Origin of the sequence: Cronobacter malonaticus LMG 23826 (genome assembly GCF_001277215.2) — a bacterium.
In the GTDB taxonomy this organism is placed as follows: Bacteria; Pseudomonadota; Gammaproteobacteria; order Enterobacterales; family Enterobacteriaceae; genus Cronobacter; species Cronobacter malonaticus.
Window position 1 is genome coordinate 57,672 of sequence record NZ_CP013940.1, and the last position, 56,559, is coordinate 114,230.

The 56,559-nt window shown below is 58.8% G+C and carries 53 protein-coding genes and 1 pseudogene (2 of these 54 running past the window's edge); 32 read left to right on the top strand and 22 right to left on the bottom strand.

The features are described 5' to 3' along the window. Positions 1-1,957: the 3' portion of an AsmA family protein gene (locus AFK66_RS00240; protein WP_023897808.1), read on the top strand. The gene continues 101 nt to the left of window position 1, outside the view; the window shows 1,957 of its 2,058 coding nt (coding positions 102-2,058); the start codon falls outside the window, past its left edge; it ends in the stop codon at positions 1,955-1,957. Positions 1,958-2,153: 196 nt separating this feature from the next. On the opposite strand, the gene AFK66_RS00245 is transcribed toward AFK66_RS00240, so the two are convergent. From AFK66_RS00245 to AFK66_RS00255, 3 genes are all read right to left on the bottom strand, one after another. Continuing rightward, on the bottom strand, positions 2,154-3,482 hold the full coding sequence (locus AFK66_RS00245) for an MFS transporter (protein WP_007779108.1): 1,329 nt from the start codon (positions 3,480-3,482) through the stop codon (positions 2,154-2,156). Positions 3,483-3,756: 274 nt separating this feature from the next. Further along, the gene (gene yhjD, locus AFK66_RS00250; RefSeq protein ID WP_007779105.1) at positions 3,757-4,791 is read right to left on the bottom strand and encodes an inner membrane protein YhjD; all 1,035 of its coding nucleotides are present in this window, start codon (positions 4,789-4,791) and stop codon (positions 3,757-3,759) included. A gap of 52 nt (positions 4,792-4,843) precedes the next feature. Beyond that, entirely contained in the window at positions 4,844-5,743 is a 900-nt protein-coding gene (locus AFK66_RS00255) for a LysR family transcriptional regulator (RefSeq protein ID WP_032968478.1), read from the bottom strand. Positions 5,744-5,861: 118 nt separating this feature from the next. Between AFK66_RS00255 and AFK66_RS00260 the strand changes: the two genes are divergently transcribed. Beyond that, complete coding sequence (locus AFK66_RS00260) at positions 5,862-6,620, top strand: SDR family NAD(P)-dependent oxidoreductase (RefSeq protein WP_023897812.1); 759 nt, start codon at positions 5,862-5,864, stop codon at positions 6,618-6,620. A gap of 44 nt (positions 6,621-6,664) precedes the next feature. Here AFK66_RS00260 and AFK66_RS00265 read toward each other — a convergent pair whose 3' ends face one another. Both AFK66_RS00265 and AFK66_RS00270 read right to left on the bottom strand, forming a co-directional pair. Then, complete coding sequence (locus tag AFK66_RS00265; protein ID WP_007797247.1) at positions 6,665-7,063, bottom strand: YdeI family stress tolerance OB fold protein; 399 nt, start codon at positions 7,061-7,063, stop codon at positions 6,665-6,667. A 254-nt stretch (positions 7,064-7,317) separates the two neighbouring features. Next, complete coding sequence (locus AFK66_RS00270; RefSeq protein ID WP_007779098.1) at positions 7,318-7,884, bottom strand: GNAT family N-acetyltransferase; 567 nt, start codon at positions 7,882-7,884, stop codon at positions 7,318-7,320. A gap of 30 nt (positions 7,885-7,914) precedes the next feature. On the opposite strand from AFK66_RS00270, the gene AFK66_RS23170 reads away from it, so the two are divergent. Together AFK66_RS23170 and AFK66_RS00275 are read left to right on the top strand one after the other, a co-directional pair. Further along, on the top strand, positions 7,915-8,097 hold the full coding sequence (locus AFK66_RS23170; protein WP_007779094.1) for a hypothetical protein: 183 nt from the start codon (positions 7,915-7,917) through the stop codon (positions 8,095-8,097). Between the two features lie 58 nt (positions 8,098-8,155). Next, entirely contained in the window at positions 8,156-9,757 is a 1,602-nt protein-coding gene (locus AFK66_RS00275) for an STY4199 family HEPN domain-containing protein (protein WP_023897814.1), read from the top strand. A gap of 77 nt (positions 9,758-9,834) precedes the next feature. Here the strand turns inward: AFK66_RS00275 and gorA are convergent, their stop codons facing one another. After that, positions 9,835-11,187: a glutathione-disulfide reductase gene (gorA, locus tag AFK66_RS00280; RefSeq protein WP_007779091.1), complete on the bottom strand. Its 1,353-nt coding sequence runs from the start codon at positions 11,185-11,187 to the stop codon at positions 9,835-9,837. A gap of 74 nt (positions 11,188-11,261) precedes the next feature. Beyond that, positions 11,262-12,104 carry a 23S rRNA (adenine(2030)-N(6))-methyltransferase RlmJ gene (locus AFK66_RS00285; RefSeq protein WP_007779090.1) on the bottom strand — a complete coding sequence of 281 codons (843 nt, stop codon included), beginning with the start codon at positions 12,102-12,104 and terminating at the stop codon, positions 11,262-11,264. Between the two features lie 192 nt (positions 12,105-12,296). Here AFK66_RS00285 and prlC point away from each other — a divergent pair, with 192 nt between their 5' ends. Both prlC and rsmJ read left to right on the top strand, forming a co-directional pair. Beyond that, positions 12,297-14,339 (top strand): oligopeptidase A, encoded by a 2,043-nt coding sequence (prlC, locus tag AFK66_RS00290; protein WP_007779088.1) that lies wholly within the window; start codon positions 12,297-12,299, stop codon positions 14,337-14,339. 8 nt (positions 14,340-14,347) lie between these two features. After that, entirely contained in the window at positions 14,348-15,100 is a 753-nt protein-coding gene (gene rsmJ, locus AFK66_RS00295) for a 16S rRNA (guanine(1516)-N(2))-methyltransferase RsmJ (protein WP_023897816.1), read from the top strand. Positions 15,101-15,162: 62 nt separating this feature from the next. On the opposite strand, the pseudogene AFK66_RS00300 reads toward rsmJ, so the two are convergent. From AFK66_RS00300 to uspA, 3 genes and pseudogenes are all read right to left on the bottom strand, one after another. Next, positions 15,163-15,438 (bottom strand): annotated as a pseudogene (locus AFK66_RS00300) (type II toxin-antitoxin system RelE/ParE family toxin). Beyond that, on the bottom strand, positions 15,438-15,629 hold the full coding sequence (gene relB, locus AFK66_RS00305; RefSeq protein ID WP_007779079.1) for a type II toxin-antitoxin system RelB family antitoxin: 192 nt from the start codon (positions 15,627-15,629) through the stop codon (positions 15,438-15,440). The pseudogene AFK66_RS00300 and the gene relB overlap by 1 nt, the downstream one beginning before the upstream one ends. Positions 15,630-15,800: 171 nt before the next feature. Next, positions 15,801-16,238, bottom strand: a complete 438-nt coding sequence (gene uspA, locus AFK66_RS00310; protein ID WP_007779077.1) for a universal stress protein UspA — start codon at positions 16,236-16,238, stop codon at positions 15,801-15,803. A 394-nt stretch (positions 16,239-16,632) separates the two neighbouring features. On the opposite strand from uspA, the gene uspB reads away from it, so the two are divergent. Then, a complete protein-coding gene (gene uspB / locus AFK66_RS00315; RefSeq protein ID WP_004388311.1) occupies positions 16,633-16,968 on the top strand; it encodes a universal stress protein UspB in 336 nt (111 codons plus the stop codon). 50 nt (positions 16,969-17,018) lie between these two features. Here uspB and pitA read toward each other — a convergent pair whose 3' ends face one another. Continuing rightward, on the bottom strand, positions 17,019-18,521 hold the full coding sequence (pitA, locus tag AFK66_RS00320; protein WP_007779073.1) for an inorganic phosphate transporter PitA: 1,503 nt from the start codon (positions 18,519-18,521) through the stop codon (positions 17,019-17,021). A gap of 229 nt (positions 18,522-18,750) precedes the next feature. Here pitA and AFK66_RS00325 point away from each other — a divergent pair, with 229 nt between their 5' ends. Further along, the gene (locus AFK66_RS00325; RefSeq protein WP_023897818.1) at positions 18,751-19,941 is read left to right on the top strand and encodes a BaiN/RdsA family NAD(P)/FAD-dependent oxidoreductase; all 1,191 of its coding nucleotides are present in this window, start codon (positions 18,751-18,753) and stop codon (positions 19,939-19,941) included. A gap of 4 nt (positions 19,942-19,945) precedes the next feature. Here AFK66_RS00325 and AFK66_RS20865 read toward each other — a convergent pair whose 3' ends face one another. Further along, on the bottom strand, positions 19,946-21,346 hold the full coding sequence (locus AFK66_RS20865) for an alpha,alpha-trehalose-phosphate synthase (UDP-forming) (RefSeq protein WP_032983071.1): 1,401 nt from the start codon (positions 21,344-21,346) through the stop codon (positions 19,946-19,948). Positions 21,347-21,371: 25 nt separating this feature from the next. Further along, complete coding sequence (locus AFK66_RS00335; RefSeq protein ID WP_023897820.1) at positions 21,372-22,787, bottom strand: glutamine synthetase family protein; 1,416 nt, start codon at positions 22,785-22,787, stop codon at positions 21,372-21,374. A 294-nt stretch (positions 22,788-23,081) separates the two neighbouring features. On the opposite strand from AFK66_RS00335, the gene AFK66_RS00340 reads away from it, so the two are divergent. Continuing rightward, a complete protein-coding gene (locus AFK66_RS00340; RefSeq protein ID WP_023897821.1) occupies positions 23,082-23,591 on the top strand; it encodes an NlpC/P60 family protein in 510 nt (169 codons plus the stop codon). A gap of 4 nt (positions 23,592-23,595) precedes the next feature. On the opposite strand, the gene AFK66_RS00345 is transcribed toward AFK66_RS00340, so the two are convergent. Next, positions 23,596-24,660, bottom strand: coding sequence for an AI-2E family transporter (locus AFK66_RS00345; protein ID WP_032968459.1), 1,065 nt, complete (start codon positions 24,658-24,660; stop codon positions 23,596-23,598). 147 nt (positions 24,661-24,807) lie between these two features. Here AFK66_RS00345 and AFK66_RS00350 point away from each other — a divergent pair, with 147 nt between their 5' ends. Beyond that, positions 24,808-25,998 carry an MFS transporter gene (locus tag AFK66_RS00350; protein WP_032983074.1) on the top strand — a complete coding sequence of 397 codons (1,191 nt, stop codon included), beginning with the start codon at positions 24,808-24,810 and terminating at the stop codon, positions 25,996-25,998. 39 nt (positions 25,999-26,037) lie between these two features. Here the strand turns inward: AFK66_RS00350 and AFK66_RS00355 are convergent, their stop codons facing one another. Continuing rightward, the gene (locus AFK66_RS00355; RefSeq protein WP_007765151.1) at positions 26,038-26,595 is read right to left on the bottom strand and encodes a DcrB family lipoprotein; all 558 of its coding nucleotides are present in this window, start codon (positions 26,593-26,595) and stop codon (positions 26,038-26,040) included. Between the two features lie 73 nt (positions 26,596-26,668). Next, positions 26,669-27,334, bottom strand: a complete 666-nt coding sequence (locus tag AFK66_RS00360) for a 7-cyano-7-deazaguanine/7-aminomethyl-7-deazaguanine transporter (protein ID WP_007778962.1) — start codon at positions 27,332-27,334, stop codon at positions 26,669-26,671. A 206-nt stretch (positions 27,335-27,540) separates the two neighbouring features. On the opposite strand from AFK66_RS00360, the gene tusA reads away from it, so the two are divergent. The 4 genes from tusA (at position 27,541) to AFK66_RS00380 (ending at position 30,813) form a co-directional block, all read left to right on the top strand. Next, positions 27,541-27,786, top strand: coding sequence for a sulfurtransferase TusA (gene tusA, locus AFK66_RS00365; RefSeq protein WP_004386827.1), 246 nt, complete (start codon positions 27,541-27,543; stop codon positions 27,784-27,786). Positions 27,787-27,973: 187 nt separating this feature from the next. After that, complete coding sequence (locus AFK66_RS00370) at positions 27,974-28,957, top strand: TRAP transporter substrate-binding protein (protein WP_007778960.1); 984 nt, start codon at positions 27,974-27,976, stop codon at positions 28,955-28,957. A gap of 48 nt (positions 28,958-29,005) precedes the next feature. Continuing rightward, on the top strand, positions 29,006-29,515 hold the full coding sequence (locus AFK66_RS00375; RefSeq protein WP_007778959.1) for a TRAP transporter small permease: 510 nt from the start codon (positions 29,006-29,008) through the stop codon (positions 29,513-29,515). An 11-nt stretch (positions 29,516-29,526) separates the two neighbouring features. Further along, positions 29,527-30,813: a TRAP transporter large permease gene (locus tag AFK66_RS00380; protein WP_023897825.1), complete on the top strand. Its 1,287-nt coding sequence runs from the start codon at positions 29,527-29,529 to the stop codon at positions 30,811-30,813. 195 nt (positions 30,814-31,008) lie between these two features. On the opposite strand, the gene zntA is transcribed toward AFK66_RS00380, so the two are convergent. Continuing rightward, on the bottom strand, positions 31,009-33,225 hold the full coding sequence (zntA, locus tag AFK66_RS00385) for a Zn(II)/Cd(II)/Pb(II) translocating P-type ATPase ZntA (RefSeq protein WP_023897826.1): 2,217 nt from the start codon (positions 33,223-33,225) through the stop codon (positions 31,009-31,011). A 107-nt stretch (positions 33,226-33,332) separates the two neighbouring features. Continuing rightward, a complete protein-coding gene (locus AFK66_RS00390) occupies positions 33,333-33,959 on the bottom strand; it encodes a lysoplasmalogenase (RefSeq protein WP_007778941.1) in 627 nt (208 codons plus the stop codon). Positions 33,960-34,099: 140 nt separating this feature from the next. Between AFK66_RS00390 and AFK66_RS00395 the strand changes: the two genes are divergently transcribed. Beyond that, complete coding sequence (locus tag AFK66_RS00395; RefSeq protein WP_007778938.1) at positions 34,100-34,465, top strand: DUF2500 domain-containing protein; 366 nt, start codon at positions 34,100-34,102, stop codon at positions 34,463-34,465. Between the two features lie 240 nt (positions 34,466-34,705). Here the strand turns inward: AFK66_RS00395 and AFK66_RS00400 are convergent, their stop codons facing one another. Then, positions 34,706-34,975 (bottom strand): DUF1145 family protein, encoded by a 270-nt coding sequence (locus AFK66_RS00400; RefSeq protein ID WP_004384839.1) that lies wholly within the window; start codon positions 34,973-34,975, stop codon positions 34,706-34,708. Then, complete coding sequence (gene rsmD / locus AFK66_RS00405) at positions 34,965-35,561, bottom strand: 16S rRNA (guanine(966)-N(2))-methyltransferase (protein ID WP_007778937.1); 597 nt, start codon at positions 35,559-35,561, stop codon at positions 34,965-34,967. The genes AFK66_RS00400 and rsmD overlap by 11 nt, the downstream gene beginning before the upstream one ends. A 189-nt stretch (positions 35,562-35,750) precedes the next feature. On the opposite strand from rsmD, the gene ftsY reads away from it, so the two are divergent. The 4 genes from ftsY to rpoH all read left to right on the top strand — a co-directional run bounded on the left by ftsY (position 35,751) and on the right by rpoH (position 40,166). Beyond that, positions 35,751-37,328 carry a signal recognition particle-docking protein FtsY gene (gene ftsY / locus AFK66_RS00410; protein ID WP_023897827.1) on the top strand — a complete coding sequence of 526 codons (1,578 nt, stop codon included), beginning with the start codon at positions 35,751-35,753 and terminating at the stop codon, positions 37,326-37,328. A 2-nt stretch (positions 37,329-37,330) separates the two neighbouring features. Next, positions 37,331-37,999 carry a cell division ATP-binding protein FtsE gene (ftsE, locus tag AFK66_RS00415; RefSeq protein ID WP_004384842.1) on the top strand — a complete coding sequence of 223 codons (669 nt, stop codon included), beginning with the start codon at positions 37,331-37,333 and terminating at the stop codon, positions 37,997-37,999. Beyond that, on the top strand, positions 37,992-39,047 hold the full coding sequence (ftsX, locus tag AFK66_RS00420; protein ID WP_222705944.1) for a permease-like cell division protein FtsX: 1,056 nt from the start codon (positions 37,992-37,994) through the stop codon (positions 39,045-39,047). The genes ftsE and ftsX overlap by 8 nt, the downstream gene beginning before the upstream one ends. Positions 39,048-39,308: 261 nt before the next feature. Then, a complete protein-coding gene (rpoH, locus tag AFK66_RS00425; RefSeq protein ID WP_004384844.1) occupies positions 39,309-40,166 on the top strand; it encodes an RNA polymerase sigma factor RpoH in 858 nt (285 codons plus the stop codon). A gap of 48 nt (positions 40,167-40,214) precedes the next feature. On the opposite strand, the gene pdxR is transcribed toward rpoH, so the two are convergent. After that, positions 40,215-41,708 (bottom strand): MocR-like pyridoxine biosynthesis transcription factor PdxR, encoded by a 1,494-nt coding sequence (pdxR, locus tag AFK66_RS00430; protein WP_179944220.1) that lies wholly within the window; start codon positions 41,706-41,708, stop codon positions 40,215-40,217. A 118-nt stretch (positions 41,709-41,826) separates the two neighbouring features. Here pdxR and AFK66_RS00435 point away from each other — a divergent pair, with 118 nt between their 5' ends. From AFK66_RS00435 to livJ, 3 genes are all read left to right on the top strand, one after another. Beyond that, entirely contained in the window at positions 41,827-43,092 is a 1,266-nt protein-coding gene (locus tag AFK66_RS00435) for a 4-aminobutyrate--2-oxoglutarate transaminase (protein WP_015387162.1), read from the top strand. A 380-nt stretch (positions 43,093-43,472) separates the two neighbouring features. Next, complete coding sequence (locus AFK66_RS00440; protein WP_012126351.1) at positions 43,473-44,714, top strand: aromatic amino acid transport family protein; 1,242 nt, start codon at positions 43,473-43,475, stop codon at positions 44,712-44,714. A gap of 250 nt (positions 44,715-44,964) precedes the next feature. Then, the gene (gene livJ / locus AFK66_RS00445) at positions 44,965-46,068 is read left to right on the top strand and encodes a branched chain amino acid ABC transporter substrate-binding protein LivJ (protein WP_004384848.1); all 1,104 of its coding nucleotides are present in this window, start codon (positions 44,965-44,967) and stop codon (positions 46,066-46,068) included. Between the two features lie 392 nt (positions 46,069-46,460). Here the strand turns inward: livJ and panM are convergent, their stop codons facing one another. Further along, a complete protein-coding gene (panM, locus tag AFK66_RS00450; protein WP_004384849.1) occupies positions 46,461-46,853 on the bottom strand; it encodes an aspartate 1-decarboxylase autocleavage activator PanM in 393 nt (130 codons plus the stop codon). Positions 46,854-47,275: 422 nt separating this feature from the next. On the opposite strand from panM, the gene AFK66_RS00455 reads away from it, so the two are divergent. The 10 genes from AFK66_RS00455 to ugpQ all read left to right on the top strand — a co-directional run. Beyond that, the gene (locus tag AFK66_RS00455) at positions 47,276-47,515 is read left to right on the top strand and encodes a hypothetical protein (protein ID WP_007778914.1); all 240 of its coding nucleotides are present in this window, start codon (positions 47,276-47,278) and stop codon (positions 47,513-47,515) included. A gap of 67 nt (positions 47,516-47,582) precedes the next feature. After that, positions 47,583-48,509, top strand: a complete 927-nt coding sequence (gene livH, locus AFK66_RS00460; protein ID WP_004384851.1) for a high-affinity branched-chain amino acid ABC transporter permease LivH — start codon at positions 47,583-47,585, stop codon at positions 48,507-48,509. Next, positions 48,506-49,786 carry a high-affinity branched-chain amino acid ABC transporter permease LivM gene (locus AFK66_RS00465; protein WP_007797171.1) on the top strand — a complete coding sequence of 427 codons (1,281 nt, stop codon included), beginning with the start codon at positions 48,506-48,508 and terminating at the stop codon, positions 49,784-49,786. Before livH ends, AFK66_RS00465 begins: the two co-directional genes overlap by 4 nt. Further along, positions 49,783-50,550, top strand: coding sequence for a high-affinity branched-chain amino acid ABC transporter ATP-binding protein LivG (gene livG, locus AFK66_RS00470; RefSeq protein ID WP_007778908.1), 768 nt, complete (start codon positions 49,783-49,785; stop codon positions 50,548-50,550). Before AFK66_RS00465 ends, livG begins: the two co-directional genes overlap by 4 nt. A gap of 1 nt (position 50,551) precedes the next feature. After that, positions 50,552-51,265, top strand: coding sequence for a high-affinity branched-chain amino acid ABC transporter ATP-binding protein LivF (livF, locus tag AFK66_RS00475; protein WP_007778906.1), 714 nt, complete (start codon positions 50,552-50,554; stop codon positions 51,263-51,265). A 258-nt stretch (positions 51,266-51,523) separates the two neighbouring features. Continuing rightward, positions 51,524-52,843, top strand: coding sequence for a sn-glycerol-3-phosphate ABC transporter substrate-binding protein UgpB (gene ugpB, locus AFK66_RS00480; protein ID WP_029464278.1), 1,320 nt, complete (start codon positions 51,524-51,526; stop codon positions 52,841-52,843). 310 nt (positions 52,844-53,153) lie between these two features. After that, positions 53,154-54,041 carry a sn-glycerol-3-phosphate ABC transporter permease UgpA gene (gene ugpA, locus AFK66_RS00485; protein ID WP_023897835.1) on the top strand — a complete coding sequence of 296 codons (888 nt, stop codon included), beginning with the start codon at positions 53,154-53,156 and terminating at the stop codon, positions 54,039-54,041. Next, positions 54,038-54,883 (top strand): sn-glycerol-3-phosphate ABC transporter permease UgpE, encoded by an 846-nt coding sequence (ugpE, locus tag AFK66_RS00490; protein WP_007778900.1) that lies wholly within the window; start codon positions 54,038-54,040, stop codon positions 54,881-54,883. The genes ugpA and ugpE overlap by 4 nt, the downstream gene beginning before the upstream one ends. A 1-nt stretch (position 54,884) precedes the next feature. Beyond that, complete coding sequence (locus tag AFK66_RS00495; RefSeq protein ID WP_007778898.1) at positions 54,885-55,958, top strand: sn-glycerol-3-phosphate import ATP-binding protein UgpC; 1,074 nt, start codon at positions 54,885-54,887, stop codon at positions 55,956-55,958. Continuing rightward, on the top strand, positions 55,955-56,559 hold the 5' portion of the coding sequence (gene ugpQ / locus AFK66_RS00500) for a glycerophosphodiester phosphodiesterase (protein ID WP_007778896.1). 136 nt of this gene lie beyond the right edge of the window; the window shows 605 of its 741 coding nt (coding positions 1-605); it begins with the start codon at positions 55,955-55,957; its stop codon lies off the right edge, out of view. Before AFK66_RS00495 ends, ugpQ begins: the two co-directional genes overlap by 4 nt.

Here is a 56,559-nt window from a genome sequence, read left to right on the forward strand (position 1 = left end):
TAAGCCGACCATCAACCAGAAGGTCTCCACGGAGCTAAACCGCCCCTTTGCCATACGTGGCGATCTGGGCGTGGTGTGGGAGCGTAACAAAGACGAACCCGGCTGGCGAAGCTGGGTGCCCTGGCCGCACGTACACGCTGAAGATGTTGTGCTCGGCAACCCGCCGGATATTCCGCAAGTCACCATGATCCACCTGCCTCGCGTCGAGGCGACGCTCGCTCCGCTGGCGCTGCTCACCAAAACCGTCTATTTGCCGTGGATTAAATTCCAGAAGCCGGACGCGCAGCTGATTCGTTTGTCGGAAAAGACCAATAACTGGACGTTCGACATGAAGCAGAGCGAAGGCGAGGAGGCGCAGCAGCCATCTTCCTGGTCTTTCCGGCTCGACAATATTCTCTTCGATCAGGGCCGCGTGCGGGTGGACGATAAAGTCAGCCGCGCTGATGTGGAGATCCTCATCGATCCGCTCGGCAAACCGCTACCGTTTAACGAAGTGACGGGTGACAAAGATAAAAAAGGAAATGATAAGGTCGGCGACTATGTCTTCGGCCTGAAGGCGCGCGGCACCTATAACGACCAGCCGCTGCGCGGCAGCGGGAAAATCGGCGGGATGCTGGCGCTGAAAAGCGAAGGTACGCCGTTCCCGGTGCAGGCCGATCTGCGCTCCGGCGATACCCGCGTGGCGTTTGTCGGGACGGTCAACGATCCGATGAACATGGGCGGCGTCGATTTACAGCTGAAATTCGCGGGTAATTCGCTGGGCGATCTCTATGAGCTGACCGGCGTGCTGCTGCCCGATACGCCGCCGTTTGAAACCGACGGCCGGCTGGTGGCGAAAATCAACAGCGATAAAGGCTCGGTATATGACTATCGCGGCTTTAACGGACGCATTGGCGAGAGTGATATTCACGGCTCGCTGACCTACAGCCAGGGCAAACCGCGCCCGAAACTGGAAGGGGATCTGGAGTCGCGCCAGCTGCGGCTTGCCGACCTCGGCCCGCTGATTGGTGTTGATTCGGGTGCCGGGGCGGAGAAGAGTAAAAATTCCGAGCAGAAAAAAGGCGAAAAACCGGCGCAGCCGGGCGACAAAGTATTGCCGCACGACACTTTTGAAACCAACAAATGGGACGTGATGGATGCTGACGTGCGCTTTAAAGGCCGCCGTATTGAACACAGCACGCGCCTGCCGATTAGCGATCTCACCACCCATATTCTGCTCAACAATGGCGATTTGCGCCTTAAGCCGCTGAAATTCGGCATGGCGGGCGGCACGATCGACGCCAATATTCATCTCGACGGCGACAAGCAACCGATGCAGGGCGCGGCGGAGATTCAGGCGCGACGCCTGAAGCTCAAAGAGCTGATGCCGGACGTCGAACTGATGCAGCGTACGCTTGGCGAGCTGAACGGCGATGCGAAACTGCGCGGCACCGGGAACTCGGTCGCCTCGCTGCTCGGCACCAGCGACGGCAACCTGAAGCTGCTGATGAATGACGGGGTTATCAGCCGCAACCTGATGGAAATTCTGGGGCTGAACGTGGGTAACTTTATCGTCGGGCAGATTTTTGGCGACGACGAAGTGCGGGTCAACTGTGCGGCGGCGAACCTGAACCTGACCAACGGCGTGGCGCGCCCGGAGATTTTCGCGTTTGATACCGAAAACGCGCTGATTAACATCACCGGCACCACCAGTTTCGCCGACGAGCGGCTGGATCTGACCATTAATCCGGAAAGCAAAGGGGTGCGTATCGTGACGCTGCGCTCGCCGCTGTACGTGCGCGGCACCTTTAAAGACCCGGATTATGGCGTGAAGCCTGGGCCGCTGATTGCCCGCGGCGCGGTCGCGGCGGCGCTCGCGACGCTGGTCACGCCCGCCGCGGCGCTGCTGGCGCTGATTTCGCCGTCGGAAGGCAACGAGAACCAGTGCGGCGCGATTCTCGGGCAGATGAAGAAGTAACAGGGTTTCAGGGGGAAGGTGGGTGCGCTGCGCTTACCCACCCTACTCAAGAAGATATACGTCTCAGTTTGTAGGGCGGGTAAGCATAGCGCACCCGCCATCAGGCCGAGGCTCTCAAATCACCCGCCATTTTCACCCCTCGACTTCAAAAACAAAAAAGGCCGCCCGCGGGCAGCCTTTTCGTTAACGCGCCCAGTTACAGCGACTGGTGACGCGTCTCTTTGGTGGCAATCAGCGCGATAAGCGTCAGTGCCGCCATTGCCGCCAGATAAATCCCCACGTAGAACAGCCCGTAATTCGCCTGCAACCAGGTGGCGATATACGGTGCCACCGACGCGCCGAGAATCGACGACACGTTGTAGGAGAACGAGGCACCAGTGTAGCGCACTTCGGTCGGGAACAGCTCCGGCAGCAGCGCGCCCATCGGGCCGAACGTCAGCCCCATCAGGCTCAGGCCGATCAACAGATACGCCATCACCATCGTCTGGCTGCCTGAACCGAGCAGCGGCGGGAACACAAACAGCGCGAACAGCAGAATCAGCGTGGTTATCGTAATCATACTCTTACGACGCCCGAAACGGTCCGCCAGCAGGCCCGCCACTGGCACCATCAGGCCAAAGCCAATCACTGCCATCATCAGCATCCACAGCACATCGTTACGCGGGAATCCGAGACCGCCCTGCGCCGCTGGTGTGGTGCTGAAAGTCATCGAATAGACCGTCATGATGTAAAACAGCGTATAGGTGGCGAGCATAATGAACGTGCCGAGTACGGTCACGCGCACATGTTTGGTCAGCAGCGTGCCGAGCGGCACTTTCACCTGTTTCTTCGCTTTGGCGATTTTGGCGAACACCGGCGTTTCATGCAGCGATACGCGTACATAAAGGCCAATCAGCACCAGCACGGCGGAGAAGATAAACGGCACGCGCCAGCCCCAGCTCATAAACTGTTCGTCGGTGAGCAGCCACGACAGCAGCAGGAACGTGCCATTAGCGAAGAAGAAGCCAATAGGCGCGCCGAGCTGCGGGAAGGAGCCATACAGCGCGCGTTTATGCGCCGGGGCGTTTTCCGTCGCGAGCAGCGCCGCGCCGCCCCATTCACCGCCAAGGCCCAGACCCTGGCCGAAGCGCGCCAGCGCCAGCAGCAGCGGGGCCATAATGCCTATCGATTCATAGCCTGGCAGCAGGCCAATCAGCACCGTCGAAATACCCATCGTCAGCAGCGACGCCACGAGCGTCACCTTACGGCCCACACGGTCGCCGAAATGGCCAAACACGGCAGAGCCGATAGGGCGCGCCACGAAAGCGATAGCAAACGTTGCCAGCGACTGTAGCGTGGCGGCGGTTGGGTCGCCCTGCGGGAAGAAAATGTGCGGGAACACAATCACCGCCGCGGTGGCGTAAATGTAAAAATCGAAGAACTCAATGGCGGTGCCGATGAGCGAGGCGATGACGACCTTACTGCGCGAGTTGACGGGCGCGGCGTCCTGTTCGTTGTCGATGCTGGTGGCGATGGTTGCTTGCATAGAATTTTCTTATTGTAGTTACGTCGAAACCCCATATTAGCCACAGCAAAAACGACATTTCAATTCAGCGGGCGTTGCGAAAGTGCGTAAAAAACACGCAAAAAGCGGATAGTTTTAGCGCCAGCTTATTCTCTTCTATGAAATGCTTCACAGAATTTCATATTCAGTCGATAACACTGGTTTTAGGTTAAATAAAAGTTACACCCTGGATTTTTATACTGAAAGGGAGTCGGCGGGCTGAAAAAATGCGTTTTTCTCAGCCCACGCGGAGGGATTACGCGGGGTTTTTACCCGGCATTTGAGGATCGTCTTTGTACTGCGCTGTTGCAATCCAGGCGGAGCAGAACAGCGTCAGGCGCGCGAAGAAATAGAAGAACGCCATCAGGCCCAGCACCGAGCCGAATGCCGCGCCGGAGGGCGATTTCACGAGCGACGGCAGCGTATAGGTCATAATGATTTTGATAACCTCAAAGCCAATCGCCGCAATCACGGTGCCGCGCAGCAGCGCTTTTTTACGGGGGCGATGGCGCGGGAGTCGCCAGAAAATCCAGAAGAACAGCAGATAGTTGGCGCAGAAGGAGACGGCAAGGCCAATCAGATGCCAGACCGGCTTCAGCCAGCCGATGGCGTCCAGATGCAGCAGCCGGATAATCGTCTCCTGGGCGGAGCCTGCGACGGACGTAATCGACATCGTGATGACCAGCGCCACCAGCAGCCCAATCAGGGAGATAAAATCGCGCAGGTATTTCACCCAGAACTTTTCTTTATCATCCTCCGCGCCGCGTTCCCAGTCGTCGCGGAACTGCGCCCGGATCGCCTCGCGCAGATACCCCATCCAGTTCACGCCGGAGTAGAGCGCCACGGCAAAGCCCACAATTCCAACCGTGGTGCGCTGCTCCACCGCAGCGTTAATGCTGCTGCTGAGCGTTTTGGCGAGCGTCGGATCGCTGACGCTTTGCAGAATTTTATTAAAAATGTCCTGAAGCAGCGTCGGGTGCGAGGCGAGCACAAAGCCTGCGACCGCAAACGACACCATCAGTACCGGGATCATCGATAAAAACGAGAAATAGGTGATCGCGGCGCCGAACTGGTTGCCCATACGCTCGTTAAACCGCTCAAAGGCGCGGAGTAAATGAGCGACCGCCGGACGGCGCTCCACTTTCTCGACTTTCTGTTTCACGTTACCGATGACGCCCCCGGCGGGTTTATCGTCGGTTTTCTTCTCCTCAGGGCGCGTATCCAGCTGCGGGACAGGCTGGTATTTCAGATCTTCGGTCGGGCGTTTAGCAGGCTGCTCCGGCGTGGTCATTAGCGTTGATTCCTTTTATTTTTTACAACTTGCTTCCAAGTATAGCCCGCTGCTAGTCAACGTAACCTTTCATCACCGACGCCAGCCACTCCATAAACAGATGGACGCGCCGTGAAAGGTGCCGACGGTGCGGGTAAATCAGCGACACCGGCATTGGCGCGGCGCGGTATTGCGGCAGTACCTCCACGAGTTTGCCGCTGCGCAGCGCTTCCCGCACGCCGATGCGCGGCACCTGAATAATCCCCAGCCCGGCGAAGCAGGCGGCCTGGTAGGTTTCGGTGCTGTTGACCGTCAATACGCCACCGGTTTGTATCCACTCACTACCGCTCTCACGCCCGATTTCAAAGCCCGCCGGACGCGTGCCAAGCGTCGGGGTGTAATGCACCAGCGCGTGCGAGGCGAGATCGTCGAGCGTTTCAGGCGTGCCGAAGCGCGCCAGATAATCCGGGCTGGCACAGTTGACCTGGCTTAATTTGCCAAGCGGGCGCGCCACCAGCCCGGAATCTTTCAACTGGCCGACGCGTACCACGCAGTCGAAACCCTCGCGCACCACATCCACCAGCCGGTCGCTGCTGCTCAGCTCAAGCGCAATGCCAGGGTAGTGGTGAAGAAATTCCGGAAGACGCGGGATCACCACGTTTTGCGCCACCGCCACCGGCATATCGACACGTAAACGCCCGCTGACGCTCGCCGGATCGTGCAGAAACAAGCCGTCCAGTTCATCGAGATTCGCGAGCAGATCGCGCGCGCGCTCGTAATAGACCTGGCCGTCCTGGGTGAGATGTACCCGTCGCGTCGTGCGGTGCAGCAGGCGCGTGCCGAGCGCGCTCTCCAACGCCTGCACCTGCCGCGACACGCTGCCTTTCGGCAGGCTCAGCGTCTCGGCGGCGCGAGTAAAGCTCTCCAGCTCCGCCACTCGCACGAATAAACGCATTGCGTGAATTTTATCCATCGCTGCCCCTCATTGTTGCTTTTAATGAAACAGTAAAGCGTATTGTGCGCTCTTTATCGTTCTGCTGTCAGCTAATAAGCTCTTTTTTAATCATCAACCAGACCCTGACGAGGTATTTATGACGCAACGTATCGCAATCATCACCGGTGGCAGCCGCGGACTTGGTAAAAACGCGGCGCTGAAGCTCGCAGAGCGTGGAATTGGCATTTTGTTGACGTACCAGAGTCGGCGGGAAGATGCCGAGGCCGTGGTGCGTGAAATTGAACAAAAAGGCGTGAAAGCGGCAGCACTGGCGCTGAACGTCGCCGATAGCGCGTCCTTCCCGGCATTTGTTGCACAGGTGAAGGCGCAACTGCAACAGACCTGGCAGCGCGAGAGTTTTGATTATTTAATCAACAACGCGGGTGTCGGGATTTATGCGCCGTTTGGCGAGTTCAGCGAGGCGCAGTTTGACGAGTTAGTGAACATTCACTTCAAGGGGCCGTTCTTTCTGACGCAGCAACTGCTGCCGCTGATTAACAACGGTGGACGCATCCTGAACGTCTCCAGCGGGCTGACGCGCTTTGCGCTGCCTGGCTATTCCGCGTATGCCTCAATGAAAGGCGCAATGGAGGTGCTGACGCGCTATCAGGCCAAAGAACTCGGCAGTCGCAATATCGCGGTGAATATCATCGCGCCAGGCGCGATTGAAACGGACTTCGGCGGCGGACGGGTGCGCGATAATGAGGAGCTGAACCGCTTTATCGCCTCGCAAACGGCGCTCGGTCGTGTGGGGCTGCCGGATGATATCGGCGCGGCGATTGCGGCCATTATCGGCGATGAGCTTGGCTGGATGAACGCGCAGCGGATTGAAGTTTCCGGTGGGATGTTCCTGTAAGCGGCAGCCTTGCCCGGCGCAACCGGGCAAGGTGTTGTGGCAGGTTACTCTTTCTGGAAGTGCGTCACGCGAATGCGGTACGGCTGCTGTTTTTTATCAAGCGTACCGCTGATGCCCACCAGTTCATCCGGGCTGACCTCTTTACCCTGAAAGACCGCGTGCGGGATCATGACGTCGATATCGCCGCCTTTATCGCGGAACTGATAGACGTCATCGCCTTTCTTTTTAATCAGGTAGCCGCGCAGGGTTACGGAGGCGCCATCGTGCATCTCTTTTGCCTGCTTCACGTCGATCGAGCGGGCGTCCGTGATGCCGCGGTAGCCCTCTTTAAGCTGGTGCGGCGGCGGCGGGGCTTCATCGTTTTTAAAACCGCCTTTTTCTTCTGCCAGTGCAGGCAGCGCCAGTAACGCGGAAAGCGTGGCGATAATCACTGTTTTTTTCATACGTCTCCCTGTGTCGTTTCAGGTTAATGTTCTTTAAGCCTGGCACAAGGAAGCAAAAACGTCTTTCAGCGGAGTCGCATGTGGAGGCCAGACGGCGGGTGCGCTGTGCTTACCCGCCCTGCGGGCTGAAACCGGCGTATATGTTTTTGCGTCATGGCGGGTGCGCTGCGCTTACCCGCCCTGCGGGCTAAAACTGGCGTATCTATTTTTGCGTAGGGTGGGTAAGCGCCAGCGCACCCACCGTTGCGTCAGAATTAACTCTCCACTGAATAGTCGCGTGCCAGCAGGCCAAACAGCCAGTCGTCATGCCAGCGTCCGCCGAGAAAGTAACTTTCCCGCAGCGTGCCCTCCTGAAGAAATCCCGCTTTTTCCAGCGTCTTCTTCGAGGCGATATTGCCGCCGGTGACGGTCGCCACCAGACGCCGCAGGCCGCAACCCTCAAAGGCGAGGCGGCAGATGGCGCGCAGCGATTCATAGCCGTAACCCCGCCCCTGAAAGGCGCTCGCCAGCAGAAACCCGACTTCAGCAATCCCTTCACCACGCATCACAAAGCCCGTTACACCCACTGCCTTGCCGCTGTGCTTTTCGCTAATCAGCAAACAGAGCCAGCGGGCGCTTGCGGGCGTCCAGGGCGGCAGGCGCGACGTGAAATCCTGCATTCTCTGCGCGTCAGAGCGTGGGTCGGCCACAAAGCGCATCACATTGTCGTCACGTTGCAGGCTTAAAAAGAACGGCCAGTCGTCGGGCGAGAGGGGCCGGTAGACGAGATGGGCAGAGTCAAACGTCAGCAGGGCGTCGTTAAAAGGCGTGTCAGGGTGCATAGGGTTTCCACGTGGTAAGTACAGCAAACAGTGTTGCCTGAAAAACGCGCCGCTGTCATTCCTGCCGTTGTTTCCCTGCTAATTCAGGCAGGAAAAGGCGATTTTTCACGCAAAAACCGACGTGTCACTTTTTTTCCGGCCATTTTCAGCTATGTTGTCTCACTGCCCGTCAGCGCAGATAAAAAATTCAGAAACAACAAGATACTTAAGTGAAATTTCGCCCGCTCCGCCCACCTTTATGACGGGGCGTTGAGCGCAAAAAGGATGCAACATGGCCCGCTCCACACAGCCTCTGGTAAGAGAAACATTTGAAACTGCGCTCACGGTGATCCGTCAGGCGTCGGTTGAAATTCTGGTTTTGCTTGGCGTTAACGTTGCGGAGGGCAAAGATCCGCAATGGTTTTTACAACAGCTCGACCAGGCGCGTCTCAATCTCGGCAACTGGGCGACGGTCGCCCGCCGGCTGAACCTTAACGACGCCGATATGTCGCAGTTCACGTTGCAGCTGCGCCATTTACAACAGCTGGTGCCGCAGTATGAGAGCGGCCAGGATGTGACGGAGAACCAGCTTCTCGCGGCGCTGCGTTTTGTGACCTGCCTTGAGAAGGTGCGCAACCAGCAGCCGAAACTGGGCTACTCCACCGAGATGAACGTCGATAACGCGCAGATGCAGCCCGATGCGCTGCGCCAGCTGCGCGCGCTCGATTTCACCCTGCGCGGCATGGTGCGCGAAGCCTGGCCGGACGAACAGCAGCGCGTCAATCAGCTCAAACAGCTGTGCGGCGGCGATAAAGTACGCCGCTGGCTGAAAATGGGCGATAAGGGCGACATCCTGAGCGGCATGTTATTCAGCGAGCTGGCGATGCTGGTGGTGGATAAAAAGCTCTTTGCCCGCCATTACGACAAACTCTTCCAGGGCGCGACCTCGCTGACGCTGTTCGTCGAGCCGCGCAAAACGCTGCAAACCTTGCTGGATGATATCCGCGAAATCCGCAACGTCGCCGCGCTCGGTAAACCGCTTTCCGGCGCGCAGGAAGTGATGCTGGATAACTATTTCAACGCCATCAGCGCTCCGCTGCATAAAGCCTGTGGCGAAGGGCGTACGCGCGTGAACCCGGCCGCGCTGATGAAGGCTGACGATGCGCAGTTAAAAGCGTTTATCGATCATACCGCGAAGAAAAACAGCGTGGTCGGCGGGGATATTTTTGAGGTGCGCGATGCCATCGAAAGCCCGAGCCGTCGCCAGGACGGGAAAAAGCAGGAGACGCGCCAGCTGGTGATGGGCGCGGTCTGGGGCGCAGTAGGCCTTGGCGCTATCGCGATGGTGGTCGGCGCGCTGTTTATCGTAAGCGATACGCTTAAACCACCGTCGGCAGAAGAAGTGACCGCGCCTGTCGCGACCGCGATGGCCGCAGAGCCTGAGACCAACGACGACAGCCCGCGTCATAAGCTCAGCAAAATGGGCATTACGTGGGATGAAGAGAACCTGCGTGCGGCTATCGATCGCGATGACAAACTGGTCACGCGCCTCTTTCTCGAGGCCGGAATGAACTGGAAAGTGGCCTGGACCGAGCAGGCGCTCGCGAAAAATCATGAAGAAACGCTGGAAACGCTGCTGCGCTATCGCCTCCAGATGGATGAGAAAAAACCGTGCCGCCGGATGATCACGACGTTAAGCCACGCGCTGTCGCAGGGCGAGAAAATGACGTCCATGCGTAAAGAGTATCTGCAGACGTTTTGCACCGTGCCCGCGGTCGTGGAGCGCCAGAAGCATGAGCTTGAGCAGGCGCAGCTGCGCGCGCAGGCGAACCCGAATGAGGAAACGAAGAAGTGGGTTAACATTCGCGAGACGATTTACCAGACGATCCGGTAATTTCGCGGCGGTAAAAGCGCGGCAGCAAAAAGGGGAAGCAGACGCTTCCCCTTGTTTTTACGCGCGGCGATGAGCACTTAGCGCATCGTCACAAACTCTTCCGCGGCGGTCGGGTGGATGGCGACGGTGTTGTCGAAGTCTTTTTTGGTCGCGCCCATTTTCAGCGCCACCGCAAAGCCCTGCAGCATTTCGTCCATGCCGAAACCGATGCCGTGAATGCCGACGATTTTCTCCTCCGGCCCGACGCAGACCAGCTTCATGCGGCACGGCTGGCGGTGCGTGGTGACAGCGGTGTACATCGCGGTAAACGACGATTTGTAGATCTTCACGTTCGCATCGCCATACTGCTCGCGCGCCTGCGGCTCGGTAAGCCCGACGGTGCCGATAGGCGGATGGCTGAATACCACGGTAGGAATATTGCTGTAATCCAGATGTTCATCCGGCTTGTTGTTAAACAGGCGCTCGGAAAGGCGACGGCCCGCGGCAACCGCCACCGGCGTCAGCTCGACCGCGCCGGTATTATCGCCGACCGCATAAATACCCGGCACGTTGGTATTCTGGTATTTATCAACGACGATATAGCCTTTTTCATCGGTTTTAACGCCCGTTGCCGCCAGGTTGAAATTATCGGTTTCCGGCTCGCGGCCAATCGCCCAGATCAGCGCGTCAACCGTTTCTGAACGGCCATCTTCCAGGTGCAGCGTCAGGCTGCCATCGCTGTTTTTCTCCACGGCTTTCGGCGTCGCATGCGTGTGAAGCTGCGGGCCTTCGGCTTGCATCACTTCCACCAGCGTTTCGGAAAGCATCGGATCGAACGTGCGCAGCGGCGCGTGTTTACGCACAAACAGGTGCGTCTTTGCGCCCAGCGCGTTGATAACACCCGCCAGTTCGACGGCGATATAGCCCGCGCCCACCACCGCCACGCGTTGCGGCATCGCCGACAGCGCGAAGAAGCCGTCGGAGTCGATACCGTATTCCGCGCCCGGAATATCCGGGTGGCTCGGACGTCCGCCGGTCGCGATCAGGATGTGATCGGCGGTGATCCGCTCGCCGTTCACTTCGACGGTGTGCGCGTCCACAAAGCGGGCGAAGCCCTGAATCACATCGACATTATTTTTGCCGAGCACGTTATCGTACGAGGTATGGATGCGGTCGATATAGGCGGTGCGGCTCGCCACCAGCTTCTGCCAGTCAAAATGATTGACGGTGGTGTCAAAGCCGTAATCCGGGCCGTACAGATGGATCGCCTCGGCGATTTGCGCGGCGTGCCACATGATTTTTTTCGGTACGCAGCCCACGTTGACGCAGGTGCCGCCCAGCGCTTTGGCTTCAATCAGGGCGCATTTCTGGCCGTACATGGCCGCACGGTTGACAGAAGCGATACCGCCACTGCCGCCGCCGATGGCGAGGTAGTCGTAGTGTCTGGTCATGGCTGTTACCTTTTAATGATTCGAATTAACGCGATTGTAGTCCTGACGAACAGGGGTTCCACCTATAGCTGCGATTACTCCGGCACAACCCATTTCAGCGTCGTGTGGCCGGTACCCGCCGGCACCAGCGCCTTGTGCAGCCACGGCAACAGCGTCGCCATTTGCTGTTCCAGCTTCCACGGCGGGTTGATGACAATCATGCCCGAGGCGGTCATGCCGCGCTGATCGCTGTCCGGGCGCACCGCCAGCTCGATTTGCAGAATGCGGCGAATGCCGGTGGCTTCCAGATCGTTCATCATACGCTTGATTTGGTTGCGCAAAACGACCGGATACCAGAGCGCGTAGACGCCGGTCGCAAAGCGTTTGTAGCCTTCGCTGATGCCCTGAACCACCGCCTGATAGTCAGTTTTGATTTCATAAGGCGGGTCGATAAGGATCAGGCCGCGGCGCGAGGCGGGCGGCAGTTTCGATTTCAGCTGCTGATAGCCGTCGGCGCGCTCGACGCGGGCGCGTTCATCTTTCTGAAATTCGCCGCGCAGCAGCGGGAAATCGCTCGGGTGCAGCTCAGTCAGTTGCAGGCTGTCCTGCGGACGCAGCAGCTGGCGCGCGATAAGCGGCGAGCCGGGGTAGTAGCGCAGCTGGCCGCTACGGTTGAAGTGCGACACGGCGCTGATGTAAGGCTCAAGCTCGGCGGGCAGATCGTCCCGCTTCCAGATGCGCGCGATGCCTTCCAGATATTCCCCCGTGCGCTCGGCGTGTTCGCCGCTCAGCAGATAGCGCCCGGCACCCGCGTGGGTATCCAGATACAGAAACGGTTTTTCTTTCTCTTTGAGCGATTCAATGATCAGGCTCTGGACGGTGTGTTTGAGGACATCGGCGTGGTTGCCGGCGTGGAAGCTGTGGCGGTAACTGAGCATGGAGGATGGGTTTCCAAAAGGCGTAAATGAACATCGATTTTGAACAGTATACCGGAAAGTGACCGCTTACGGGATGTGCTGTCGTGCCCCTTAAAGCCCAGCGCCAGCCATTGAAATTAACTACACTAAACCCCATGCTACAAGACATTGTCGCTGCAAGATGCGCTTAACAACACTAATCAGGACGCGCTTATGACCAATCCATTACTGACGCCTTTTGAACTGCCGCCGTTTTCCTCCATTAAACCCGAGCACGTGGTGCCTGCCGTTACGAAGGCGCTGGAAGATTGCCGCGCGCAGGTGGAGGCGGTAGTCGGCCGCGGCGCGCCTTACAGCTGGGAATCGCTCTGCCAGCCGCTGGCGGAAACCGACGACCGACTGGGCCGTATTTTCTCGCCGATAAGCCACCTGAACTCCGTAAAAAATAGCCCGGAGCTGCGCGAAGCCTATGAGCAGACGCTGCCGCTGCTCTCGGAATACAGCACCTGGGTGGGCCAGCACGAAGGGCTTTACCAGGCCTACCGCGATTTACGCGATGGCGAGAACTACGCGAAGCTCGACACCGCGCAGAAAAAAGCGGTCGATAACGCGCTGCGCGATTTTGAGCTTTCCGGCATTGGCCTGCCGAAAGAGAAGCAAAAACGCTACGGCGAAATCGCCGCGCGTCTCTCTGAGCTTGGATCGCTCTACAGCAACAACGTGCTGGACGCGACCCAGGGCTGGACGAAGCTGATTACCGATGAATCTGAGCTTTCCGGGATGCCGGAAAGCGCGCTGGCGGCCGCGAAAGCGATGGCCGAAGCCAAAGAGCAGGAGGGCTTCCTGCTGACGCTTGATATCCCAAACTACCTGCCGGTGATGACCTACTGCGACAACCAGGCGCTTCGCGAAGAGATGTACCGCGCCTACAGCACGCGCGCCTCTGACCAGGGGCCGAACGCGGGCAAATGGGACAACACGCCGGTGATGGAAGAGATCCTGGCGCTGCGTCACGAACTGGCGCAACTGCTGGGCTTTGACAGCTACGCAGACAAATCGCTCGCCACCAAAATGGCGGAAAACCCGCAGCAGGTGCTGGATTTCTTAACCGATCTGGCCAAACGCGCCCGCCCGCAGGGTGAAAAAGAGCTCGCCCAGCTGCGCGCCTTCGCCAAAGAACACTTCAGCGTTGACGAGCTGCAACCGTGGGACATTGCGTACTACAGCGAAAAACAGAAGCAGCATCTCTACAGCATCAGCGATGAGCAGCTGCGCCCGTATTTCCCGGAAAACAAAGCGGTTAACGGCCTGTTTGAAGTAGTAAAACGCATTTACGGCATCAGCGCCAAAGAGCGCAAAGATATCGACGTCTGGCACCCGGACGTGCGTTTCTTCGAGCTGTATGACGAGAGCGGCGAACTGCGCGGCAGCTTCTACCTGGACCTCTACGCGCGTGAGAACAAGCGCGGCGGGGCGTGGATGGACGACTGCGTCGGCCAGATGCGTAAAGCGGACGGCTCGCTGCAAAAACCGGTCGCCTACCTCACCTGTAACTTTAACCGTCCGGTGAGCGGCAAACCGGCGCTGTTCACCCATGACGAAGTGATCACGCTGTTCCATGAATTTGGTCACGGCCTGCACCATATGCTGACCCGCATCGAAACCCCAGGGGTGGCGGGTATCAGCGGCGTACCGTGGGATGCCGTCGAGCTGCCGAGCCAGTTTATGGAAAACTGGTGCTGGGAGCCGGAGGCGCTGGCGTTTATCTCCGGCCATTATGAAACCGGCGAGCCGCTGCCGCAGGAGCTGCTGGATAAAATGCTGGCCGCGAAAAACTACCAGGCGGCGATGTTTATCTTGCGCCAGCTGGAGTTCGGCCTGTTCGATTTCCGTCTGCATGCGCAGTTCAGCCCGGAGCAGGGCGCGAAAGTGCTGGAGACGCTCGCCGAGATCAAAAAACAGGTCGCCGTGGTGCCAGGCCCAAGCTGGGGCCGCTTCCCGCACGCGTTCAGCCATATCTTCGCGGGCGGCTACGCGGCGGGCTACTACAGCTACCTGTGGGCCGACGTGCTGGCGGCGGATGCCTATTCCCGTTTCGAAGAAGAGGGGATTTTCAACCGCGAAACCGGCCAGTCGTTCCTCGACAACATCCTGACGCGCGGCGGCTCCGAAGAACCGATGGAGCTGTTCAAACGCTTCCGCGGCCGTGAACCGCAGCTCGACGCGATGCTGGAACACTACGGCATCCAGGGCTGACGACACGCGTGAATATTTGTCTTATTGATGAAACAGGCGCCGGAGACGGCGCCTTATCTGTTCTGGCGGCCCGCTGGGGGCTGACGCACGACGCCGATAACCCGATGGCGCTGGTCATGACACCCGCGCATCTTGAACTGCGCAAGCGCGACGAGCCAAAGCTTGGCGGGATTTTTGTCGATTTCGTCGAGGGCGCGATGGCGCACCGGCGTAAATTCGGTGGCGGTCGCGGCGAGGCGGTGGCGAAAGCCGTTGGCATCAAAGGCAGTTATCTGCCGCAGGTGGTGGACGCCACCGCGGGGCTTGGACGCGACGCGTTCGTGCTGGCGTCGGTGGGGTGTCACGTGCGGATGCTGGAGCGCAACCCGGTTGTCGCAGCGCTGCTGGACGACGGCCTTGCGCGCGGCTATCAGGATGCGGAGATCGGGCCGTGGCTGCGTGAGCGGCTACAGCTCATTCACGCCTCCAGCCTGACGGCGCTCGACGCGATAACCCCGCGCCCGGATGTGGTCTATCTCGATCCGATGTTTCCGCACAAGCAGAAAAGCGCGCTGGTGAAAAAGGAGATGCGGGTGTTTCAGTCGCTGGTGGGGCCGGATCTCGACGCCGACGGGCTGCTGGCGCCGGCCCGCAGGCTCGCCATCAAGCGCGTGGTCGTCAAACGCCCGGACTACGCGCCGCCGCTTGGCGACGTCGCGACGCCAAATGCCGTGGTGACGAAAGGCCACCGGTTTGATATCTACACGGGCACGCCAGCGTAAACAGTCAGGCCCGGTAAGCGTGTGCGTACCGGGCGGTCTGTTCGCCCGTATCAAAATAATCATCAGGGGTAGCGCTGACGGGCATGCAGCACGCTCAGCACCAGCAGATATTCGGAAGTCACTTTATAAACGACGATGTAATTCGGGTGAGCAATGATTTCACGCGTATCCGGCACTCTGCCTTCGCGGAACATCTCCGGATACTACGCTGCGGGTAAAATTGATTCTTCAATACGCGTTAACAGCGCTTGCGCGGCGGAAGGATTATCACTGGCAACAAAACTAATAAGCGCAAAAAGATCCGTTTTTGCTTCTTCAGTCCATTGAATGGGGAGCATTACGCCATTTTTCTCCTCACTTTTGCGCTCTCAATGATCTTGCGCGCGCTTGCCATCACATCTTCATGCGGCGTAATGGGTTGGCGGCTTGCCGCTGCGGCTTCCACTTTTTCACGAAACCACTGCTCGTACTGTTCCGCCTGTTTATGGGGCTTGAGACTGGAGACGCCGGACGAGTCATGTTTTGGCATACGCGTTTTCTCTGCGATTCATTTTTAAGCAGTATAACGTCCGGGTGGGAGTAAACCAATTAAAGCGGAAATGAAAACCGCGGCCTGTGCCGCGGTTTGAGGACAATGAAATCCGAAATGACTGCCAACGAGATTCTGTAGGGCGAGTAAGCGTCGCGCACCCGCCGCGACTTACGCCTCTTCGTCGTCGCGCAGCGGGACGATCAGCATATCGATGTGAACGGTGTTAATGAGCTGGCGGGCGGAAGACATCAGCTTGCTCCAGAAATCCTGATGATGACCGCACACGACCAGATCCACATCGTATTTCTTGATGGCGTCAACCAGCACCTGGCCCAGATCGCCGCTGCCGCTCAGGGTTTCGGTAATCGGATAGCCCGCGTTGGTGGAAAGCTCGGTCAGCGCGTGGTGCGTCTCTTCCGAGATACGTTTCTGCACGTCGCCCAGGTTTACGTCGATCAACCCGGTGTAAAGATCGGAATAATTCACATCGACATGAATCAGAGAAATTTTCGCGTTGTAGGGACGCGCCATGGATACCGCTTTATCTACCAGTACCTTGCTTTCAGGGGACAGATCGACCGCGATAAGAATATGTTTATAAGCCATAGTGTTACTCCTTCCATAAGATGTCGATGACCAGTGGACTGGATGGCGCGTGGCTACCTGCGGCGTCATCCCCGTGCCCGCGTCCTGCGTACCACAATCGCGGGAACTCATTCCGGCGTAAAGACTTAGTGCTAAAGCTAATTTTACCTTATAGCGCCCTGGTACATCCGTCAATCCGCCGGGGTCGCATACATTGAAGCGGAAAATGGGTCAGCAAGCGTTGATAAGGATTAACGATGTGGTAAAAAAATTACCGGATCTCCTACACTATTAAAAAAGCCGTTCGGGTGAATAAATGTGAACCCGATCGATTTTCACGCATGCACGCTTCACAGAACAGTCTTTCAGGTATTGGAGAGCCATTGCTTTCCAGGCGAGTCGTCGGGGGGAAGGTATGATCAGCACCGTCGCGCTGTTTTGGGCCTTATTCTTGGTTTGCGTTATTAACATGGCGCGTTATTTCTCATCCTTACGCGCGCTGCTGGTGGTGCTCAGAGGATGCGATCCGCTGCTTTATCAGTATGTGGATGGCGGCGGCTTTTTTACCGCGCATGGCCAGCCCAGCAAGCAGATTCGCCTTGTGTGGTATATCTACTGGCAACGTTATCTCGATCATCATGACGACGAATTTATTCGCCGCTGCGAACGCGTACGCCGCCAGTTTATTCTGACCAGCGCTTTATGCGGCCTGGTGATTATCAGTCTTATCGGCCTGATGATTTGGCATTAAAAAAGCGGGTCAGTTTCCTGACCCGCTTCTTAACGTTCACGCAAATTCGCTTACACGAAACGCAACGCTATCCAGTACAGCACGCCTGAGAGCATGATGGAGGCCGGGAGGGTGAAGACCCAGGCCATCAGAATGCTGGTGACGGTTTTGCGCTGCAAACCGCCGCCGTCGACGATCATGGTGCCCGCGACCGACGATGACAGCACGTGCGTCGTGGAAACCGGCATACCGGTGTAGCTCGCGATACCTATGGACACGGCCGCCGTCATCTGCGCCGACATGCCCTGCGCGTAGGTCATGCCTTTCTTACCGATTTTCTCGCCGATGGTGGTCGCCACACGGCGCCAGCCAATCATCGTACCGACGCCAAGCGCCAGCGCGACCGCCATGATTATCCATACCGGCGCGTACTCGATAGTGCTGAGCATATCGGCTTTCAGGTTTTTCAGCAGGCGCTGGTCATCCGCGCTGGTCTCTTTGAGCTTCGCCACTTTATCGGTGGTGTCAGAGATACACAGCATGATACGGCGCAGGTGGCTGCGCTGTTCAACGCTCAGCTTGTCATAGCTGTCGATGTTGTTAAGCATGCCTTTGGCGCGGTCCAGCGCCACGATGGCGCGGCTGGCGTCGCAGTGGAACTCTTTCGGGTTATCCGTCGGGTTCACCTGCTCCGGCGTCGGGATCACCGGGTCCATGCCCGCGACCTGACGCAGCGCCGCCGGGTGCTGCTGGAAGTACGTTTCAACATTGCTGATAGCATCGCGGGTGCGGGTGATGTCATAGCCGGAGGCGTTCATATTCACCACAAAACCCGCCGGCGCCACGCCAATCAGCACCAGCATAATCAGGCCAATGCCTTTCTGACCGTCGTTCGCGCCGTGTGAGAAACTCACGCCGATAGCGGAGAGGATCAGCGCGATGCGCGTCCAGAACGGCGGCTTTTTCTTGCCGTCTTTCTTTTCACGCTCGGCTGGCGTCAGGTGGATACGGGCGCGTTTTTTGGTGCCGCTCCAGTAGCGACGCAGTAAAAACACCAGCCCGCCCGCGAACACCAGGCCGACAATCGGCGAAACAATCAGCGAGCCGAAAATGTTCAGCACTTTCGGGATATTCAGCGCATCCACAACGGATGTGCCGGTCATCAGGGCGTTGGTAAGACCAATCCCGATAATTGAGCCGATAAGCGTATGGGAGCTGGACGCCGGCAAACCGAGATACCAGGTGCCGAGGTTCCAGACAATCGCGGCCAGCAGCATGGAGAAAACCATCGCCAGACCATGCGCGGAGCCTACATTCAGCAGCAGATCGGTCGGCAGCATATGCACAATCGCATAGGCTACGCTTAAGCCGCCAAGCAGAACACCGAGGAAGTTAAAGAGAGCCGCCATAGCCACCGCAAGCTGCGATCGCATAGCGCGTGTGTAGATAACCGTTGCGACTGCGTTTGCCGTATCATGGAAGCCGTTAATAGCTTCATAAAACAGTACAAATCCCAGAGCAAGCAATAGTAACAGGCCAGTGTGTAAATCCAGCCCGGCAAACAAATGTAGCATAGGACGTTACGCCATTTTGAGGACATGAACGCGGCGCATTATCTAAGACAACGGCGGCGTGGGCAAAGTGAAATATAGACTTTTTTTAATCGGTATCATCGAAGTGTCAATTTCACTAAAGAGATTACCTTTTAAATTCAATTTATTAGAATTTGTAACAGGGTTTTGTCTGGTGCGACCAGAGAGGAAACTTTACAATTCGCGGCCTTAACGGCAATGAGGAAGGGTTGTGGAACAGTTTGATGCCATCATCGTAGGGGCAGGCGCGGCAGGGTTATTCTGCGCGGCGCTGGCAGGGCAGGCGGGGCGCCGGGTGTTAGTGCTGGATAACGGCAAAAAACCGGGGCGCAAAATCCTGATGTCCGGCGGCGGGCGCTGCAATTTTACCAACCTCTACGTTGAGCCAGCCGCTTACCTCAGCGCCAATCCGCACTTCTGCAAATCGGCGCTGGCGCGCTACACCCAGTGGGATTTTATCGATCTGGTGGGCAAGCACGGCATCGCCTGGCATGAGAAAACCCTGGGCCAGCTCTTCTGCGATGACTCGGCGGAGCAGATTGTCACGATGCTAATGGCGGAGTGCGAGAAGGGCGGCGTCACCGTGCGGCTGCGCAGCGAAGTGCTGGCGATCGCGCGCGACGACAGCGGCTATACCCTGACGCTCAATGGCGGCGCGGTGCAGACGCCGAAGCTGGTCATCGCCAGCGGCGGCCTGTCGATGCCGGGCCTCGGCGCCACGCCGTTTGGCTATAAAGTAGCGGAGCAGTTCGGCCTGAAAGTGCTGCCAACCCGCGCGGGTCTGGTGCCGTTCACGCTGCATAAGCCGCTGCTTGAGCAGATCCAGACGCTTTCCGGCGTCTCGGTGCCTGCTGTGGTCACCGCCGATAACGGCACCGTCTTTCGCGAAAGCATTCTCTTTACCCATCGTGGGCTCTCCGGCCCGGCGATTTTGCAGATCTCCAGCTACTGGCAGCCGGGTGAGTGGGTTACCGTTAACCTGCTGCCGGACACAGACGCCGCGGCGTTTATCGACGAACAGCGCGCCGCGCACCCGAATCAGAGTCTGAAAAACACGCTCGCCATGCTGCTGCCGAAGCGGCTGGTGGAGTGCCTGCAAAGCCTCGGGCAAATCCCGGACGTCACGCTGAAACAGCTCAACAGCCGCCAGCAGCAGGAATTACTGGAGACGCTGCACGGCTGGCGCGTACAGCCCAACGGCACCGAAGGCTACCGCACCGCGGAGGTGACGCTCGGCGGCGTCGACACCCACGAGCTTTCGTCGCGCACTATGGAGGCGCGCAACGTGCCGGGCCTCTATTTTATCGGCGAAGTGGTGGATGTGACCGGCTGGCTTGGCGGTTATAACTTCCAGTGGGCATGGAGCTCCGCCTGGGCGTGCGCCCAGGCGCTCGCTGAATAACCTCTCAATAGAGATTCTGCGGCGTGAAAATACCGCGCTGGCGCGGAAAGCGCGGCGGCGCGGGCATGCCATCCAGCGCGTCGAGAAACGCGCCCGCCCACCACTGATTATCATACTGACGCACCTGCGTAAGCAGCGCCGCATGGCGCTGTTTTCGTTCCGCCAGCGGCATGGCGAGCGCCGAATGCAGCGCTTCGCTGAGTTCATTCGCGTCGTACGGGTTAACCACAATCGCGCCTTTAAGCTGCTCCGCCGTGCCGCTGCATTGCGAGAGGATCAGTACACCGGGATCGGCGGTGTTCTGCGCCAGCACATAGGCTTTCGCGCTCAGGCTCACGCCTTCTGACAGCGGCGTGAACAGCGCGGCGCGGGCGCTTGCGTAAATCTCAGTGACAGCGCGCCGGTTCAGCGCGTCGTTATGCAGATAATTCACCGGAAACCAGTTCAGATCGCCAAACGCGCCGTTCACCTCGCTGCAAAAGCGCGCCAGCTGCCGCTCAAGCTGCGGTGAGAAGTGCGGGTACTCTTTCGCCGGGTCGCTCATCTGAAGCAGCGTCACGTCGCGCAGGTATTGCGGATGATTGTTCAGCAGGGTACGCATGGCGTCGATGCGGTAGTGAATGCCGCTGATATCGTTGATCACATCGTCGCTGACGATAAGCTTGCGCGAATATAACGCGCCGTTTTTCCCGGCGAGCGGCGCGTGACGCGCCGGGCGCTGCGTCGCCACGCCGCAGGGAAACACGCCGACGTTAATAATATGGCCGTTAACCCGAAGCGTGGTGGCGGAAAGCCGCTCCGTGCGGTAGTGGCGCATCACGCACAGCAGGAAATTATTCACATCGCTGCCCGACTGAAAGCCAATCAGATCGTAGTAAAAGAGCGAACGCATCAGCCAGTCGTGCTCCGGCAGCGTTCTGAACACGTCGCCTGGCGGGAACGGCTGATGCAAAAAGAAGCCGCACGGGTTCAGCAGGCCCGCCTCTTTCAGGCAGCGGGCGACAGGGATCAGGTGATAGTCCTGCACCCAGACGACGTCATCCGGACAGATCTCCTCTGACGCCATCTCCGCGACCGCTTCACTCCAGGCTTTATAGGCGCAAAACGCGCTTTTCTGGTGCGTGGCGAGATCGGGCCGGTTATGAAATACCGGCCACAGCGCCTGATGCACATAGCCGTGGTAGTAACCGGCGTATTCCGCAGGCGACATATCCCAGCGCTGGCGCGTGTAGCCCGCCGTTTCCCGCACCGCGATGCGGCGCGGCGCGCCCGCAAGACCGACAGCGCCGCTCCAGCCCATCCACAGGCCGCCGCGCTGGCGCATGATGTCGTGCAGGGCTTCCGCCTGCGCATCGGCACCGTGCGGCACGCCGCAGCGGCTGGATATCATGACTAAGCGAGACATGATTCACCTCTTCTTTTTCGCGTGATTAATGGTGATGGGCGCGTTTTTCCGCGTCGGTAACTTCGCTTTCGAACCGGGCCAGCTCCTGGCATTTGCAGGCAAGCCAGGCGTCGCTGAACGGCGCGCCGAGTTGCTGCCGGAGCCACTCCGCCTCCTGAAAGCGCGCCAGCGCGTCTGGCCAGAAAAGCGGCAGAGCGGGGAGATCCGCGCTCGCGCCCGCCTCCGGCAGCGTTAACGGATGATCAAGGCCATAAAGAATGCCTGCGAGCGCCGCCGCCGCCACGAGATACGGGTTGGCGTCGGCGCTCGCGAGCCGGTATTCGATGCGCTGACGCGCGGGATCCGCGCAGGGCAGACGCAGCGCCGCCGAGCGATCGTTATAGCCCCACGACGAAAACAGCGGTTCGTTCAGGCTTTTACGCAGCCGCCGGAAGGCGTTGGCACCCGGCGTGACCAGCGCGACGCTTGCGGGCATCAGCGCCAGCAGGCCGCTCAGGCTGCGGCGCATCATCACGTTCGGAGTGTCGGTATCTCCGGCGAAAAGGTTATTACCCTGCGCGTCGTTCAGGCTGATGTGCACATGCAGGCCGCTGCCAGCAAGCTCAGCGCGCGGTTTCGCCATAAAGCTTGCCAGATAGCCCTTTTTTTCCGCGACCTGATGCACCAGTCGCCGCGCCGCCAGCACCCGGTCGCACATCTCCACCACGCGCGGGGTGTGGTTAAAATTGAGCTCGAACTGGCCCGCTTCCGCTTCCGCCACAATGCCGCAGAGCGGCAAACCCTGTCGCCGCGCCTCGGTTTCCATCGCCTCCAGCAGCGCACTGTCGCGGCCCGGCATATCGATATCAAAGCAGCGCGATGTCGGCGGCGCGCCGTCCACGGCCTGCAAATAAAACTCCACTTCCGGGGCTATCACCGGATAAATGCCGCGCGCGTGAAACTGCGCCAGAAGGCGCTCCAGCACAACGCGCGGCTCCAGCGCGCAGCCTGCGCCGTCGGGCTCCTGCATCGCGAGCAGCAACTGGGCGTGATGCGCTGGATCGCTTGCGCAGGGGCGCAGCGTGCCGCTGACCGGCAGACAGAGCCTGTCCGGCTCGCGCTGCGCGAGGGCGCTTTCAACAACGTGCCCTTCCATATCCATCGCGTAGACCGACAGCGGAAAATAGCAGCCCTGGGCGAGCGAGCGCAGGCTGTCGGCGCTGATGCGCTTGCCGCGCCGACAGCCGTTCAGGTCATGCAGATAAATATCGACATGACGGGTGTGCGGATATTCCCGCAGGTAAGCGTCGGCTTCCTGGCGAAAAGAGACCGGCGTGCCGTGCGCCGTGCCCGCCAGCATCCAGGTATTCAGCAATGTAGAGAACATAATCGGTTCCTGGCCGGAAGGTGCCGCTGTCGGGCTAAGGGGTTTAAACCAGGGAGTAAGGGCAAAGGAAAACATAAGTCACGCTTCTTGTAGGCCACTCGGGCGATGGTCAAAGGCTAGCGTTTTCCGGCCGTCGCCGGTGTAAAAATCCCGTAAAAAGAAGGGCATGGCGTATAAAAATGGCGTTTATTCTTCGCCAGATGAAGGGGTTACAGAGGTCGATGAAAGAGGAGTAACAAACGAATGTAGTGAGAGTCGATAGTCTGTTTTATCGCCAGTCGTTAACGTTGCGGCCTGTCAGAGGAAGCACATACGGAGCGCACTTCCTGACCGGGTAAGGAGCAACAATACGAGACGGTAACGATCGCGATGCGTTTATTAATGATGTTTTTTTATTTTACCTCACTGCTTGCGGCTCCGGCGTTCAGCGCCGCGCTGCCTGCTTCCTGGCATTATTATGATTCTTCTCAGGATATCTCTTATCGTTTTAAACACGATGCGCCGCCAGAGACGCTGTTAAAAAGTGCGCTATTAAACCGCTATATCAGCTGGAAAGGCACCCGCTATCACTTTGGCGGCACGACGCATCGAGGCGTCGATTGCTCAGCGCTAATGCAGCATCTGTTTGCCGAATCGGCGAGCGTATCGCTGCCGCGCACGACTTCGCAGCAGCTTAAAAAGGGCAAAGCGGTAAGAAAAACGGCGCTGCAACCGGGCGATCTGGTGTTTTTCAGCACCGGCCCGCGACAGCGCCATGTGGGGGTGTATATCGGCGATAATCAGTTCATCCACGCCTCGAAAGAGAAAGGCGTAACCATCTCCAGCCTCACTAACGACTACTGGCGCGCGCGTTATCTCGCCGCGCGCCGCGTGGTGTAATGGCCTACCCCGGCAGCCGGGTTTTCGGACGGCCTGGGCCAAGCAGCACGGCGAGCTTGCTGCCGCCGTGCGTGGTTTCCATCCAGATCTTACAGACGCTGGTAAGCGGCACCGAGAGCAGCATGCCGACCGGCCCCAGCAGCCATCCCCAGAACAGCAGCGAGAGGAACACCACCATCGTAGACATCCCAAGGCGGTGGCCCATCATGCGCGGCTCGACGATATTTCCCAGTATCATGTGCACCAGCGAGAACAGCAGCCCCACCATCACCACTTCATACACGCCATTAAACAGCAGCGCCTGGATCATGGGCGGGATTGCCGAGAGCACCGCGCCGATATTGGGAATGTAGTTGAGCAGAAAACCGAGCACGCCCCACATCAGCGCGAACTGAATATCAAGCAGCGTCAGGCCGAGCCAGATGATGACGCCGGTCCACAGGCTGATGAGCGTTTTCAGCGCCAGATAGTGGCTGACGCCTTTTAACGCGCGGTGTAGCCCGGCGATGTGCAGTTGCGGGTTAGAGAGCGCGAAACGCAGCTTATAAGGCACGTGGCGCACTTCAAACAGCATAAAGACCACCGTCATCACCAGCAGCACGACGCTTGCCATCGCGCCGGAGAGTTGCGTCATCAGCGTCGTGGCGAAGGTCATCATCTTGTCGGAGTCCATGCGTTGCAGCATACGCTCCGGCGAAAGATGCAGGTGCATAAACGGCACCATTTCCTGAAGATGCAGCAGTTTTCGCGTCAGTTCCTTATTATATTTCGGCATTAACGCGACAAATTCATTAAACGACGCCGCCAGCACGCCTAACAGCAGCGTCAGGCCTATCAGCATCACAAACACGACGATAGTAATGGCGACAGGACGGCGAAAGCCCCGGCGCATAAACCAGGTCACCAGCGGGTTGAGCACAATCGCCAGAAACAGCGCCAGCAGCAGCGGAACAATCATATCCGCCGCGGCGTGAATACCGGCCAGAATAATCACCAGCGCTGCCAGCTTTTGCAGCATATGCAGGCCGACTTTATCTTGTTGGGGTTGGGGTCGTTGTGGACCAATCATAACCAATTCCTTTTATGAGGGCTTTCTTAGTGTAGTGTGCAATGGGCATTGCGCCGCAGGGGGGAAGTCTGAAACGCGGGCGTTTCCGTTGAAGGAAATTTCAGGTTTATACTGACGCTACCGCTGTTGCCAAAAAAGTGAAATGTCATGCCGGATGTAAGCGCCGACCCCGCATTAAGCGGCTTGCGGCTGAACCTGAAAATCGTCTCTATCGTTATCTTCAACTTCGCTACCTTTCTGACCATCGGCCTGCCGCTCGCGGTACTGCCGGGCTATGTCCATGATGTGATGGGGTTTAGCCCGTTCTGGGCGGGGCTGGTTATCAGTCTTCAGTATATCGCCACGCTGATAAGCCGTCCTCATGCCGGGCGCTATGCCGATCTCTGGGGGCCGAAAACCGTGGTGATCGTCGGTATGTCGGGCTGTCTGCTGAGCGGCGCGAGCTATTTTCTGGCGTGGTGGGGTGGCGGCGCGCCGCTGTTGTCGCTGGCGCTTTTGTGTCTCGGGCGCGTGGTGCTGGGCTTTGGGCAGAGCTGCGCGGGAACCGGCTCGACGCTCTGGGGCGTCGGCGTGGTCGGTTCGACGCATATCGGCAAAGTGATCTCCTGGAACGGCGTGGTCACCTACGGCGCAATGGCCGTGGGCGCGCCGCTCGGCGCGCTGCTGTACCGCCACGGCGGCCTGCCGCTGGTGGCGGGCGTCATTATGGGGGTTGCGCTGCTTGGCATTGTGTTAGCCCTGCCGCGTCCGGCCGTGAAGGCGAGCAAGGGGAAACCGTTGCCGTTTCGCGCGGTGCTCGGCAAGGTCTGGCCGTTCGGCATGGCGCTGGCGCTCACTACTTCCGGCTTCGGGGTGATCGCCACGTTTATTACGCTGTTCTATCAGGCGAAAGGCTGGGATGGCGCGGCCTTCGCGCTAACGCTGTTCAGCGGCGCGTTTGTCGGCACACGCTTGTTATTCCCTAACGCGATTAACCGGCTGGGCGGCATTAACGTGACGCTTATCTGCGGCGTGGTGGAAACGGTCGGGTTGCTGATGGTTGGGCTGGCGGTGGAGCCGTGGATGGCGAAAGCGGGGACGTTTCTCGCAGGCGCAGGCTTCTCGCTGGTCTTCCCGGCGCTCGGCGTTGTGGCGGTGAAGGCGGTGCCGCAGAGTAATCAGGGCGCGGCGCTCGCCACCTATACGCTGTTTATGGATCTGTCGCTCGGGATAACCGGCCCGGCGGCAGGCGTGCTGATGGCCTGGGCGGGCGTACCGGCGATCTATCTGGCGGCGGCGGGGCTGGTGCTGCTCGCCATTCTCTTAAGCGTACAGCTAAAAAAACGGCCCGCCCCGTAAAGGGCAGGCCGCGGTTTTAAGCGTAATCTTTACTGCGGATTACTTCACCACGATGGTGTTGATGATGTTCTCTGCGGTGCTCTGCGCCTGCTGCTGGTTATCGGCAGGCAGCGTGATTTGCAGGGTCAGCAGTTTGTCATCGACATTGCCCAGCACCACGGAGGAGTAAGCGGTCTGACCTTTGGCAGAGATGACGGTGTCAAGCTGCTGCATCTTCTGGCCTTTGATTTCAATCGCTTTATTAGTCACGACCTGCAGTTGCGGGTCGCGGGCGCGCTGCTGATCTTCAAGACGCTTCGCCAGCACTTCCAGCGATTCCTGGCTTTTCTCGCCGACGATAACGATCACGGCTTTCTGGCCGGTCTGATCGGAGTAGACATGCATGTTGTTCGCCTGGGTGCCCACTTTACCGCTCTGATCGGTCATATCCGCCGGCAGGGAGAAGCTCAGTTTACCGTCCAGCAGGCTGACCGGCTGGCCGGAGGCTTCGCTCTGTGAGGCACCGGCGCTGGCCGGCGCGTTGCTGTCTTTGTTGTCGCAGGCGGCAAGCCCCATCACCAGCAGGCCAATACCGACATATTTCACCAGATTGCGCATTCACTTATTCCTTTACAAGAGACGGTCAATACGACCCATCCCTGCATCTTAACACAAGAAATTCCGTGAACCTTTAACCGCGCTGCAGCACGTGGAAATCGGATTTATCCGCCAGCTTTTTCAACAGCATATTCAGCAGCACGCCGTACATCGGCAGGAAGAACACCAGGCTGATAAGCACCTTGAAGGTGTAGTCCACCAGCGCGATTTCCATCCAGTGTTCGGCCATAAACGGATCCGGGCTGCGCCAGAAGGCGATAAAGAAGAACGACAGCGTATCGCTGACGTTACCGAGCAGCAGTGACGCGCCCGGCGCCAGCCACCAGTGCGGGCTTTGGCGCAGGCGGTTAAAGACATGCACGTCGAGGATCTGCCCGAGCGCATAGGCCATAAAGCTCGCGGTCGCGATACGCGCGACGAACAGATTGAAGTGCGACAGCGCGCCAAACCCTTGCCAGCTCCCCATATAAAACAGCGAGGAGATCACATAGGAGACCAGCAGCGCTGGCATCATCACGGCGAAAATAATGCGACGAGCCAGCGGCGCGCCAAAAATGCGCACAGTCAGATCGGTGGCGAGGAAAATAAACGGAAAGCTAAACGCGCCCCAGGTGGTGTGAAAACCAAAAATGGAGACGGGCAGCTGCACCAGATAGTTGCTGGAGGTGATTACCAACAAATGAAACAACGAAAGCCAGACGAGCGCATTGCGCCGCTGACCAGGAGTAAAAGACGTCATATTGTGACCTTTTTGTTAGTTGGGGTGAGGGAACCCAGTTCATCTTCATGCTAAGGCAGACGCAGCGCGTTTGCGCAAAAGCCGCCGCATGATACTGCTTTGTATCATCAATGCAATGGTTAATTTTAACGCAATCGTTCACATGAGTTGCGTCACAAAAAACGGGGGGTAAACTAAGGCGGTTTTTTCATAACGCCGAGAGAAGCATGACCGATCTGTTCGCCAACCCTGACCACACCCTGGACGCTCTCGGGCTGCGCTGCCCTGAGCCGGTAATGATGGTGCGTAAAACCGTGCGTAATATGCAGCCCGGCGAAACGCTGCTGATCGTGGCCGATGATCCGGCGACGACGCGCGATATCCCTGGCTTCTGCCGCTTTATGGAGCATGAACTGGTGGCCTCGCAAACCGAAACGCTGCCGTATCGCTATCTGCTGCGTAAAAATCAGTAATCCCTGCCGTAAGCCGCCGTCATGCGGCTTTCTGAACTCACGTCACATTCTTTTTAAACCCTTGTTTCAAAGTTGTTGCTTTTGTGAGGCGCTTCACCCTGCCTTTACAGGACGTCGTCTAGTTTATAACCGACAAATCAAAACACCGTTTTATAACTAGCCTGTCCTTATCCTCTGGAGCGACCCGATGAAAAAGCGATTTATCCCGGCCCTGGCCGGTCTTTGCCTCTCCACCGCGTCACTGCTGTTTGCGCCCGCTCTTCATGCGCAAGTGATTAAAGCGGCCGATGTTCACCCGCAGGGATACCCGAATGTCGTCGCCGTGCAAAACATGGGTGAAAAGTTAAAACAACAAACCAACGGCGAGCTGGAAATTAAAACGTTTCCGGGCGGCGTGCTGGGCGATGAGAAGCAGATGATCGAACAGGCGCAGATGGGCGCTATCGACATGATCCGCGTTTCAATGGCCCCGGTCGCGGCGATTTTGCCGGAGATCGAGGTTTTTACGCTGCCTTACGTGTTTCGTGATGAAGACCATATGCACAAGGTCATCGATGGCGATATCGGCAAGCAAATCGGCGACAAACTCACCAGCAACCCGAAATCACGGCTGGTCTTTTTAGGCTGGATGGACTCCGGCACCCGCAATTTAATCACCAAAAACCCGGTCGTGAAGCCTGACGATCTGAAAGGCATGAAAATCCGCGTACAGGGTAGCCCGGTCGCTATCGGCACGCTGAAAGCGATGGGCGCGAACGCCGTGGCGATGGGCGTGAGCGAAGTCTACAGCGGCCTGCAAACCGGCGTTATCGACGGCGCTGAAAACAACCCGCCGACCTATATCGCGCACAACTACCTGCCGGTCGCGAAGCACTACACCCTGAGCGGCCACTTCATCATCCCCGAAATGCTGCTCTACTCGAAAGTGAAGTGGGACAAGCTCAAGCCCGAGCAGCAGCAGAAAATCCTGACGCTCGCTCGCGAGGCGCAAATGGAGCAGCGTGAACTGTGGAATGCCTACAACAAGCAGGCGCTCGACAAAATGAAAGCGGGCGGCGTGCAGTTCCACGAGATCGATAAAGCGTATTTCGTTAACGCGACCGCGCCGGTGCGTGACCAGTATGGCGCGAAGCATCAGGATCTGATGAAAGCCATCGCCGACGTCAAATAACGTCTAACGCCGGGCTGGCCCCGGCGCCTCATCCTCTGCGGAGTATTTATGTCCCGATTCTTTCTGGTCTGGATGGATCGCCTGTACCTGCTCGCCATGATGGTGGCCGGGGTCGCGCTGTTAATCATGACGGTCGTGATCCCGATAGGGATTTTCTCGCGTTACGTGCTCAACCGGGGAGAATCCTGGCCTGAGCCGGTCGCTATTATCTGCATGGTGACGTTTACCTTTATCGGCGCGGCGGTGGGTTACCGCGCAGGCTCGCATATCGCGGTCAACATGCTGACCGATCGCCTGCCGCCATTTGCGCAGCGGGTCTGCGCGCGCGTGGTCGATCTGCTGATGCTCATCATTTCCCTGGTGATGTTTTACTACAGCGCCCTGTTGTGCATGGAGCTGTGGGAGCAGCCCGTCGCGGAGTTTCCGGTGCTCACGTCAGGAGAAAGTTATCTGCCGCTGCCCATCGGCTCGGCGGTGATGATTTTGTTCGTCATCGAGCGGCTGCTGTGGGGCTCTCAGGAGAACCGCCCGGTCGTGCTCATTGGCAACCATAGCTAGCGGAGAACGTTATGGACGCATTTATCTTACTGGCCACGCTGGCAGTGCTGCTGGCGCTCGGGATGCCGGTCGCTTTCGCGGTGGGCCTGAGCGCCATCGTGGGCGCGCTCTGGATAGATCTGCCGCTGGAGGCGCTGATGATCCAGATAACCAGCGGCGTTAACAAATTTACGCTGCTGGCGATCCCGTTTTTTATCCTGGCGGGCGCGATTATGGCCGAAGGCGGCATCGCTCGTCGGCTGGTGAACTTCGCCTATCTGTTTGTGGGGTTTATCCGCGGCGGGCTGTCGCTGGTGAATATTGTCGCTTCGACGTTTTTCGGCGCGATTTCCGGCTCGTCGGTGGCGGATACCGCGTCTATCGGCAGCGTGATGATCCCGGAGATGGAAAAGAAAGGCTACCCGCGTGAATACGCCGCGGCGGTCACGGCGAGCGGTTCAGTGCAGGCGATCCTTATTCCACCCAGCCATAACTCCGTTATCTATTCGCTGGCGGCGGGCGGCACCGTGTCCATCGCGACGCTGTTTATCGCGGGCGTGTTGCCGGGGCTGCTGCTGGGGCTGAGTCTGATGGTGCTCTGCATCGCTTTCGCGAGGCGGCGCGGCTACCCGAAAGGCGAGCGGATCCCACTTAGACAGGCGCTGAAAATTTTCATCGATGCGCTATGGGGGCTGATAACGGTCGTGATTATTCTGGGCGGCATTCTGACCGGCGTGTTTACCGCGACGGAATCCGCGGCGGTAGCGTGCCTGTGGGCGTTTTTCGTGACGATGTTTATCTACCGCGATTACAAATGGAGCGAGCTGCCGAAGCTGATGTTCCGCACCGTGAAAACGGTGACGATCGTGATGATCCTCATCGGCTTTGCGGCGGCGTTCGGCGCGGTGATGACGTATATGCAACTGCCGACGCGCATTACGGAATTTTTCACGACGCTGTCGGATAACAGATACGTCATTCTGATGTACCTCAACATCATGCTGTTGTTGATTGGCACGCTGATGGACATGGCGCCGATCATTTTGATCCTGACGCCGGTGCTGTTACCGGTCGCTAACCAGCTCGGCATTGATCCGGTGCATTTCGGGATGATCATGATGGTGAATCTTGGGATCGGGCTGATTACGCCGCCGGTGGGGTCGGTGCTGTTTGTGGCGAGCGCCGTGAGTAAGCAGAATATCGAAACCGTGGTGCGTGCCATGCTGCCGTTTTATGGCGTGCTGCTTATTGTGCTGGCGATGGTGACTTACATTCCGGCCATTTCGCTCTGGCTGCCGCGAGTGTTAGGGATGATGTAAGGGCGGTGGCGGGTGTTCAGGTTGAGGTGGCGGGTGCACTTCGTTTACCCGCCCTACGAGTATTCCGGCCGATGTGATGTAGGGTGGGTAAGCGCAGCGCACCCACCGTATCAACCCAACGCCCTACAGCTGGTCTGGATGTGGGGATGTGGTTTTGTAGGGTGGGTAAGCGTAGCGCACCCACCGTATCCTCCGTCAGCCGCGTTTACGTAACAGCCTTAACGCATTGGCGGTCACCAGCACTGTCGCACCCGTATCGGCCAGCACGGCCAGCCACAGGCCGGTTAACCCGAGCAGCGTCGTCACCAGGAAAACGGCTTTTAACCCCAGCGCAATTGCGATGTTCTGGCGAATATTACGGTGCGTGTCGCGGGCAAGCGCAATCATCTCCGGCAGCGCCGCCAGCCGGTTGTGCGTCAGCGCCGCGTCGGCGGCCTCCAGCGCCACATCGGTGCCGCTGCCCATCGCAATACCGATGGTCGCGGCTTTCATCGCCGGCGCGTCATTGATGCCGTCGCCGACCACCGCCAGCGGCGTGCGGGCGTTAAGCTCATTGACCGCCGCCACCTTATCCGCAGGCAGCAACCCGGCGCGGTATTCCATTCCCAACTCCGCGGCAATTGCCGCCGCCGCGCGCGGGTTATCGCCGGTCAGCATCACACTCCCCACACCCAGCGCCCGGAGTTTCTCCACCGCGTCGCGCGCGTCGGCGCGCTGCGTATCGCGTAGTGCCAGCGTGCCGAGAAGCCGATCGCTTGCGGTCACGACGATTACCGTCTGGCCCTGCGCTTCCTGCTCGCGGATGCGCGCCTGCCAGTCTGCCGGAAGCTCAATAGTCACTTTATCCGGCGCGCTGATGCGAAGCAGGCGGCCCTCCACCTGCGCTTCAACGCCCGCGCCCGCCAGCGTGCGCTGCGCACCGGCGCGAAGCGTCGCCACGCCGCGCGCGTTCGCCTCGCGCACCACCGCCTGCGCCAGCGGATGCGTGCTGCCCTGCTCAACGGCTGCGGCGTACGCCAGCAGCGCTTCCGCTTCCAGCCCGTCGACCGGATCGACCGCCGTCACCTGCGGCGTGCCCGCGGTCAGCGTGCCCGTTTTATCAAAAGCAATCTGCTCAACACGCCCCAGCGCCTCCAGCGCGGCACCGCCTTTGATCAGCGCGCCAAAGCGCGTGGCGGCTGCAAGGCCAGACGTGATAGCCGCAGGCGTCGAGATCACCAGCGCGCACGGGCAGCCAATCAACAGCAGCGCCAGCGCTTTGTAAATCCACGGCAGCCAGGGGGCGGCAAACAGCAATGGCGGGATAAGCGCCGTCAGCAGCGCCGCCGCCATAATGACCGGGGTGTAGATGCGGCTAAAGCGATCGATAAAACGCTCGATCGGCGCGCGTTTCGATTCCGCCTCTTCAATCAGATGCAGAATGCGGTCAATGGCGCTGTCGCCGGGGCGTGAAGTGACTTCAAACGACACCAGACGATCGACGCTGGTCGCGCCCGCAGGAACTTTTTCGCCCGGCTGGCGCTCAACCGGCAGCGATTCGCCGGTCAGCGCGCTCTCATCGAAACTTGCCGCCGCGGCGAGCAGTTTGCCGTCTGCCGGAAGCCTGCCGCCTGCGGCCACTTCAATCACATCGCCGGGCTGGAGGTCGCTTATCGCCACGGTTTCACGCGCATCGCCGCGCAAACGCACGGCCGTTTCCGGGCGTAACGCCACCAGCGCACTGACGCCGCTGCGTGCACGATTTGCAGCCCATCCTTCCAGCCGTTCGCCGACTAAAAAGAGCAGCAGCACCATCGCCGCCTCTTCACTGGCCCCGATAATCAGCGCGCCGGTGGCGGCCACGCTCATCAGCGTTTCGATGGCGAACGGATTGCCGCTGCGGATAAGACGCCACGCCTGACGCGCGACCGGGAACAGCCCGACCAGCGTGGTAATGGTGAACGCGATGCGTCCCGCCAGCGGATACACCTGCTCCAGCGCCCAGCTCAGCGCCATAAAGATGGCGATAGCGATAATCGGCAGGTTTTCACGTAAGCCGGAAGGAGCAGCGGGCGCGGCGGTATTTGCCTCGCGCAGCGTATAACCGGCGGCGCGCACCGCCTGTTCAATCGCATCACGCTGTGAAGCGGGGGCATCCACCACCAGTTTTTCGGTCGCGAATAATACCTGAACCTGACGCACTTCCGGCACCTGACGCACGGCGTTCTCCACTTTGCGGGCGCAGGCGGCGCAGTCCATACCGGCGACCTGCCAGCATAACGCGCCTGCGACTTCCTGCACCGGTGGCGGGTTTTCGCAGGCGTCGCTTTCACAGCAGGCCGCTTTGCTGATGGCCGGTTTTTGCGGCGCAGAGATAGGCGTCATTTTCGCAAACTGCGGCGTGGCGTGAGGCTTTTCAGAAGGGGTGCGCATGGCGTCCTCCGGTAATGATAATTTTCTCATTACCAGAGCTTACACTCTGGAGTCGACTCCAGAGTCAAGAAGATTGTGGGCGGAATTTCACCGCCCGTCGTTATCGTTTACAGGTACAGCGAGCGGACAATCATAAAGTGACCCGCAAAATAGCAGGCGGCGGCGATAGCGCTGTCCGCAGTAAAGCGCTTACGGTAGTGGCTGCCGAACCAGACAACCGCGTTCAGCAGCAGCAGTACCGCGCCGACAAAACCGGAGAAGCTGGTGTCGGTCGGGCGGAAGAAATAGAGCTCGCCCGCAAGCCACACCATCACCAGCGTCATGCCGATATAGGTGCAGATCGGCCAGCGGAGATCGCCAAGGCGCGTCCAGATAGTCGCGATCAGCGCCGCGCCAATGACCAGTAGCGCCAGCGGCAGCGGCCAGAAAAAGGAGAGCGTCATCTGGCTCGCGAACCAGACGGTATAAAGCAGGTGCGACAGGAAAAACGCCCCGAAGGCGTACAGCAACTGCTGACGCGGCAGCAGCGTTAACGCATCGCCCGCGAGCGTCGCCACCAGGCCTGCCAGCACCAGATAGCCTGTGGGGCTCGCGAGCGGCGCCTGCCAGCCGAGCAGCAGTAACAGCAGCAGCGTTAAGGGTTTAAAGATCCAGCGTTGCCAGGTGGCACCGCGGTAAGATGCATCGACATACAGCCAACCGGATAAAAAGACAGCAATAAACGACCAAAGCATGATAAGTCCCTGATTCAGTTATTGTAACGTGCACAGGCAGCGCACGGCCCTTGATTTCAGTCTAGTGGTCAGACGGGCGGGATGACAACGCCTGGCGCTGCGGGGTATTCTTAAAAAGAGTTAAGCCGCCGGGATCTGTCATGAGTAAGCCACCGCTTTTTTTCATTATTATCATCGCGTTAATCGTCGCGGCCGCTTCATTTCGCTATGTGCAGCAGCGGCGCGAGAAAACAGAAAATGACGCGGCCCCGGTCACGCAGCAGAACGTAGTGGTGGTTAGCAAGCGGGAAAAACCCGTAAACGGGCGGCGTTCGCGGGAGCAACAGGTCGCGCCGCCTGCGCAAACCGTGCGGTATGAGGCGACGTTTCGCCCGCAGGAAGGCGGGGCGGAGATGCGGTTTCGGCTGGATGAGGCCCATTACCATCAGCTGACGGTGGGCGATGAGGGCCAGCTGGTGTATCAGGGGACGCGGTTTCTGGAGTTTGTTCCTGCGCCCGCGCGTTAACCTGGCGTGGCGGGTGCGCGTTGCTTACCCGCCCTACAAAAATGGCCTGCCCGCACGTTAAGGCGGTATGCCGGGTGCGCGTTGCTTACCCGCCCTACAAAAATGGCCTGCCCGCACGTTAAGGCGGCATGGCGGGTGCGCGTCGCTTACCCGCCCTACAAAAATGGCCTGCCCGCGCGTTAACATGGCGTGGCGGGTGCGCTTTGCTTACCCGCCTTACAAAAATAGCCTGCCTGCGCGTTAACGCGGCTTCTTCTGGTTTTTCTGCCAGGCGATCAGTTCAAATACGCCGAAGATAAAAATACGCGCCTGCTGGAAACGGCTTAACGGCGGGGCGTCTTTCGGCTGCGTGGCGCGCAGCAGCGATAATTGCAGAATATGCATGATTATCATGAAAAATAGCGCCACGTTAACGAAAATATTCAGCGGGCGCGGGAAGGGCTGAATCAGATTCAGCAGCAGAAAGCCCCACACGCCCAGCATCAGCAGGCGTCCCAGATTAATCAGCATTTTGCTCTCCTTGTGATTCGCGCAGATAAAGCCGGTACGCCACCTGGCCCGCCACTTTCTCGCGGTGTAGTTGCCAGCTTGCAGGCACCGGCGGCAGGCCGTTTTCCACTTCGCTTTCAACGTAAATCAGCGCCTGCGGCGCCAGCCAGCCGCGCGTCTCCAGCAGATTCAGCGTCTCTTCCAGCAGTCCTTTACGAAACGGCGGATCGACAAACACGATGTCGTGCGGCTCGCCGTGCTGGCTCAGAAAATTGAGTGTGTTAGTGTTCACTACCTTTGCCGCGCTGGATTTGAGCGTAGCAAGGTTTTTCTGAAGCTGCTGCGCGACGCCGCGTTCCATCTCCAGAAGCGTGGCGTCGGCGGCGTAGCGGGAGAGCGCCTCCAGGCCCAGCGCGCCGCTGCCGGCGAAGCAATCCAGGCAGCGCGCGCCGACCAGATAGGGCGCCAGCCAGTTAAATAAGGTTTCGCGCACGCGGTCGGTGGTGGGGCGCAGGCCGGGGCTGTCAGGCACCGGCAGCTTTCTGCCGCGCCACTGTCCGCCAATAATGCGGATCTGGCCGCTACCCGAGGAGGTTGGTTTCTTCATTATGCTCACACGCTTTTCTGTTCAGGCTGCTATTCTAGCGGCGCAAACGGGCGGGCGAAACCTCCGCGCGGCGGTATGCCGCCCCGGCGGGAAAGTGGTAGACTCACTTATTCATTCGCAATTTTTTCAGTACCCTGAGCCAGACGACGGGACTGCGCCATGTATTAACCGCGAGGAGTGCATTCGCCAATGGCAAAAGAGAAGAAACGTGGCTTTTTTTCCTGGCTGGGTTTTGGCCAGAAAGAGCAGGCAGAAACTGAAGCCGAACAACAAGAACAACAAGCAACAGAACAACCCGCGGCGACAGAAGCGCGCGTAGAGCCTGACTCGCAGACGCAAACGGCCGCGCAGGAGACTACGCACTCCCTAGCCGAGTCTGAAAAATTCGCCGATGACGTGGTGGCCGTCAGCGAAAGCGTGGTGCATGAAGAAAAAGAGGCCGCGCAGCCGGAAACCATTGAGACGCCGGTTCAGCCAGAACCCGAGCCGGAAGCCGTAAAACCAACGGCTGCACAAGCTGAAGAGTGGCTGCCGGAGCAGGAAGAAAACCGCGCGCCGGTAGCGCTTGCGCCTGAATTTGTCGCTGAGCCACAGCCAGAAGCGGCCCCGGACACAATCGTCGAAGAAGACGTTATTGAAGAAACAGCGGCTATTGAAGAGCCGGTGGTTGAAGAAGCAGCCGTTGAGCCTGCGGTGGAAGCGCCGCACGATGAAGACGAGACCGCTCAGGACGCGCCGATTAGCGAAGAAGAGCTGATTGCGCTGGCGGCTGACCCGGAAGCGGCGCTGGAAGCCGAGCCGGAAGAGGAAGAAACCGCGCCGGTCGCGGAGCAGGAAAAACCCACCAAAGAGGGTTTCTTCGCACGCCTTAAACGCAGTCTGCTGAAAACCAAAGAAAATCTCGGTTCCGGATTTATCAGTCTGTTTCGCGGCAAAAAAATCGACGACGATCTGTTCGAGGAGCTCGAAGAGCAGTTGCTGATTGCCGATGTGGGTGTGGACACCACGCGTAAAATCATCGCCAACCTCACCGAAGGCGCGAGCCGCAAGCAGTTGCGCGATGCCGAGGCGCTCTATGGCCTGCTGAAAGAAGAGATGGGCGAGATCCTGGCGAAAGTGGACGAGCCGCTGAATGTCGAAGGCAAAACGCCGTTTGTTATCCTGATGGTCGGCGTCAACGGCGTGGGTAAAACCACCACCATCGGTAAACTGGCGCGTCAGTTCGAACAGCAGGGCAAATCGGTGATGCTGGCAGCAGGCGATACCTTCCGCGCCGCCGCGGTGGAGCAGCTCCAGGTCTGGGGCCAGCGCAATAACATTCCGGTTATCGCGCAGCACACCGGCGCGGATTCCGCCTCCGTGATTTTCGACGCCATCCAGGCGGCGAAAGCGCGCGGCGTGGACGTGCTGATTGCCGATACCGCCGGGCGTTTGCAGAATAAATCGCACCTGATGGAAGAGCTGAAAAAAATCGTCCGCGTGATGAAAAAGCTCGACGAGAACGCGCCGCACGAAGTGATGCTGACTATCGACGCCAGCACCGGGCAGAACGCCGTAAGCCAGGCGAAGCTGTTCCACGAGGCGGTAGGGCTGACCGGGATTACGCTCACCAAGCTTGACGGCACCGCCAAAGGCGGCGTGATCTTCTCGGTGGCCGATCAGTTTGGTATTCCAATTCGCTACATTGGTGTGGGCGAACGTATTGAAGATTTGCGTCCGTTTAACGCGGGCGACTTTATTGAGGCACTTTTTGCCCGAGAGGATTAACCATGATTCGCTTTGAACATGTCAGCAAAGCCTATCTCGGTGGGAGACAAGCGCTGCAGGGGGTGACGTTCCACCTGCGGCCTGGCGAGATGTCATTTCTTACCGGCCACTCCGGCGCCGGTAAGAGTACGCTGCTGAAGCTGATTTGCGGTATCGAACGGCCGAGCGCCGGGAAAATCTGGTTTGGCGGCCATGAAATAAGCCGCCTGAAAAACCGTGAAGTGCCGTTTCTGCGTCGTCAGATCGGCATGATTTTCCAGGATCACCATCTGCTGATGGACAGAACGGTCTACGATAATGTGGCGATCCCGCTGATTATCGCGGGTGCCAGCGGCGAAGATATTCGCCGTCGCGTATCGGCGGCGCTGGATAAGGTCGGTCTGCTGGACAAAGCGAAAAACTTCCCGATTCAGCTTTCCGGTGGTGAACAGCAGCGCGTGGGTATCGCCCGCGCCGTGGTGAATAAACCTGCTGTGCTGTTGGCGGATGAACCGACGGGCAACCTGGATGACGCCCTCTCGGAAGGCATTCTGCGTCTTTTCGAAGAATTTAACCGCGTCGGGGTGACGGTATTAATGGCGACGCATGACACCGGGCTTATCTCACGGCGCAGCTACCCGGTGCTCACCCTGAGCGAAGGGCATTTGCATGGAGGCCGTGTTGGTGAATAAACGTGACGCGCTGAATGAAATCCGGCGCTTTAGCAACAAACTGGATAATTTCCGTAAACAGCGTTCTTCCGGTGAAACAGGACGGCCTGTGCAGAAGCGAAATAAAGGCTCCAACACCAAAGGCAAATCGCGTCGGGGCGGCATCAATGAACAGGTGCGTTACGCCTGGCAGGGCGCGCTTGCCGATCTGAAAAGCAAACCGCTCGCCACGTTTTTAACGGTGATGGTGATTGCCATTTCGCTGACGCTGCCAAGCGTCTGCTACATGGTTTATAAGAACGTCAGCGAGGCCGCGACGCAGTATTACCCGTCGCCGCAGATCACGGTCTATCTCGACAAGACGCTGGATGACAGCGCCGCGCAGCAGGTGGTGGGGCAGCTTCAGGCCGAGCCGGGCGTGGCGAAGGTGAATTACCTCTCGCGCGACGAGGCGCTTGGCGAATTCCGTAACTGGTCGGGCTTTGGCGGCGCGCTGGATATGCTGGAAGAAAACCCGCTGCCGGCGGTGGTAGTGGTCGAGCCGAAGCTCGATTTCCAGAGCAGCGAAGCGCTCAACACGCTGCGCGACCGCGTGGCGAAGCTTCAGGGCGTTGACGAAGTGCGCATGGACGACAGCTGGTTCGCGCGTCTGTCGGCGCTCACCGGGCTGGTCGGGCGCGTCGCGGCGATGATTGGCGTGCTGATGGTGGCAGCCGTATTCCTGGTTATCGGCAACAGCGTGCGCCTGAGCATTTTCGCGCGCCGCGACACCATCAACGTGCAGAAACTCATTGGCGCGACGGATGGTTTTATCCTGCGTCCATTCCTGTACGGCGGCGCGTTGCTCGGGTTTACCGGCGCATTACTTTCACTGATTCTGTCAGAAATTCTGGTGATGCGGCTATCCGCCGCGGTGACGGATGTGGCGAAAGTTTTCGGCACCACCTTTGAAATCAGCGGGTTATCCTTCGATGAGTGTCTGTTGCTGCTGCTGGTCTGTTCGATGATCGGCTGGGCGGCCGCCTGGCTTGCCACCGTGCAACATTTACGTCACTTTACCCCCGAGTAAAAAATATTTGTTATAATCATCCCCTGCTACGAGTTCCCGTCAGCAGGGGATGCGTACCGTGAACTTCTGCTTCTCCTGCCCACGCTTTTTCATAGCAATGTCACATTTTGTGCGTAATTTATTCACAAGCCTTACGTGAACTTGTGGATAAATTCACGGTCTGATAAAAGAGTGGCTGATATTCTCGTTGCTCAAACATGCTGGCCCGTTTGTTGCCTGATGGGGACGAACGCCAGTCCGATGTCGATTGAGAGGATTTGAATGACCAAAGAAATGCAAACTTTAGCTTTAGCCCCGGTCGGTAACCTGGATTCCTATATCCGGGCGGCCAACGCCTGGCCGATGTTGTCGGCAGACGAAGAGCGGGCACTGGCTGAAAAGCTGCATTACCAGGGCGATCTGGAAGCAGCGAAAAAGCTGATCCTGTCTCACCTGCGTTTTGTTGTTCATATCGCTCGTAACTACGCGGGCTATGGCCTGCCGCAGGCGGACCTGATCCAGGAAGGCAATATTGGCCTGATGAAAGCGGTACGTCGCTTCAACCCGGAAGTGGGCGTGCGTCTGGTTTCCTTCGCCGTGCACTGGATCAAAGCTGAAATTCACGAATATGTGCTGCGTAACTGGCGCATCGTGAAAGTCGCCACCACCAAAGCGCAGCGTAAGCTGTTCTTTAACCTGCGTAAAACCAAGCAGCGTCTGGGCTGGTTTAACCAGGATGAAGTGGAAATGGTGGCCCGCGAGCTGGGCGTTTCCAGCAAAGACGTGCGTGAAATGGAATCGCGTATGGCCGCGCAGGACATGACCTTTGACATGTCCCCGGACGACGACGCGGGTGACAGCCAGCCGATGGCTCCGGTGCTGTTCCTTCAGGATAAGTCTTCTAACTTTGCCGACGGCATTGAGGATGACAACTGGGAAGAACACGCCGCCGACAAACTGACCGATGCCATGCAGGGTCTCGACGAGCGCAGCCAGCAGATCATTCGCGCGCGCTGGCTGGACGAAGACAATAAAAGCACGTTGCAGGAACTGGCTAACCGCTACGGCGTCTCTGCCGAACGCGTGCGTCAGCTTGAAAAAAACGCGATGAAAAAGCTGCGTGCCGCGATAGAAGCGTAAGCCGCGTCAGCTTGATGACACACCCCGCCTTAAGCGGGGTGTTTTGTTTTATGCGCGGCGTAAAAGCGCCGGATAAGCTGCTTCAATACATGCCAGCAGCGCTTTAAACGCGCCCTCCATTTTCTCCTCCGCCACGCAGGCGAATCCCATCAGCAGGCCGCGACGCCGGTTTTCCGTCAGGTAATAGCGCGACAGCGGGCGCACCAGAATATCGCGCGCGTTGGCAAGACGGGCTATCTCCACATCGTCCGCGTCGTCCGGCAGATTCAGCACCAGATGCAGCCCGGCGTTATCGCTGAAATCCGACAGCGCCTCCGGTCCCAGATAGCGCGTAATCAGCGTCGTCAGACACGCCCTGCGGCGGCCATACAGCAGCCGCATCCGCCGGATATGGGCGCTGTAATGCCCGGCCTCGATAAACTCTGCCAGCGCCGCCTGGATAATCGAATGGCCGCCGCGATAAAGCTCGGCATGCGCGGTTTTCATCTCGTACGCCAGCGCGCGAGGCAGCACCACATAGCCGATACGCAGGCCCGGATAGAGCGTTTTGCTGAAGGTGCCGATGTAGATCACCGGCGGGTCTGCCACCAGCCCCTGCAACGCTGGTATAGGCTGGCCGGAAAAGCGAAATTCGCTGTCGTAGTCGTCTTCCACGATCCAGCTGCCGGTCTGGCGCGCCAGCGTCAACAGGCGCTGACGGCGCTCAAGGCTCATGACCGCGCCCAGCGGGTACTGATGCGACGGCGTGACGAAAATCAGCCGCGGCGGCGTCCCGGCGCTCTCCGGCGGCACCATGCCCGCGCGGTCAACCATCACCGGCGTAATGTTTACTTCATTCATCTGCAACACATGGCGGATGCCCCAGTACGAAGGCTCTTCCACCCACGCGGTATCACCACGATCGCACAGCATGCGCGCCACCAGGTCGATAGCCTGATGAATGCCTTCGGTGATCAACACCTGATCCGCCGAGCAGTGAACCGATCGCGATACCCGCAGGTAATCCACCAGCGCGCGCTGTAGCTCCGGCGTGCCGCCCTGACAGCTGTAGGTGAGGCGCTGCGGGCTGGGGCGGCGACTGATCCGCGCCTGAATTTTGCTGAAAAGCTGATGCGGAAAGGCATGCACGTCCGGCACGCCGGGGATAAACGCACCCCACTGTTTCGGGCTGGCGCTGACCTGCCCGAGCAGCGTTTTTCCGCGCGAGGAGAAGCCCGCATGCGCAACGCGATCGTGCTGCCCCTGGGCCACCGGTGGCGCAGATAACAGGCTGTCCGGCAGCATGCCGGCGACGAACGTGCCGCTTCCGGCGCGAGAGGTCACATATCCTTCTGCCAGTAATTGTTCATACACTGTTAACACTGTGTTGCGAGAAAGGCCGAGCTGCTGGGCGAGATCCCGCGAGGCGGGCAGACGGCTTTGCGCAGGCAGGCTGCCGTCAAGAATAGTCAGGCGCAGCGCGTTATAAAGCCGCTTATGCAGGCGTTCGTCGCGCTGTTCGCCGAGGCGAAGCAATAAGAGATCGGACACTAAAGAATGCAATTGGATCCCTCATTTATTCGAAACTGGTACTCGATTATAGGGCCATAGCCTGGGTAAATAAACGTCACTGTTTCAGGTTTGTTGCTAAAAAGTGACGTTTATCAGCAGGAGAATGCGGGTGAAAAATTCAGAATTGAACCAACGTCGTCAGAGCGCCACCCCACGTGGCGTCGGCGTCATGTGCGGCTTCTATGCCGAAAAAGCCGACAACGCCACCCTGTGGGACGTGGAAGGCAACGAGATTATCGACTTCGCGGCGGGGATCGCGGTGCTGAACACCGGCCATCGTCACCCGCGCGTGGTGGAGGCCATTGAAAACCAGCTGCGCGCCTTTACACACACGGCGTACCAGATAGTCCCTTACGAAAGCTATGTGGCGCTTGCGGAGCGCATCAACGCCTGCGCGCCGATTGACGGCCCGGCGAAGACCGCGTTCTTCACCACCGGCGCGGAAGCGGTGGAAAACGCCGTGAAAATCGCGCGCGCGTATACCCGTCGCCCAGGCTTGATCACCTTCGGCGGCGGCTTCCACGGGCGCACGTTTATGACGATGGCGCTCACCGGCAAAGTGGCACCGTACAAAATCGGCTTCGGCCCGTTCCCTGGCTCGGTGTTCCACGCGCAATACCCGAACGCGTTGCACGGCGTGTCGGTGGACGATGCGATGGCAAGCCTTGAGCGTATTTTTAAAGCCGATATCGCACCGGATCAGGTGGCGGCCATTGTGCTGGAGCCAGTGCAGGGCGAAGGCGGTTTTAATGTCGCGCCGCCAGCGTTTATGGAGGCCCTGCGCGCGCTGTGCGACGAGCACGGCATTCTGCTGATTGCCGATGAAGTGCAGAGCGGCTTTGCGCGCACCGGCAAACTGTTCGCGATGGAGCATTACGGCGTGAAGCCGGATCTGCTGACGATGGCGAAAAGCCTCGCGGGCGGGATGCCGCTCTCGGGCGTGGTCGGGCGCGCGGAAGTGATGGACGCGCCTGCGCCGGGCGGCCTTGGCGGCACCTACGCCGGTAACCCGCTGGCGGTTGCGGCAGCGCACGCGGTGCTGGATGTGATTGAGCAGGAAAATCTCTGCCAGCGCGCGAACGAGCTGGGCCAGCATCTGCAAGAGGTGCTCAACCAGGCGCGGACGTACTGCCCGGCGATTGCCGAAGTCCGCGGGCAGGGCTCGATGGTGGCGGTGGAGTTTAACGATCCGCAGACCGGCAAGCCGTCGCCTGAATTTACGCAGCAGGTGCTGACGCGCGCCCGTGAAGAGGGGCTGCTGCTGCTGAGCTGCGGCGTTTACGGCAACGTTATCCGTTTCCTTTATCCGCTGACCATCCCGGATGCGCAGTTCAGCAAGGCGCTGGAGATCCTCTCCCGCGCGCTGGGGCGCTAACGGCGAGGGCGGCTTAAACGGCGGGTGCGCACGGCTTACCCGCCCTACATAAAAGCACAACCCTGGCTCGCAGGGCGGGTAAGCGCAGCGCACCCACCGAAACAGCTCGTAGGGTGGGTAAGCGCAGCGCACCCACCGTGTAAGGCAGACGAAACTCTGCCACAAAACGAACAGGAATTACCCCGAGGGCGCCCGCCTTATGGCCTGGCCGCCGCGCAGCAGCGGGCCATAACGGCGCGTCTTTGGGGTGACCTGCGAAGGAGCGCGCTTCGGGAGGCTGACAGGCCCGGAGCTTAAATATCTCACTTGCTAACACAACAACACACCGTGAACACAACCGCTTCCGGTGGTGATAGCCGCCGGATATTTAAGGAAGAACTATGTCTGAGAACACCACTTCCGCCTCACTGTGGGCGTCCCGAGAGCGGGCAGCGTCATCCCCCAAATCTCTGAGCTTCGTTGAAGGCGTCGCGATGATCGTCGGCACCAATATCGGGGCAGGCGTACTCTCCATCGCCTACGCTTCCAGCAAAGCGGGCTTTATGCCGCTTCTCTTCTGGCTCGCCCTTGTCGGCGTATTGACCACTATCACCATGCTGTATGTCGCGGAAGCGACGCTGCGCACCCGCGCGCATTTACAGTTAAGCGGCCTCGCCGGGCGCTATGTCGGGCGCATCGGCGCCTGGCTGATGTTCGCGTCGGTGTGCGTCAACAGCGTCGGCGCGCTCACCGCCTACATGACCGGCAGCGGCAAACTGCTCAGCTCGCTTATCGGCGTCTCGCCCGCCATCGGCAGCCTGATCTTCTTTATTCCGGCGGCAGGCATTCTCTGGCTTGGGCTGAAGGCAATCGGGCGCGGCGAGAAATTTATCAGTATCGGCATGGTGGTGATGATTGCGGTACTGGTAGTCGCCACGCTTTTGCACGAATCGACACAGATGCGCTGGCTGCTGGATGGCGACTGGCGCTACATGGTGCCGGTATTTAACGTCACCGCGTTCTGCTTCGCCGCGCAGTACATTGTGCCGGAGATGGCGCGCGGGTTTGCCGATAAACCCGAAAAGCTGCCGAAAGCGATTATCGTCGGGATGGTCATTACCTTTACGCTGCTGGCGCTGGTGCCGCTGTCGGTTATCGCGCTGAGCGGGCTTGATAACATCTCTGAAGTGGCGACCATCTCCTGGGGCCGGGCGCTCGGCGAGTGGGCGTTCTTTTCCGCCAATATTTTCGCGCTGTGCGCGATGCTCACCTCCTACTGGGGGCTTGGCGGCAGTTTCCTGACTAATATCTTCGACAAATTCCGTCTCGGCGACGACGCGCAGCCGCTCAAACGCCTCGGCGTGCTGGCGGTCGTGGCGCTGCCGCCGTTCGCACTGGCCTACAGCGGGCTGGTCTCTTTTGTGAACGCGCTCTACTTTGCGGGCGTCTTCAGCGGCGTGATCCTCTCCATTATGCCTATTCTTATTTTGCGCGGCGCGCGCCGTCGCGGGGAGATAACGCCCCGCTGGCAGTGTAGCTGGAGCACGCATCCGCTCATCCAGGGGCTGATTGTGCTGCTCTATGTCGCCAGCGCGATTTACGCGGTGCTCTCCGCCTTCGGTTATCTGCCCGCGGGCTGGTAAAACCCGATAACCCGCCGCGTGACAGGCGCGGCGGACGTTTTTTCGCCACTTCCCACCATAATTGACGTGAAAAATAGTGATTCCAAATTCATAAAAATGGGGTATGTTTTTAGCAGAGTATGCTGCTTTTTACCGGGCGGCAGGGCTTAAAACTAATATTAAATGCTGCGCTAACAAGCGAAGCGGAAATAAAGTAGCGAAAAACAACAACATCACAACTGCAATAACCACAAGAATGGGGAACCTCAGGATGAAAATGAAGGGCAAAGCGTTACTGGCAGGCGCAATTGCGCTGGCGATGAGCAGCATGGCGATGGCGGAAGATATTAAAATTGCCGTTGTGGGCGCCATGTCTGGCCCGGTAGCGCAGTATGGCGACCAGGAGTTTACCGGCGCCGAGCAGGCGGTGGCGGATATCAACGCCAAAGGCGGCATCAAAGGCAACAAGCTGGTTATCACCAAATATGACGACGCCTGCGACCCGAAACAAGCGGTGGCGGTAGCGAACAAAGTGGTGAATGACGGTGTGAAATATGTCATCGGCCACCTGTGCTCCTCTTCCACCCAGCCGGCGTCTGATATTTATGAAGACGAAGGCATTCTGATGATTACGCCTGCGGCGACGGCACCGGAACTGACCGCGCGCGGCTATCAGTTGATCCTGCGCACCACCGGTCTGGATTCCGATCAGGGCCCGACCGCCGCGAAATACATTCTTGATAAAGTGAAGCCGAAGCGCATCGCTATCATTCACGACAAACAGCAGTACGGTGAAGGCCTGGCCCGCGCGGTGCAGGACGGCCTGAAGAAAGGCGGCGCGAACGTGGTCTTCTTTGACGGTATTACCGCGGGCGAAAAAGATTTCTCCACGCTGGTGGCGCGTCTGAAGAAAGAAAACATCGATTTCGTTTACTACGGCGGCTATCACCCGGAAATGGGCCAGATCCTGCGCCAGGCGCGTTCCGCTGGCCTGAAAACCCAGTTTATGGGGCCGGAAGGCGTGGCGAACGTGTCGCTGTCTAACATCGCGGGCGATTCCGCCGAAGGCATGTTAGTCACCAAGCCGAAGAACTACGATCAGGTTCCGGCGAACAAACCGATTGTGGACGCTATCAAGGCGAAGAAACAGGATCCAAGCGGCGCGTTCGTGTGGACCACTTACGCCGCGCTGCAGTCGCTGGCCGCAGGCCTGAACCAGAGCGACGATCCGGCGGCCATCGCCAAATACCTGAAAGCGAACTCTGTCGATACCGTGATGGGCCCGCTCTCCTGGGATTCGAAGGGCGATCTGAAAGGGTTTGAGTTCGGCGTGTTTACCTGGCATGCCAATGGTACCGCGACCGACGCCAAATAATTTCTCCTGCCTCTTTCGCACTACAGCGGCGTTGGCTGCACCCTTCAACCCCGGTCACTTACTGATGTAAGCTCCCGGGGATTTCAGGGTTTGCCGCCTTGCTGTAGCACGAAATCGTTGGGGAAATAGGCTAGTGCCTCTTTCGCACTACAGTGTGTAGGGCAGGTAAGCGAAGCGCACCTGCCTTACAGGTAAACCCGGCGGCTACGCAGGCTTACTCGCCCTACGGCCGGAGATTGAAGGGAGTTGTAGGGCAGGTAAGCGAAGCGCACCTGCCTTACAGGTAAACCCGGCGGGTGCGCAGGCTTACCCGCCCTACGGCCGGAAATTGAAGGGGTTGTAGGGCAGGTAAGCGCAGCGCACCTGCCTTTTTATCAATAGCTACGTCCGCCTCACGGCTCCAACCGCTTCACCCAGCCATCCTGCTGCGCCGCAAATCCCAGCGTCTGCATAAACGCATTCATCACGTTGTAATCTTCCACGCCAATATCCATCACCCACCACTCCGTCATCGACGGGTTATCGCGGATCGTCTCTTCAATCAGGTAATGCCCGACGCCGCGCCGGCGCGTCACTTCGCGCACACGCAGGGAATCCATCGCGCCTTCGGTGCCGCGCAGCGTCACGCGCACCGCGCCCAGCAGCCGGTCGTTAAAACGCGCGGCGTAAATTCGATGGTTCTCATCAAGACGTAACGATTCAGAAGGATATTCCGGCCAGATTTTCGCGAGGTCGATTTTGTCCTGTTCGCTCAGGGTATGCAGACGAAGAATGGTGAGTTTCATAACAGCCTTTCCGCCAGGGATGAATCTCTGAGTTTACCCGATTTTTCAGGGCCGCTGGACGCCCTGGCAAGATCTATTCGGTAGCTGATTAGTTTTTGTCTTATTCATTAGGTAGCTTGAAAGCGCGGGGAATGAATTTTAACCAGCATATAACCCTGAAAGGTAGCGTTTTATCTGGCTAATAATGCCGATATTTTATGCTGGCCGCTGCGCTTTTTTTTGTTTATCTCGGGTATATTTCAGAATATTATCTTTGCTTAATAGACTGAAAAATAGATGTTTTAATTATAGTTTCGCTAAAAAGCACGCTAACTCATTAAAGAGACAGGTAAAAGTAGCGTTGTCTATTAAAACGACAGAATATTTTTTAACCATAATAAAACTAATCAGCAACACACACATCACGAACGGGGATTCTGAGAATGAACAGCAACGCAAAGCGCTGGCTTGCGGGGATGGTTGCGCTGGCGCTATCTCAGGCAGTCAATGCAATGACCGTCAACACGGCGGCAGGGCATGGCGTTAACAGCGCCGTGCCCGCCGCGAATGTCGTAACCGGGCCGCTGAACTGGGATGAAAAAAGCGATCTGAAAGGATTTGTCTCTGAGGTTTTTGAGCGGCATACCAACGGGTCGTTAACCGTTCTGCATAACGAGTCGTAGTAAAGCACACCCGATATTCATCCCGCCTGCTGGCGCTTCGTCCCGCAGGGTTTAATAAGGTTACGTTATGTCCGAGCAGTTTCTCTATTTTCTGCAGCAGATGTTTAACGGCGTCACGCTGGGCAGTACTTACGCGCTGATCGCCATCGGTTACACCATGGTTTACGGCATTATCGGCATGATCAACTTCGCTCACGGCGAGGTGTATATGATTGGCAGCTACGTGTCATTCATGATCATCGCCGCGCTGATGATGATGGGCATTGACGCCAGCTGGCTGCTGGTTGGCGCCGCGTTTATCGGCGCGATTGTTGTCTCCAGCGCCTACGGCTGGAGCATCGAACGCGTGGCGTATCGCCCCGTGCGCAGCTCCAAACGCCTGATTGCGCTAATCTCCGCCATCGGGATGTCTATCTTCCTGCAAAACTACGTCAGCCTGACGCAAGGCTCGCGCGACGTCGCGCTCCCGAGCCTCTTTAACGGCCAGTGGACCATCGGCAGCAGCGAAAACTTCGCGGCCAGCATCACCACCATGCAGCTGGTTATCTGGGTCGTGACCTTTATCGCAATGCTCGCGCTCACCCTGTTTATCCGCTACTCCCGCATGGGGCGCGCCTGCCGCGCCTGCGCTGAAGATCTGAAAATGGCGAGCCTGCTTGGCATCAATACCGACCGCGTTATCGCGCTGACCTTTGTGATTGGCGCGGCGATGGCGGCGGTGGCGGGCGTGCTGCTCGGTCAGTTCTACGGCGTGATTAACCCCTACATCGGCTTTATGGCCGGGATGAAAGCCTTCACCGCGGCGGTGCTGGGCGGCATCGGCAGTATTCCTGGCGCGATGATTGGCGGCCTGATTCTGGGCGTCACCGAATCGCTCTGCTCGGCGTATCTGAGCACGGAATATAAAGACGTGGTGTCGTTTGCCCTGTTGATCGGCGTCTTGCTGGTGATGCCGACCGGTATTCTGGGTCGCCCGGAGGTAGAAAAAGTATGAAACCTATGCATTTTGTGGCGGCGCTGCTGGCCGCCGCCATGTTCTTCCTGCTGGCAGGCATTTTTATGGGCGTTCAGCTGGAGCTGGACGGTACGCGTCTTGTGGTTGATACCGCCGACAGCATTCGCTGGGAGTGGATCGCCATCGGCACCGGCGTGGTCTTTTTATTCCAGCTCCTGCGTCCGCTGTTCCAGAAGGGCCTGAAAAACGTCTCCGGGCCGAAGTTTATTCTGCCGGCGATTGACGGCTCAACGGTGAAACAGAAACTGTTCCTGGTGGCGCTGCTCCTGGTCGCCGTGGCGTGGCCGTTTATGGTGTCGCGCGGAACGGTGGATATCGCCACGCTGACCATGATTTACGTGATTCTGGGCCTCGGCCTGAACGTGGTGGTCGGGCTGTCCGGCCTGCTGGTGCTGGGCTACGGCGGTTTTTATGCTATCGGCGCTTATACCTTCGCGTTGCTGAACCACTATTACGGCCTGGGCTTCTGGACCTGTCTGCCGCTGGCGGGCCTGGTGGCTGCCGCCGCCGGTTTCCTGCTCGGCTTCCCGGTATTGCGCCTGCGCGGCGATTATCTGGCGATAGTGACCTTAGGCTTTGGCGAGATCGTGCGTATTCTTCTGCTGAATAACACGGAGATTACCGGCGGCCCGAACGGCATCAGCCAGATCCCGAAACCGACCTTCTTCGGACTGGAGTTCAGCCGCACCGCGCGCGAAGGCGGCTGGGACACTTTCAGCAACTTCTTTGGGGTGAAGTATGACCCGAGCGACCGCGTGATTTGGCTCTATCTGGTGGCGTTGCTGCTGGTGGTGTTCTCACTGTTTGTGATTAACCGTCTGCTGCGTATGCCGCTCGGCCGCGCCTGGGAGGCGCTGCGTGAGGATGAGATCGCCTGCCGTTCGCTCGGCCTGAACCCGACGCGCATCAAACTGACGGCGTTTACCATCAGCGCCGCGTTCGCAGGTTTCGCCGGAACGCTGTTCGCGGCACGCCAGGGCTTTGTCAGCCCGGAATCGTTCACCTTCGCGGAATCGGCATTCGTGCTGGCGATTGTGGTGCTGGGTGGCATGGGCTCGCAGTTTGCGGTGATCCTGGCGGCTATTCTGCTGGTGGTCTCGCGCGAGTTAATGCGTGATTTGAACGAATACAGCATGCTGGTGCTGGGCGGCCTGATGGTGCTGATGATGATCTGGCGTCCGCAAGGGTTGCTGCCAATGACGCGCCCGCAGCTGAAACTGAAAAATGGTGTGAGCAGTAAAGGAGAGCAGGCATGAGTCAGCCTTTATTATCCGTCAGCGGCCTGATGATGCGCTTTGGCGGCCTGCTTGCCGTCAACAATGTCTCTCTTGAGCTGCGCGAGCGTGAAATCGTCTCGCTGATTGGCCCGAACGGGGCCGGTAAAACCACGGTGTTCAACTGCCTGACCGGTTTTTATAAACCGACCGGCGGCACCATTATGCTGCGCGACCAGCATCTCGAAGGGCTGCCGGGCCAGCAGATCGCCCGGATGGGCGTGGTGCGCACCTTCCAGCACGTGCGTCTGTTCCGTGAAATGACGGTGATTGAAAACCTGCTGGTGGCGCAACATCAGCAGCTAAAATCCGGGCTGTTTTCGGGACTGCTGAAAACCCCGGCGTTTCGCCGCGCGCACAGCGAGGCGCTCGATCGCGCCGCCACTTGGCTTGAGCGTATAAACCTCTTGCAGCACGCCAACCGGCAGGCGGGCAACCTGGCGTATGGCGACCAGCGCCGCCTGGAGATCGCCCGCTGCATGGTGACGCAGCCTGCGATCCTGATGCTCGACGAACCGGCGGCGGGCCTGAACCCGAAAGAGACCAAAGAGCTGGACGAGCTGATTGTCGAGCTGCGCAACCATCACAACACGACCATTCTGCTGATTGAGCACGACATGAAACTGGTGATGGGTATTTCGGACCGTATTTACGTGGTAAACCAGGGGACGCCGCTTGCCAACGGCACGCCGGAGCAGATCCGCAACAACCCCGACGTGATTCGCGCATACCTGGGTGAGGCATAAGATGGAAAACGTGATGTTATCTTTTGACAGGGTGAGCGCGCACTACGGCAAAATCCAGGCGCTGCATGAGGTCAGTCTGCATATCCGCCAGGGCGAAATCGTCACCCTGATCGGCGCGAACGGGGCCGGAAAAACCACGCTGCTCGGCACGCTGTGCGGCGACCCGCGCGCGAGCACCGGCAAAATCGTCTTTGATGGTAAAGACATTACCGACTGGCAGACCGCGAAAATCATGCGCGAGGCGGTGGCGATTGTGCCGGAAGGCCGCCGCGTCTTTTCCCGTATGACGGTGGAAGAGAACCTGGCGATGGGCGGATTTTTTGCCGATCGCGCGCAGTATCAGGAGCGCATTCAGCGCGTGTACGATCTCTTCCCGCGCCTGCACGAGCGCCGCATCCAGCGCGCCGGTACAATGTCCGGCGGCGAACAGCAGATGCTGGCGATTGGCCGCGCGCTGATGAGCCAGCCGCGCCTGCTGCTGCTGGACGAACCGTCGCTCGGTCTGGCGCCGATCATCATCCAGCAGATTTTCGACACCATCGAGCAGCTGCGCAAAGAAGGGATGACGATTTTCCTGGTCGAGCAGAACGCCAACCAGGCGCTGAAGCTCGCCGATCGCGGCTACGTGCTGGAGAACGGTCACGTGGTGCTGGAAGACACCGGCGAGGCGCTGCTTGCCAACGAAGCGGTGCGCAGCGCGTATCTCGGCGGTTGATTCACCTGTGCGGCCCGGCGGCGTAATGCATGCCGGGCCTCTTAATACCTCTCCCGTGAGCCGGGCAAGCGCCCAACTTCGCGATTAACCTGCGTCATCAGACCATCACCGGCGCGTCATTTCTCTGCCGCTCTCGCGTCACTATCTTGTCATTATCCAGTTATTTTTCTGTCATACGCGCATGTCATGTTAGCTCGCGAGCATAAAACGCGTGATTTCGCGCATCTCAAACGACGCATAATCAGAGAGATAACAGACATGACAGCTTCGTTACGACGTACAGCAATTTGTGTGGCTCTGGGATGGGCGCTGAGCAGCCAGGCGATGGCCGCCACCACCATTCCGTTCTGGCATTCGATGGAAGGCGAACTGGGTAAAGAAGTGAATTCACTGGCGCAGCGGTTTAACGAGGCGCACCCGGAGTACAAAATCGAGCCGGTTTATAAAGGTAACTACGAGCAGAGCCTGGCCGCCGGGATCGCCGCTTTCCGTACCGGCAACGCGCCCGCGATTTTGCAGGTTTACGAAGTAGGTACCGCCACCATGATGGCGTCCAAAGCCATCAAGCCTGTGTACGAAGTATTCAACGACGCTGGCATTAAATTCGATGAGTCGCAGTTTGTGCCGACGGTTGCCGGTTACTACACCGACGCGAAAAGCGGCCATCTGCTCTCCCAGCCGTTTAACAGCTCCACGCCTGTGCTCTACTACAACAAAGACGCGTTCAAAAAAGCGGGCTTAGATCCTGAGCAGCCGCCGAAAACCTGGCAGGATCTCGCGGCGTATACCGCGAAGCTGAAAGCCGCCGGCATGAAGTGCGGCTACGCCAGCGGCTGGCAGGGCTGGATCCAGATTGAAAACTTCAGCGCCTGGCATGGTCTGCCGGTCGCCACCAAAAACAACGGCTTTGACGGCGCTGACGCGGTGCTGGAATTCAACAAGCCGGAGCAGGTGAAACATATCGCCCTGCTTGAAGAACTGAACAAGAAGGGCGATTTCAGCTACTTCGGGCGCAAGGATGAATCCACCGAGAAGTTCTATAACGGCGATTGCGCCATTACCACCGCCTCTTCCGGTTCGCTCGCGGATATCCGCCACTACGCCAAATTCAATTACGGCGTGGGCATGATGCCGTACGACGCCGACGTGAAAGGCGCGCCGCAGAATGCCATTATCGGCGGGGCGAGTCTGTGGGTGATGCAGGGCAAAAACAAAGAGATGTACAAAGGCGTGGCGGAGTTCCTGAACTTCCTCGCACAGCCGGAAATCGCGGCCGAATGGCACCAGAAAACCGGTTATCTGCCTATCACCAAAGCCGCTTATGACCTGACCCGCCAGCAGGGCTTCTATGAGAAGAACCCGGGCGCGGATATCGCGACGCGTCAGATGCTGAACAAGCCGCCGTTGCCGTTCACCAAAGGGCTGCGTCTGGGCAATATGCCGCAGATCCGTACCGTGGTTGACGAAGAGCTGGAAAGCGTCTGGACCGGCAAGAAAACCCCGCAGCAGGCGCTGGATTCCGCCGTTGAGCGTGGTAATCAGCTGTTGCGCCGTTTCGAGCAGTCGACGAAATCGTAACGCTGGTAGCGGGTTGGCGCGGTGGGTGCTGTTTCGAACGGCGGGTGCGCTTCGCTTACCCGCCCTACAAAGCGCCAGAAATCGTACCGCTGGTGGTGGGTTGGCGCGGTGGGTGCCGTTTCGAACGGCGGGTGCGCTTCGCTTACCCGCTCTACAAAGCACCAGAAATCGTACCGCTGGTAGCGGGTTGGCGCGGTGGGTGCTGTTTCGAACGGCGGGTGCGCTTCGCTTACCCACCCTACAAAGCACCAGATTAGTAGGCCGGGTAAGGCGCAGCCGCACCCGGCATTTTTCAGGAAAGCGTTTCTCTATGTCATCATCCCGTCCGGTGTTTCGTTCAGGCTGGCTGCCCTATGCGTTACTGGCGCCGCAGCTGATTATCACCGTCATCTTTTTCATCTGGCCTGCGGGCGAGGCGCTCTGGTATTCCGTACAGAGCATCGATCCATTCGGGCTATCGAGCCAGTTTGTCGGGCTGGCGAATTTTACCCAGCTGTTTCACGACAGCTACTACCTCGATTCCTTCTGGACCACCATAAAATTCAGCGCGCTGGTGACCGTCAGCGGGCTGCTGATATCGTTGTTTTTCGCGGCTCTTGTGGATTACGTGGTGCGCGGCAGCCGTTTTTACCAGACGCTAATGCTGCTGCCCTACGCCGTCGCGCCCGCCATCGCCGCCGTGCTGTGGATCTTCCTCTTTAACCCCGGGCGCGGGCTCATTACCCATGTGCTTGAGCAGATGGGCTACTACTGGAACCACTCGCAAAACAGCGGCCAGGCAATGTTCCTGGTGGTGTTTGCCTCGGTATGGAAGCAGATCAGCTACAACTTTCTGTTTTTCTTCGCGGCGTTGCAGTCGATCCCGCGCTCGCTGGTCGAGGCGGCCGCCATCGACGGCGCAGGCCCGGTGCGCCGCTTCTTTAAACTGTCGCTGCCGCTTATTGCGCCGGTGAGCTTTTTCCTGCTGGTGGTGAATCTGGTCTACGCCTTTTTCGACACCTTCCCGGTTATCGATGCCGCCACTGCGGGCGGGCCGGTGCAGGCCACCACCACGCTGATTTACAAGATTTACCGCGAAGGGTTCGCCGGGCTCGATCTCTCCACCTCCGCCGCGCAGTCGGTGGTGCTGATGGTGCTGGTGATCATCCTCACCGTGGTCCAGTTCCGTTATGTGGAAAGTAAGGTGCGTTACCAATGATTGAAAACCGCCCGGGGCTGACGATTTTCAGCCATACCCTTTTGATCCTCGGCATCGCCGCCATTCTCTTTCCGCTCTACGTGGCGTTTGTCGCGGCGACGCTCGATAACCAGGCCGTGTTCGCCACGCCGATGACGCTTATTCCCGGCACGCACCTGTGGGAAAACCTGAAAGATATTTGGCTTAATGGCGTCGGGGCTAACAGCGCGCCGTTCTGGCTGATGCTGCTGAACAGTTTCATCATGGCGTTCAGCATTACCGTCGGGAAAATCGCGGTGTCGATGCTCTCGGCGTTCGCTATTGTCTGGTTTCGCTTCCCGCTGCGTAACCTCTTCTTCTGGATGATTTTTATTACGCTGATGCTGCCGGTGGAAGTGCGCATTTTCCCGACGGTGGAAGTGATAGCCAACCTGAAGATGATGGACAGCTACACCGGCCTGACGCTGCCGCTGATGGCGTCCGCGACCGCCACTTTTCTGTTCCGCCAGTTCTTTATGACGCTGCCTGACGAGCTGATGGAAGCGGCGCGTATCGACGGCGCGTCGCCGATGCGGTTTTTCCGCGACATCGTGCTGCCGCTCTCGAAAACCAACCTCGCGGCGCTGTTCGTCATTACGTTTATCTATGGCTGGAACCAGTATCTCTGGCCGCTGTTGATTATCAGCGATCCGTCGCTCGGCACGGCGGTGGCGGGCATTAAAGGCATGATTTCGGTGGGCGAGGGCAGCACGCAGTGGAATCAGGTGATGGCGGCGATGCTGCTGACGCTTATCCCGCCGGTGGTGATTGTTTTAGTGATGCAGCGCGCGTTTGTTCGCGGGCTGGTGGATAGCGAGAAATAAGATGGCAGGACTCAAATTACAGGCGGTCACCAAAAGCTGGGACAACGGTAAAACGCAGGTCATTCAGCCGCTGACGATGGACGTCGCGGATGGCGAATTTATCGTGATGGTCGGCCCGTCCGGCTGCGGCAAATCGACGCTGCTGCGTATGGTGGCCGGGCTTGAGCGCGTGAGTAGCGGCGATATCTGGATAGACCGCCAGCGCGTCACCGAGATGGAGCCGAAAGAGCGCGGCATCGCGATGGTGTTCCAGAACTACGCGCTCTACCCGCATATGAATGTCGAAGAGAACATGGCCTGGGGCCTGAAAATTCGCGGCATGGGCAAAGCGCACATCGCTGAGCGCGTGAAAGAAGCGGCGCGGATTCTGGAACTTGACGGGCTGTTAAAACGTCGCCCGCGTGAGCTCTCCGGCGGCCAGCGTCAGCGCGTGGCGATGGGCCGCGCGATTGTGCGCGATCCGGCGGTGTTCCTCTTCGATGAGCCGCTCTCAAACCTCGACGCCAAACTGCGCGTGCAGATGCGCCTTGAGCTGCAACAGCTTCATCGCCGCCTGCGCACGACATCGCTGTATGTGACGCACGATCAGGTCGAAGCGATGACGCTCGCCCAGCGCGTGATGGTGATGAACAAAGGCGTGGCGGAGCAGACAGGCACGCCGGTGGAAGTCTACGAAAAACCCGCCAGCCGCTTTGTGGCGAGCTTTATCGGCAGCCCGGCGATGAATCTGCTGGAAGGGCGGGTGAATGCCGAAGGCACCCATTTCGACGTTGACGGCGGGCTTTCCCTGCCGCTCGGGCGGCTGCATAAAACGCTCGCGGGGCGCAAGGTGACGCTGGGTATCCGCCCGGAACATATTGCGCTAAGCTCACAGGCCGCAGGCGGCGTGCCGTTGCCGCTCGATACGCTGGAGATGCTGGGCGCGGATAACCTCGCGCATGGCCGCTGGGGCAGCCAGAAAGTGGTGGCGCGCCTGGCGCATCAGGAGCGTCCGCAGCCGGGCAGCCAGCTGTGGCTGCACCTGCCAGAAAACCATCTGCACTTTTTTGACGGTGAAACAGGACAACGTTTATGAGCAACTGGCCATATCCTCCCATCGTCGCCCACCGCGGCGGCGGCCGACTGGCACCGGAAAACACGCTGGCGGCGATTGAAACCGGCGCGCGCCTGGGCCACGCCATGATTGAATTTGACGTCAAACTCACGAGAGACGGCCAGATTTTCCTGCTGCATGACGACACGCTGGAGCGCACCAGCAACGGCTGGGGTGTGGCGGGCGAACTTAACTGGGATGAGCTGCTGAAAGTGGACGCCGGTAGCTGGTTTAGCGGCGCGTTTAAAGGCGAGAAACTGGCGCTGCTGAGCGATGTGGCGCAGCGCTGCCGCGAGCACCGCATGATGGCGAATATCGAAATCAAACCGACGACCGGCACCGATGCCGACACCGGGCGCGTGGTGGCGCTGGCCGCACGCGCACTCTGGCGCGACATGACCGCGCCGCTGCTCTCGTCGTTTTCCATCGAGGCGCTGGAGGCGGCGCAGCAGGCCGCGCCGGAACTGCCGCGCGGACTGCTGCTGGATGAGTGGCGCGATGACTGGCAGGCGCTGACCACGCGTCTTGGCTGCGTCTCCATTCACCTGAACCATAAGCTTTTGGATCAGGCGCGCGTCATGCA

Coding starts and splice junctions, on each gene's coding strand:
- AFK66_RS00245 (WP_007779108.1), bottom strand. CDS start 3,482: ATGCAAGCAACCATCGCCACCAGCATCGACAACGAACAGGACGCCGCG.
- yhjD (WP_007779105.1), bottom strand. CDS start 4,791: ATGACCACGCCGGAGCAGCCTGCTAAACGCCCGACCGAAGATCTGAAA.
- AFK66_RS00255 (WP_032968478.1), bottom strand. CDS start 5,743: ATGGATAAAATTCACGCAATGCGTTTATTCGTGCGAGTGGCGGAGCTG.
- AFK66_RS00260 (WP_023897812.1), top strand. CDS start 5,862: ATGACGCAACGTATCGCAATCATCACCGGTGGCAGCCGCGGACTTGGT.
- AFK66_RS00265 (WP_007797247.1), bottom strand. CDS start 7,063: ATGAAAAAAACAGTGATTATCGCCACGCTTTCCGCGTTACTGGCGCTG.
- AFK66_RS00270 (WP_007779098.1), bottom strand. CDS start 7,884: ATGCACCCTGACACGCCTTTTAACGACGCCCTGCTGACGTTTGACTCT.
- AFK66_RS00275 (WP_023897814.1), top strand. CDS start 8,156: ATGGCCCGCTCCACACAGCCTCTGGTAAGAGAAACATTTGAAACTGCG.
- gorA (WP_007779091.1), bottom strand. CDS start 11,187: ATGACCAGACACTACGACTACCTCGCCATCGGCGGCGGCAGTGGCGGT.
- AFK66_RS00285 (WP_007779090.1), bottom strand. CDS start 12,104: ATGCTCAGTTACCGCCACAGCTTCCACGCCGGCAACCACGCCGATGTC.
- prlC (WP_007779088.1), top strand. CDS start 12,297: ATGACCAATCCATTACTGACGCCTTTTGAACTGCCGCCGTTTTCCTCC.
- relB (WP_007779079.1), bottom strand. CDS start 15,629: ATGCCAAAACATGACTCGTCCGGCGTCTCCAGTCTCAAGCCCCATAAA.
- uspA (WP_007779077.1), bottom strand. CDS start 16,238: ATGGCTTATAAACATATTCTTATCGCGGTCGATCTGTCCCCTGAAAGC.
- uspB (WP_004388311.1), top strand. CDS start 16,633: ATGATCAGCACCGTCGCGCTGTTTTGGGCCTTATTCTTGGTTTGCGTT.
- pitA (WP_007779073.1), bottom strand. CDS start 18,521: ATGCTACATTTGTTTGCCGGGCTGGATTTACACACTGGCCTGTTACTA.
- AFK66_RS20865 (WP_032983071.1), bottom strand. CDS start 21,346: ATGTCTCGCTTAGTCATGATATCCAGCCGCTGCGGCGTGCCGCACGGT.
- AFK66_RS00335 (WP_023897820.1), bottom strand. CDS start 22,787: ATGTTTTCCTTTGCCCTTACTCCCTGGTTTAAACCCCTTAGCCCGACA.
- AFK66_RS00340 (WP_023897821.1), top strand. CDS start 23,082: ATGCGTTTATTAATGATGTTTTTTTATTTTACCTCACTGCTTGCGGCT.
- AFK66_RS00345 (WP_032968459.1), bottom strand. CDS start 24,660: ATGATTGGTCCACAACGACCCCAACCCCAACAAGATAAAGTCGGCCTG.
- AFK66_RS00350 (WP_032983074.1), top strand. CDS start 24,808: ATGCCGGATGTAAGCGCCGACCCCGCATTAAGCGGCTTGCGGCTGAAC.
- AFK66_RS00355 (WP_007765151.1), bottom strand. CDS start 26,595: ATGCGCAATCTGGTGAAATATGTCGGTATTGGCCTGCTGGTGATGGGG.
- AFK66_RS00360 (WP_007778962.1), bottom strand. CDS start 27,334: ATGACGTCTTTTACTCCTGGTCAGCGGCGCAATGCGCTCGTCTGGCTT.
- tusA (WP_004386827.1), top strand. CDS start 27,541: ATGACCGATCTGTTCGCCAACCCTGACCACACCCTGGACGCTCTCGGG.
- AFK66_RS00370 (WP_007778960.1), top strand. CDS start 27,974: ATGAAAAAGCGATTTATCCCGGCCCTGGCCGGTCTTTGCCTCTCCACC.
- AFK66_RS00375 (WP_007778959.1), top strand. CDS start 29,006: ATGTCCCGATTCTTTCTGGTCTGGATGGATCGCCTGTACCTGCTCGCC.
- AFK66_RS00380 (WP_023897825.1), top strand. CDS start 29,527: ATGGACGCATTTATCTTACTGGCCACGCTGGCAGTGCTGCTGGCGCTC.
- zntA (WP_023897826.1), bottom strand. CDS start 33,225: ATGCGCACCCCTTCTGAAAAGCCTCACGCCACGCCGCAGTTTGCGAAA.
- AFK66_RS00390 (WP_007778941.1), bottom strand. CDS start 33,959: ATGCTTTGGTCGTTTATTGCTGTCTTTTTATCCGGTTGGCTGTATGTC.
- AFK66_RS00395 (WP_007778938.1), top strand. CDS start 34,100: ATGAGTAAGCCACCGCTTTTTTTCATTATTATCATCGCGTTAATCGTC.
- AFK66_RS00400 (WP_004384839.1), bottom strand. CDS start 34,975: ATGCTGATTAATCTGGGACGCCTGCTGATGCTGGGCGTGTGGGGCTTT.
- rsmD (WP_007778937.1), bottom strand. CDS start 35,561: ATGAAGAAACCAACCTCCTCGGGTAGCGGCCAGATCCGCATTATTGGC.
- ftsY (WP_023897827.1), top strand. CDS start 35,751: ATGGCAAAAGAGAAGAAACGTGGCTTTTTTTCCTGGCTGGGTTTTGGC.
- ftsE (WP_004384842.1), top strand. CDS start 37,331: ATGATTCGCTTTGAACATGTCAGCAAAGCCTATCTCGGTGGGAGACAA.
- rpoH (WP_004384844.1), top strand. CDS start 39,309: ATGACCAAAGAAATGCAAACTTTAGCTTTAGCCCCGGTCGGTAACCTG.
- AFK66_RS00440 (WP_012126351.1), top strand. CDS start 43,473: ATGTCTGAGAACACCACTTCCGCCTCACTGTGGGCGTCCCGAGAGCGG.
- livJ (WP_004384848.1), top strand. CDS start 44,965: ATGAAAATGAAGGGCAAAGCGTTACTGGCAGGCGCAATTGCGCTGGCG.
- panM (WP_004384849.1), bottom strand. CDS start 46,853: ATGAAACTCACCATTCTTCGTCTGCATACCCTGAGCGAACAGGACAAA.
- AFK66_RS00455 (WP_007778914.1), top strand. CDS start 47,276: ATGAACAGCAACGCAAAGCGCTGGCTTGCGGGGATGGTTGCGCTGGCG.
- livH (WP_004384851.1), top strand. CDS start 47,583: ATGTCCGAGCAGTTTCTCTATTTTCTGCAGCAGATGTTTAACGGCGTC.
- AFK66_RS00465 (WP_007797171.1), top strand. CDS start 48,506: ATGAAACCTATGCATTTTGTGGCGGCGCTGCTGGCCGCCGCCATGTTC.
- livG (WP_007778908.1), top strand. CDS start 49,783: ATGAGTCAGCCTTTATTATCCGTCAGCGGCCTGATGATGCGCTTTGGC.
- livF (WP_007778906.1), top strand. CDS start 50,552: ATGGAAAACGTGATGTTATCTTTTGACAGGGTGAGCGCGCACTACGGC.
- ugpB (WP_029464278.1), top strand. CDS start 51,524: ATGACAGCTTCGTTACGACGTACAGCAATTTGTGTGGCTCTGGGATGG.
- ugpA (WP_023897835.1), top strand. CDS start 53,154: ATGTCATCATCCCGTCCGGTGTTTCGTTCAGGCTGGCTGCCCTATGCG.
- ugpE (WP_007778900.1), top strand. CDS start 54,038: ATGATTGAAAACCGCCCGGGGCTGACGATTTTCAGCCATACCCTTTTG.
- AFK66_RS00495 (WP_007778898.1), top strand. CDS start 54,885: ATGGCAGGACTCAAATTACAGGCGGTCACCAAAAGCTGGGACAACGGT.